At 71.2% G+C, this 57671-nt stretch carries 50 protein-coding genes (1 of these 50 only partly in view); 25 read left to right on the top strand and 25 right to left on the bottom strand.

Annotated features, from left to right (window positions below; translation table 11 throughout):
• Both serS and ACWF9Z_RS07840 read left to right on the top strand, forming a co-directional pair.
• Positions 1-802: the 3' portion of a serine--tRNA ligase gene (serS, locus tag ACWF9Z_RS07845; protein ID WP_453598596.1), read on the top strand. It extends 476 nt beyond the left edge of the window; 802 of the gene's 1278 nt are visible here — the last part of the coding sequence; its start codon lies off the left edge, out of view; it ends in the stop codon at positions 800-802.
• A complete protein-coding gene (locus ACWF9Z_RS07840) occupies positions 799-1611 on the top strand; it encodes an HAD family hydrolase (protein ID WP_453598593.1) in 813 nt (270 codons plus the stop codon). Before serS ends, ACWF9Z_RS07840 begins: the two co-directional genes overlap by 4 nt.
• Before the next feature lie 141 nt (positions 1612-1752).
• Here the strand turns inward: ACWF9Z_RS07840 and ACWF9Z_RS07835 are convergent, their stop codons facing one another.
• Positions 1753-2331, bottom strand: a complete 579-nt coding sequence (locus ACWF9Z_RS07835; protein WP_453598591.1) for a hypothetical protein — start codon at positions 2329-2331, stop codon at positions 1753-1755.
• 195 nt (positions 2332-2526) lie between these two features.
• Between ACWF9Z_RS07835 and ACWF9Z_RS07830 the strand changes: the two genes are divergently transcribed.
• Together ACWF9Z_RS07830 and ACWF9Z_RS07825 are read left to right on the top strand one after the other, a co-directional pair.
• A complete protein-coding gene (locus tag ACWF9Z_RS07830) occupies positions 2527-3501 on the top strand; it encodes a sensor histidine kinase (protein WP_453598588.1) in 975 nt (324 codons plus the stop codon).
• A gap of 10 nt (positions 3502-3511) precedes the next feature.
• Positions 3512-4156, top strand: a complete 645-nt coding sequence (locus ACWF9Z_RS07825; RefSeq protein ID WP_453598585.1) for a response regulator — start codon at positions 3512-3514, stop codon at positions 4154-4156.
• Here ACWF9Z_RS07825 and ACWF9Z_RS07820 read toward each other — a convergent pair whose 3' ends face one another.
• From ACWF9Z_RS07820 to ACWF9Z_RS07800, 5 genes are all read right to left on the bottom strand, one after another.
• A complete protein-coding gene (locus ACWF9Z_RS07820; protein WP_453598582.1) occupies positions 4157-4816 on the bottom strand; it encodes a rhomboid-like protein in 660 nt (219 codons plus the stop codon).
• Positions 4817-4948: 132 nt separating this feature from the next.
• Positions 4949-5668 carry an ABC transporter permease gene (locus tag ACWF9Z_RS07815; protein WP_453598580.1) on the bottom strand — a complete coding sequence of 240 codons (720 nt, stop codon included), beginning with the start codon at positions 5666-5668 and terminating at the stop codon, positions 4949-4951.
• Between the two features lie 14 nt (positions 5669-5682).
• Positions 5683-6594 (bottom strand): ABC transporter ATP-binding protein, encoded by a 912-nt coding sequence (locus tag ACWF9Z_RS07810; protein ID WP_453598577.1) that lies wholly within the window; start codon positions 6592-6594, stop codon positions 5683-5685.
• Positions 6591-7478, bottom strand: a complete 888-nt coding sequence (locus ACWF9Z_RS07805) for an ABC transporter permease subunit (RefSeq protein ID WP_453598574.1) — start codon at positions 7476-7478, stop codon at positions 6591-6593. Before ACWF9Z_RS07805 ends, ACWF9Z_RS07810 begins: the two co-directional genes overlap by 4 nt.
• Positions 7468-8484 carry an ABC transporter ATP-binding protein gene (locus ACWF9Z_RS07800; protein ID WP_453598572.1) on the bottom strand — a complete coding sequence of 339 codons (1017 nt, stop codon included), beginning with the start codon at positions 8482-8484 and terminating at the stop codon, positions 7468-7470. Before ACWF9Z_RS07800 ends, ACWF9Z_RS07805 begins: the two co-directional genes overlap by 11 nt.
• A 227-nt stretch (positions 8485-8711) precedes the next feature.
• Between ACWF9Z_RS07800 and ACWF9Z_RS07795 the strand changes: the two genes are divergently transcribed.
• The 3 genes from ACWF9Z_RS07795 to ACWF9Z_RS07785 all read left to right on the top strand — a co-directional run bounded on the left by ACWF9Z_RS07795 (position 8712) and on the right by ACWF9Z_RS07785 (position 12565).
• Positions 8712-9569, top strand: coding sequence for a M24 family metallopeptidase (locus ACWF9Z_RS07795; protein WP_453598569.1), 858 nt, complete (start codon positions 8712-8714; stop codon positions 9567-9569).
• A complete protein-coding gene (locus tag ACWF9Z_RS07790; RefSeq protein ID WP_453598566.1) occupies positions 9566-11362 on the top strand; it encodes an SDR family oxidoreductase in 1797 nt (598 codons plus the stop codon). The genes ACWF9Z_RS07795 and ACWF9Z_RS07790 overlap by 4 nt, the downstream gene beginning before the upstream one ends.
• 288 nt (positions 11363-11650) lie before the next feature.
• Entirely contained in the window at positions 11651-12565 is a 915-nt protein-coding gene (locus ACWF9Z_RS07785; protein WP_356652298.1) for a MerR family transcriptional regulator, read from the top strand.
• A gap of 104 nt (positions 12566-12669) precedes the next feature.
• On the opposite strand, the gene ACWF9Z_RS07780 is transcribed toward ACWF9Z_RS07785, so the two are convergent.
• Entirely contained in the window at positions 12670-13449 is a 780-nt protein-coding gene (locus ACWF9Z_RS07780; RefSeq protein ID WP_453598564.1) for an aquaporin, read from the bottom strand.
• Between the two features lie 133 nt (positions 13450-13582).
• Between ACWF9Z_RS07780 and ACWF9Z_RS07775 the strand changes: the two genes are divergently transcribed.
• From ACWF9Z_RS07775 to ACWF9Z_RS07765, 3 genes are all read left to right on the top strand, one after another.
• Complete coding sequence (locus ACWF9Z_RS07775; protein WP_453598561.1) at positions 13583-14122, top strand: RNA 2'-phosphotransferase; 540 nt, start codon at positions 13583-13585, stop codon at positions 14120-14122.
• 118 nt (positions 14123-14240) lie between these two features.
• Positions 14241-16208 (top strand): HSP90 family protein, encoded by a 1968-nt coding sequence (locus ACWF9Z_RS07770; protein ID WP_453598558.1) that lies wholly within the window; start codon positions 14241-14243, stop codon positions 16206-16208.
• The gene (locus tag ACWF9Z_RS07765; protein WP_453598555.1) at positions 16205-19279 is read left to right on the top strand and encodes a tetratricopeptide repeat protein; all 3075 of its coding nucleotides are present in this window, start codon (positions 16205-16207) and stop codon (positions 19277-19279) included. The genes ACWF9Z_RS07770 and ACWF9Z_RS07765 overlap by 4 nt, the downstream gene beginning before the upstream one ends.
• 86 nt (positions 19280-19365) lie before the next feature.
• Here the strand turns inward: ACWF9Z_RS07765 and ACWF9Z_RS07760 are convergent, their stop codons facing one another.
• Both ACWF9Z_RS07760 and ACWF9Z_RS07755 read right to left on the bottom strand, forming a co-directional pair.
• Positions 19366-20268: an LLM class flavin-dependent oxidoreductase gene (locus ACWF9Z_RS07760; protein WP_453598552.1), complete on the bottom strand. Its 903-nt coding sequence runs from the start codon at positions 20266-20268 to the stop codon at positions 19366-19368.
• Positions 20269-20301: 33 nt separating this feature from the next.
• Positions 20302-20898, bottom strand: coding sequence for a DUF6083 domain-containing protein (locus ACWF9Z_RS07755; protein WP_453598549.1), 597 nt, complete (start codon positions 20896-20898; stop codon positions 20302-20304).
• A 196-nt stretch (positions 20899-21094) separates the two neighbouring features.
• On the opposite strand from ACWF9Z_RS07755, the gene ACWF9Z_RS07750 reads away from it, so the two are divergent.
• On the top strand, positions 21095-22012 hold the full coding sequence (locus tag ACWF9Z_RS07750; RefSeq protein WP_453598547.1) for a Cof-type HAD-IIB family hydrolase: 918 nt from the start codon (positions 21095-21097) through the stop codon (positions 22010-22012).
• 107 nt (positions 22013-22119) lie between these two features.
• On the opposite strand, the gene ACWF9Z_RS07745 is transcribed toward ACWF9Z_RS07750, so the two are convergent.
• The 4 genes from ACWF9Z_RS07745 to ACWF9Z_RS07730 form a co-directional block, all read right to left on the bottom strand.
• Positions 22120-23808: a sensor histidine kinase gene (locus ACWF9Z_RS07745; protein ID WP_453598812.1), complete on the bottom strand. Its 1689-nt coding sequence runs from the start codon at positions 23806-23808 to the stop codon at positions 22120-22122.
• 116 nt (positions 23809-23924) lie between these two features.
• Positions 23925-27485: a thiol reductant ABC exporter subunit CydD gene (cydD, locus tag ACWF9Z_RS07740; protein WP_453598545.1), complete on the bottom strand. Its 3561-nt coding sequence runs from the start codon at positions 27483-27485 to the stop codon at positions 23925-23927.
• Between the two features lie 103 nt (positions 27486-27588).
• Positions 27589-28590 (bottom strand): cytochrome d ubiquinol oxidase subunit II, encoded by a 1002-nt coding sequence (cydB, locus tag ACWF9Z_RS07735; protein ID WP_453598543.1) that lies wholly within the window; start codon positions 28588-28590, stop codon positions 27589-27591.
• An 18-nt stretch (positions 28591-28608) separates the two neighbouring features.
• The gene (locus ACWF9Z_RS07730) at positions 28609-30114 is read right to left on the bottom strand and encodes a cytochrome ubiquinol oxidase subunit I (protein WP_453598541.1); all 1506 of its coding nucleotides are present in this window, start codon (positions 30112-30114) and stop codon (positions 28609-28611) included.
• Positions 30115-30302: 188 nt separating this feature from the next.
• Here ACWF9Z_RS07730 and ACWF9Z_RS07725 point away from each other — a divergent pair, with 188 nt between their 5' ends.
• Positions 30303-30671 (top strand): cyclophilin-like fold protein, encoded by a 369-nt coding sequence (locus ACWF9Z_RS07725; protein ID WP_453598539.1) that lies wholly within the window; start codon positions 30303-30305, stop codon positions 30669-30671.
• Between the two features lie 34 nt (positions 30672-30705).
• Here the strand turns inward: ACWF9Z_RS07725 and hisC are convergent, their stop codons facing one another.
• Complete coding sequence (hisC, locus tag ACWF9Z_RS07720) at positions 30706-31788, bottom strand: histidinol-phosphate transaminase (protein WP_453598537.1); 1083 nt, start codon at positions 31786-31788, stop codon at positions 30706-30708.
• A 362-nt stretch (positions 31789-32150) separates the two neighbouring features.
• Between hisC and ACWF9Z_RS07715 the strand changes: the two genes are divergently transcribed.
• From ACWF9Z_RS07715 to ACWF9Z_RS07705, 3 genes are all read left to right on the top strand, one after another.
• Entirely contained in the window at positions 32151-33266 is a 1116-nt protein-coding gene (locus ACWF9Z_RS07715; protein WP_215021268.1) for a LacI family DNA-binding transcriptional regulator, read from the top strand.
• Between the two features lie 237 nt (positions 33267-33503).
• Positions 33504-34841 carry a metallophosphoesterase gene (locus ACWF9Z_RS07710; RefSeq protein WP_453598809.1) on the top strand — a complete coding sequence of 446 codons (1338 nt, stop codon included), beginning with the start codon at positions 33504-33506 and terminating at the stop codon, positions 34839-34841.
• A gap of 148 nt (positions 34842-34989) precedes the next feature.
• A complete protein-coding gene (locus tag ACWF9Z_RS07705) occupies positions 34990-35808 on the top strand; it encodes a hypothetical protein (protein WP_453598535.1) in 819 nt (272 codons plus the stop codon).
• Positions 35809-35811: 3 nt separating this feature from the next.
• On the opposite strand, the gene ACWF9Z_RS07700 is transcribed toward ACWF9Z_RS07705, so the two are convergent.
• Entirely contained in the window at positions 35812-36771 is a 960-nt protein-coding gene (locus ACWF9Z_RS07700; protein WP_453598533.1) for a hypothetical protein, read from the bottom strand.
• A 232-nt stretch (positions 36772-37003) separates the two neighbouring features.
• On the opposite strand from ACWF9Z_RS07700, the gene ACWF9Z_RS07695 reads away from it, so the two are divergent.
• Positions 37004-38152 (top strand): glycosyltransferase, encoded by a 1149-nt coding sequence (locus tag ACWF9Z_RS07695; protein ID WP_453598531.1) that lies wholly within the window; start codon positions 37004-37006, stop codon positions 38150-38152.
• Here the strand turns inward: ACWF9Z_RS07695 and ACWF9Z_RS07690 are convergent.
• Together ACWF9Z_RS07690 and thiC are read right to left on the bottom strand one after the other, a co-directional pair.
• Positions 38149-39198, bottom strand: coding sequence for an aldo/keto reductase (locus ACWF9Z_RS07690; RefSeq protein WP_453598806.1), 1050 nt, complete (start codon positions 39196-39198; stop codon positions 38149-38151). The genes ACWF9Z_RS07695 and ACWF9Z_RS07690 overlap by 4 nt on opposite strands.
• Before the next feature lie 154 nt (positions 39199-39352).
• Positions 39353-41140, bottom strand: a complete 1788-nt coding sequence (gene thiC / locus ACWF9Z_RS07685) for a phosphomethylpyrimidine synthase ThiC (protein ID WP_453598529.1) — start codon at positions 41138-41140, stop codon at positions 39353-39355.
• Positions 41141-41318: 178 nt separating this feature from the next.
• On the opposite strand from thiC, the gene ACWF9Z_RS07680 reads away from it, so the two are divergent.
• Positions 41319-42791, top strand: coding sequence for a YibE/F family protein (locus ACWF9Z_RS07680; protein ID WP_453598527.1), 1473 nt, complete (start codon positions 41319-41321; stop codon positions 42789-42791).
• Between the two features lie 99 nt (positions 42792-42890).
• Here the strand turns inward: ACWF9Z_RS07680 and ACWF9Z_RS07675 are convergent, their stop codons facing one another.
• The 4 genes from ACWF9Z_RS07675 to ACWF9Z_RS07660 all read right to left on the bottom strand — a co-directional run bounded on the left by ACWF9Z_RS07675 (position 42891) and on the right by ACWF9Z_RS07660 (position 45165).
• Positions 42891-43340: an SsgA family sporulation/cell division regulator gene (locus tag ACWF9Z_RS07675; RefSeq protein WP_453598525.1), complete on the bottom strand. Its 450-nt coding sequence runs from the start codon at positions 43338-43340 to the stop codon at positions 42891-42893.
• A 96-nt stretch (positions 43341-43436) separates the two neighbouring features.
• Positions 43437-44225: an IclR family transcriptional regulator gene (locus ACWF9Z_RS07670; RefSeq protein ID WP_453598523.1), complete on the bottom strand. Its 789-nt coding sequence runs from the start codon at positions 44223-44225 to the stop codon at positions 43437-43439.
• Between the two features lie 251 nt (positions 44226-44476).
• Entirely contained in the window at positions 44477-44704 is a 228-nt protein-coding gene (locus ACWF9Z_RS07665) for a DUF5326 family protein (RefSeq protein WP_453598521.1), read from the bottom strand.
• Positions 44705-44847: 143 nt separating this feature from the next.
• On the bottom strand, positions 44848-45165 hold the full coding sequence (locus ACWF9Z_RS07660) for a cupin domain-containing protein (protein ID WP_453598519.1): 318 nt from the start codon (positions 45163-45165) through the stop codon (positions 44848-44850).
• Between the two features lie 90 nt (positions 45166-45255).
• Between ACWF9Z_RS07660 and ACWF9Z_RS07655 the strand changes: the two genes are divergently transcribed.
• From ACWF9Z_RS07655 to ACWF9Z_RS07640, 4 genes are all read left to right on the top strand, one after another.
• Positions 45256-45636: a phage holin family protein gene (locus ACWF9Z_RS07655; RefSeq protein WP_453598517.1), complete on the top strand. Its 381-nt coding sequence runs from the start codon at positions 45256-45258 to the stop codon at positions 45634-45636.
• An 11-nt stretch (positions 45637-45647) separates the two neighbouring features.
• Positions 45648-46139 carry a low molecular weight protein-tyrosine-phosphatase gene (locus tag ACWF9Z_RS07650; RefSeq protein WP_453598515.1) on the top strand — a complete coding sequence of 164 codons (492 nt, stop codon included), beginning with the start codon at positions 45648-45650 and terminating at the stop codon, positions 46137-46139.
• The gene (locus ACWF9Z_RS07645) at positions 46136-47299 is read left to right on the top strand and encodes a cystathionine gamma-lyase (RefSeq protein ID WP_453598513.1); all 1164 of its coding nucleotides are present in this window, start codon (positions 46136-46138) and stop codon (positions 47297-47299) included. The genes ACWF9Z_RS07650 and ACWF9Z_RS07645 overlap by 4 nt, the downstream gene beginning before the upstream one ends.
• 127 nt (positions 47300-47426) lie before the next feature.
• The gene (locus ACWF9Z_RS07640; protein ID WP_453598511.1) at positions 47427-47906 is read left to right on the top strand and encodes an NUDIX domain-containing protein; all 480 of its coding nucleotides are present in this window, start codon (positions 47427-47429) and stop codon (positions 47904-47906) included.
• Positions 47907-47934: 28 nt separating this feature from the next.
• Here the strand turns inward: ACWF9Z_RS07640 and ACWF9Z_RS07635 are convergent, their stop codons facing one another.
• Entirely contained in the window at positions 47935-49293 is a 1359-nt protein-coding gene (locus ACWF9Z_RS07635; RefSeq protein WP_453598509.1) for a globin domain-containing protein, read from the bottom strand.
• Positions 49280-49930: an HAD family hydrolase gene (locus tag ACWF9Z_RS07630; RefSeq protein WP_453598507.1), complete on the bottom strand. Its 651-nt coding sequence runs from the start codon at positions 49928-49930 to the stop codon at positions 49280-49282. The genes ACWF9Z_RS07635 and ACWF9Z_RS07630 overlap by 14 nt, the downstream gene beginning before the upstream one ends.
• Before the next feature lie 235 nt (positions 49931-50165).
• Between ACWF9Z_RS07630 and ACWF9Z_RS07625 the strand changes: the two genes are divergently transcribed.
• The 3 genes from ACWF9Z_RS07625 to ACWF9Z_RS07615 are packed head-to-tail and all read left to right on the top strand — an operon-like array spanning position 50166 to position 52891.
• Positions 50166-51050, top strand: coding sequence for a GNAT family N-acetyltransferase (locus tag ACWF9Z_RS07625; protein WP_453598505.1), 885 nt, complete (start codon positions 50166-50168; stop codon positions 51048-51050).
• 17 nt (positions 51051-51067) lie between these two features.
• Positions 51068-51529, top strand: coding sequence for an N-acetyltransferase family protein (locus ACWF9Z_RS07620; RefSeq protein ID WP_453598503.1), 462 nt, complete (start codon positions 51068-51070; stop codon positions 51527-51529).
• 54 nt (positions 51530-51583) lie between these two features.
• Positions 51584-52891: a winged helix DNA-binding domain-containing protein gene (locus ACWF9Z_RS07615; protein WP_453598501.1), complete on the top strand. Its 1308-nt coding sequence runs from the start codon at positions 51584-51586 to the stop codon at positions 52889-52891.
• Positions 52892-52925: 34 nt separating this feature from the next.
• Here ACWF9Z_RS07615 and ACWF9Z_RS07610 read toward each other — a convergent pair whose 3' ends face one another.
• Both ACWF9Z_RS07610 and dnaB read right to left on the bottom strand, forming a co-directional pair.
• On the bottom strand, positions 52926-54311 hold the full coding sequence (locus ACWF9Z_RS07610; protein WP_453598499.1) for a serine hydrolase domain-containing protein: 1386 nt from the start codon (positions 54309-54311) through the stop codon (positions 52926-52928).
• Positions 54312-54321: 10 nt separating this feature from the next.
• Complete coding sequence (gene dnaB, locus ACWF9Z_RS07605; RefSeq protein ID WP_453598497.1) at positions 54322-55797, bottom strand: replicative DNA helicase; 1476 nt, start codon at positions 55795-55797, stop codon at positions 54322-54324.
• A gap of 440 nt (positions 55798-56237) precedes the next feature.
• On the opposite strand from dnaB, the gene ACWF9Z_RS07600 reads away from it, so the two are divergent.
• A complete protein-coding gene (locus ACWF9Z_RS07600) occupies positions 56238-57575 on the top strand; it encodes an MATE family efflux transporter (protein ID WP_453598495.1) in 1338 nt (445 codons plus the stop codon).
• Positions 57576-57671 lie beyond the last annotated feature (96 nt).

Here is a 57671-nt window from a genome sequence, read left to right as displayed (position 1 = left end):
GGGCTCGCGCTTCTACTACCTGACCGGCGTCGGCGCCCTGCTCGAGCTCGCGCTCGTCAACGCCGCCATCGCCCAGGCCACCGAGGCCGGCTTCATCCCGATGCTCACCCCGGCGCTGGTCCGTCCGCGCGCCATGGAGGGCACCGGCTTCCTCGGCCAGGCCGCGGAGAACGTCTACCACCTGGAGAAGGACGACTACTACCTGGTCGGCACCTCCGAGGTACCGCTCGCCGCGTACCACATGGACGAGATCATCGACGCGGACAAGCTGCCGCTGCGCTACGCCGGCTTCTCCCCGTGCTTCCGCCGCGAGGCCGGCACGTACGGCAAGGACACCCGCGGCATCTTCCGCGTGCACCAGTTCGACAAGGTCGAGATGTTCTCGTACGTCGCGCCGGAAGAGGCCGAGGCCGAGCACCAGCGTCTCCTCGAGTGGGAGAAGCAGTGGCTGACCAGCCTCGAACTGCCCTTCCAGGTGATCGACGTCGCCACCGGCGACCTGGGCTCCTCCGCCTCCCGCAAGTTCGACTGCGAGGCGTGGATCCCCACCCAGGGCAAGTACCGCGAGCTGACCTCCGCCTCGAACTGTGACGGCTTCCAGGCCCGCCGCCTGTCGATCCGCTACCGCGACGGCAAGAAGACCGCTCCGCTGTCCACGCTGAACGGCACGCTGTGCGCCGTCCCGCGCACGATCGTCGCGATCCTGGAGAACCACCAGCAGGCCGACGGCACGGTCCGGGTGCCCCCGGTCCTGCGTCCCTATCTGGGCGGCCGTGAATTCCTGGAGCCGATCGCCAAGTGAGCGCGGCCCCGTTCCCGTACAAGCTCGTCGCGACCGATCTCGACGGCACGCTGCTGCGCGGCGACGACACCGTCTCCGAACGCACCCGTGAGGCACTCGTCGCGGCCACCGCGGCGGGTGCGGCGCACATCGTCGTCACGGGCCGCGCCGTGCCGTGGACCCGGCACATCCTCGACGACCTCGGCTACAAGGGCATCGCGGTCTGCGGTCAGGGCGCGCAGGTCTACGACGCGGGCGCGCACCGGCTGCTGACCTCGGTGACCCTCGACCGGAAACTGGCCGCCCTCGCGCTGGAGAAGATCGAGGCCGAGGTGGGTCCGCTGGCACTGGCCGCCAGCCGGGACGGAGTCGACGGCGAGGTGCTGTTCGGCCCGGGCTACCAGGTGCACGAGGGGCTTCCGGCGATCTACCTGGAGGACACCGCCGACGTCTGGACGGAGCCGCTGAACAAGCTGTACATCCAGCACCCCGACCTCGACGAGGACGCCCTCGTCGAGGTGGCCCGGCAGACCGTGGGCAACCTGGTCGGCATCGTCATGGCGGGTCCGGGCATCGTGGAGATCCTGCCGCTGGGGCTCAGCAAGGCCACCGGCCTCTCGCTGGCCGCGCGTCGGCTGGGCGTGAAGGCGGCCGAGACGATCGCCTTCGGCGACATGCCCAATGACATTCCGATGTTCGGCTGGGCCGCGCACGGGGTGGCGATGGCCAACGCCCACGCGGAGCTGAAGGCGGTCGCCGACGAGGTGACCACGTCCAACGAACAGGACGGCATCGCGGTGGTCCTGGAACGTCTGCTGGGCGCCGCGTAACCGGAAGAAGACACAGGGAAAGGTCCGGAACAGCCCGCGCCGCGAGGCGCGCTCGAAGTGGCTGTTCCGGACCTTCTTGTTGCTCCCCGCACGCATCACTCTGCCCCCGGCGCACGCCGCGTACCAGTGAATTTCCGTACGTCAGCGCTGAGTCCGGCGCCGACGCCAGTAGGCGACGGTGACGATCGCGAGCAGGGGCCCCCAGAGCACCAGGGGCGCGTAGGCGGCGGTCATCACCCCGTACGCGACCCCCGTGGGGGCGGTCGGGCCGGCCATGGCGGCGTCCCAGCGCAACGCGCCGTGGACGGTGATGAGGGTGACGGCCGCGGCTCCGAGGGCCGCCGGCAGTACGGCCGCGAGCGGAGGGATCCGCCGGCCCCCGAGCAGCGGCACCCAGTGCGGCATCACCTCGCCCCAGCGCTGGACGAGACCGAGGCTGAGCAGGCCCACGCATTCGGCGAAGATGCTCAGTCCGATCAGGTAGAAGGACGTCGGACCGGGGAAGTTGTCGGCGTGCAGCAGGTCCCCCTCCTTGAAGCCGGACGGGATGCCGAAGGCGATCCCTACGCGCCACAGGCCGCTCGGCAGCAGGGTGAGCGCGGCGCCCTTGGCGATCCAGCGGAGCGGGCGGGAGACACCGGTGGCGGGAGCGGTGGCGCCCGTGGGGAGCGGGCCGCGGGTCCCAGTGGTGGCGGAGGTGGCGGTGGCGGTGGCGGTCATCGTCGAGTCCGTTTCAGGAGGCGTCGGTTGATGCCTCCAGACTCGTCCTCGGACTCCCCGCGAACCATCCGCCGATCAGCACGTTCGGCGGGCCGCCCGGCCCGGCCCCCTCTGCCGATCGGCAGATGTCCGGCGGCCCGCGGGACTCGTAGGGTCGGACGGGTGTCCTTGAAATCGCGTGCGCCGTATGCCCCTTTGCTGCTCTCTGCCGCCCTGGTGTCCCTCGTCTGCTCCGCCCTGCGGGCTCCCGGGGCGTGGACGCTCGCGGGGGCGCTGGGGGTGCTGCTGCCGCTGATGGCCCTGACGGCCCGCTGGTCTCCCGTACGCAGCGCCGTGACCGCCTGCGCGGTGGGCGGCGCGGCGGTCGCACTGTGGCCCGTACCGCTGGTGCTGGACCGGGGCGCGGGCCTCGGTGCGTGGCTCCAGGCAGCGGGGGCGGCGGCGTTCTGGGCGGCGCCCGCGCTGGCAGCGGCCGGCGCCGGGGCGTTCCTGCGCCGTCAGGCGGACCGGGCGCGGCGCGCGGTTCTCGACGCGCGCCGGGACCAGCAGCTGGAACTGGCCCGGGACCTGCACGACTACGTCGCGCACGACGTGAGCGCGATCGTGGTGCAGGCGCAGGCGGCCCGGTTCGTGGCGGACAGCGATCCGCGTCAGGCCGTCCTGGCGCTGGAGCGGATCGAGACGGCGGGGTTGAACGCGCTCGCGTCGATGGACCGGACGGTGCACGCGCTGCGCGAGGGGGACGGCGGTCCGACGGCCCGGGCCTTGGGGCTCGCACACCTGCCGGAGCTGGTGGGCCGGTTCGAGGGCGGGGTGCTGGAGGCTGACGAACGGGCGCTGGACGGGTTGTCGCGGGAGGCGGACACGACGGCGTACCGGGTGGCGGTGGAGGCGCTCACCAACGTACGCCGTCATGCCCCGGGCGCACGGACCGTACGCGTGGTCGTGCGGCGGGTGGGGGCGGGGACCGAACTGAGCGTGGCGAACAGCGCGCCACCGCGCACGGCCCGGACACTGCTGGGCCGGCGCACCTACGCCGGGGGTACCGGGCTCGTGGGGCTGCGGGAGCGCGTGGAGGCGGCGGACGGCACGCTGGAGGCGGGTCCTGACGAGGCCGGGGGCTGGCGGATTCGCGCCGTCTTCCCGGCGGCGGGGCGCCTCGAGGGGTGATCATGTCGGCGTGACCACACGCATCCTGATAGCCGACGACCAAGAGGACATCCGCAGCGGTTTCCGGCTGATCCTCGATTCACAGCCCGACATGACCGTGGTGGGGGAGGCGGCGGACGGCCGGAGCGCGGTGGCGCTGGCCCGGGAGCTGCGACCGGACGTGGTACTGACGGACATCCGGATGCCGCTGCTCGACGGGCTGGAGGTGACCCGGCTGCTGGCGTCCGAGACCCGGGTGGTGGTGGTGACCACCTTCGATCTGGACGCGTACGTGCACACCGCGCTGCGCGAGGGTGCCTGCGGTTTCCTGCTGAAGCGGTCGGGGCCGGCGCTGCTGATCGAGGGGGTGCGGGCGGCCATGGCCGGGGACACCCTGATCAGCCCGCAGATCACGGTGCGGCTGCTGAGCCGGCCGGCTCAGGAGCGCCCGATCGCGCCGCGGGTGGCGCATCCGTTGACGGAGCGCGAGGTGGAGATCGTACGGCTGGTGGCGAAGGGGCACACGAACGCGGAGATCGGAGCCGGGCTCTTCATCAGCGCGGGGACCGCCAAGACGCACGTCGCCAATGTGCAGGCGAAGCTGGGGGTCCGCAATCGGGTGGGGATCGCCACCTGGGCCTGGGAGCACGGGGTGGTGGGGCCGGACTCGTCCTGATCATGTTTCACGTGAAACATGCGCGGCGGTCCGGCGCGGGCGCGGATGCCGGGTCATCGGCCAGGCCAGCAGGCCGACGGCGAGCGCGATGGCATGGCCGAGGTCGGTGAAGGTGCCTTCGGTGGTGAGCGGTAGGCCGAAGAAGGCCACGCAGCCGGCCAGGTAGAGCCAGCGCCAGGGGCCGGGCAGGCGGTAGGTCAGCACGCCGACGGCGGTCGCGAGGCCGTAGCTGACGCCGATGTCGACGACGTGGACCATGCTGCGCGGAGCGCGGTGGTCCTCGATGGCCATCAGGACCAGCTTCTGGCTGATGAGGGTGGCCGTGATGTGACCGGTCGCGATGACGAAGAGCCAGCGCACGGTGCCGAGCCAGCGTTCGACGTTGGCCTGGAAGACCTCGAAGAGCACCACGTAGAGGGGGAGCGAGGACGGGCTCTCGATCCAGAAGGCGCTGCTGAGCAGGGCCCGTACGGGGTGGCGGGCGAGCTCGTGGATGTTACTGCTGTTGCGGTGGAGCAGGACGTGTTCGAGGTGGTCGGGCACGATCACGACCACCACGCTGGTGAGGGCGATGATCAGCATCCATATGTGGGTGCCGGGCGCGGAGCGTATCCAGGACCAGACGGGCCTGGACGGCTCGGGCTCCCTGTGCTCGATCATGTCCCGATGATGCCGCGCGAACCTGTGCCCCGCCTGGCCGGTGGGCCGGGCGGGGCACTGTTTCACGTGAAACATCCGCGTCCAGAAGCCGGCCGGGGCACCGACCGGGAGGCGGAGGGGCGGGCGTGGACCCTACTCCTCGCCCGCCAGGGTGAGGCGGCGGAGCCTCTGTCCGGCGTAGACGGTGGCGCCGACGGTGACCGCGACGAGCAGGATCACGGCGGTGGGCAGCCCGACGGTGGCGTCCACGTAGCCCTCGCCCGCGATCTTCTGCGCCAGGGCCAGGGACCACTGCTGGACACTGAGGGTCTTGGCTCCGTCGACCAGGCTGCCGAAGAGCGATTCCCAGATCAGCGCGTAGACGAGGCCGAACACGACCGCGTGCCGGCTGACCGTGCCCAGCAGCAGGAACAGCGCGCTGTAGGCGACCGACGCGATGAGGGCGGCCACGGTGTAGGCGACGGCGATCTGCTGGCCGTTGCCGTTGAGGATGTAGCCGGCGATCAGGGTGGGGATCGCGGAGAAGACCATGGTGACGGCGATCGCGACGGTCAGCTTGGTCATGATGATCGTCGGACGCTTCACCGGCTTGGAGAGCAGGTAGACGATCGAGCCGTCGTCGATCTCCGGTCCGATGGCGCCGGTTCCGGCGATGACCCCGATCAGCGGAACCATGGTGGCCAGGGCGAACCCTCCGAGGAGGTCGGCCGCGACCTTGTCGTCCAGGCCCGTGAAGGCGCGGACGGCGATGGAGATGACGATCAGCAGGGCGGGCAGCGCGCAGAGGATCAGCGCGCGGCGCCGGCCGAGCAGGGCCCGGTAGGTGAGCCGGGCAACGGTGGGGTTGTACATGGGTGCCAGCTCCTTCAGGCCGTGACGAGGTAGGAGAAGACCGACTCGAGGGACTCGTCGGAAGGCGAGACCGTCAGCAGCCGGATGCCCTGCGCGCGGGCGACCCGCGGCAGCAGCTCGGTGAAGCGCCCGAAGTCGACGGCCTGGATGCGCAGCGCGCCCTCCTTGAGGTCGACCTCGATCCCGGCGGTGGACGGGTCGGCGATCAGAGCCGCGGCAAGGGCCCGGTCGTCGGAGGAGCGGACGAGGTAGCGGTGCGGGCGGTCCGTCATCAGACGACGGATCTTGCGGAAGTCTCCGGAGGCCGCGTGCCGGCCGGCGACGACCACCTCGATGTGGGAGGCGAGCTGCTCGACCTCCTCCAGGATGTGCGAGGAGAACAGCACGGTGCGGCCGTCGTCGCCCATCCGCCGCAGCAGGTCCATGAGCTGCATGCGCTGGCGCGGGTCCATGCCGTTGAACGGCTCGTCGAGCAGGAGCACGGACGGTTCGTGGACCAGGGCGGAGGCCATCTTCACGCGCTGGCGCATGCCCTTGGAGTAGGTGGAGATCTTACGGTCCTGCGCGTACTCCATCTCGACGGTGGCCAGGGCCCGCTGGGCCGCGATCTCGTCGAGACCGTGCAGCTCGGCGTTGGCGACGACGAACTCCTTGCCGGTGAGGAAGTCGTACATGGCCTCGCGCTCGGGCACGACGCCGATCTGCCGGTAGACCTGCTCGTTGCGCCAGATCGGCGCGCCGTCGAGGGTGACGGTGCCCGTGGAGGGCGCGAGGAAACCGCCCATCATGTTGATCAGGGTGGACTTGCCCGCGCCGTTGGGACCGAGCAGGCCCGTGACGCCGGGACCGACGCGCATGGTCACGTCGTTGACGGCGACGACGTTCCCGAACCAGCGGGAGGTGTGGTCGATGTCGATGATGGTCACAGCCCGGCCTTCCGGTAGCGGGCCATCAGGGCGGCGTAGGAGCCGGCGATCAGGCCGAGGATGACGAGCAGGTAGACGACGCCGGCTGCGGCCGACGGGGCCTCCTGGCCGGGGAAGGCGGAGGTCGCGCCGAGGAAGGCGGCCTGGAATCCGTCGATGAGGCTGATCGGGGAGAACAGCCCCAGCCATTCGACGACTCCGGTCGAACCGGTGTTGTAGGCGATGCCCTGGACGGCCGTCACCGCGCCGTAGGGGATCAGGAGCACGGCGATGATGGCGGCGACGCCGAAACCGCGGCGCGGGGTGAGCGCGGCCATGATCAGGCCGAGGCCGGAGAAAAGCAGCGACAGCAGCAGTACGGACACCAGTCCCTGCCCGAATCCCTTGGTCTGGTCGCCGAAGTCGAACTTGGCGAGCAGCGAACCGATGTACATGATCACCAGCGGCGTCGCGGTGAGGACGAAGAGGGCCGAGGCCATGGCCGCGAACTTGGCGACCACGTAGTCCCCGCGCTCGATCGGCCGCGAGAAGTAGAGGGGAACGGTCTTGAACCGCAGGTCCCGGGAGACCGACTGGGGCGCCTGCGAGGCGAGGTAGAGGCCGATGATCACCTGGGTGGTCAGCGCGTACGTCGTGTACTTGATCGGCAGGTCGGTGGAGCCGGGGACCGCGATGGCGACCGCGACGAGGATCAGCGCGGGCACGCACATCACCGCGAAGAGGAGCATCGGCAGCACCTTGGACTTGGCCGAGCGGCCGAGTCCGTAGGCGCCGCGCAGGGACTGCGAGAACAGCGACTTGCGGGCGTAGGCGCGGCCGAGCCGGGGGCCGTCGTAGGACCGGTAGCCGATGTTGTGGATCTGGGTCGAGGTGTCAGGCGCCATCGGAACCGGCTCCCTTCTGCTGGGTGGCGTACAGGGCTGCGGCCCGCGCCGCCTGGGCGGCCTGCTGGTCGCTGTCGCGGAAGACCTCCGCGATGTGGTGGCGTCGCTGCTCCATGCGGACCAGGCCGATGCCGAGGTCGGCGACGGTGTCGCGGACGATGTCGTACGTCGCCTCGCCGTTCGCCTCGACCAGGAGGATGTGACCGGCTCCGGGCAGCCCCGCCTCCTCACCGGCGTGCAGAACGACGCCCGCACCGGTGAGCGCCTTGCGCAGGGCGGCGGCGCCGTCCGGGTGCGCGTCGGAGTCGGTGACCTCGACCGCGAGGGTCGCGGTGGTCTGCGTGAAATCGCTGGTGGAGCTGGAGCGCAGCAGCTTGCCGCCGTCGACGACCACGACGTGGTCGCAGGTCCGCTCCAGCTCGCCGAGCAGGTGGGAGGTGACCAGGACCGAGATGCCGAAGTCGGTGTAGACGCGGCGGATCAGTCCCAGCATCTCGTCGCGGCCCACCGGGTCGAGCCCGTTGGTGGGCTCGTCGAGGAGCACCAGCTGGGGGTCGTGGACGAGCGCCTGCGCGAGTTTGACGCGCTGCTTCATGCCGGTGGAGTAGCCGCCGATGGGGCGGTAGCGCTCCTCGTACAGCCCGACGTGGCGCAGGGTGTCCGCGGTGCGCTCGCGCGCGGCGGTCGGCGGGAGCCCGGACATGCGCGCCATGTGCACGACGAACTCGGTGGCCGAGACGTCGGGGGGCAGGCAGTCGTGCTCGGGCATGTAGCCGACGCGCTCGCGGATCGCGCTGCCATGGGTGGCGACGTCGAGTCCGAGCACGGCGGCGGTGCCCTCGGTGGCGGGGGAGAGTCCCAGCAGAATCTTGATCAGCGTGGACTTGCCGGCTCCGTTGGCGCCCACGAGCCCGGTAACGCCGGGCCCGATGTCCAGGGAGAGCCGGTCGAGGGCGGTCACTCGGGGGTACCGCTTGCTCAGGCTTTCGGTCGCGATGACAGTCACGGGAACGACGTTAGTGGCGGTCCGGGCCCGGATCGTCAGACCTGAAGCCCGATCCTCCCTCCGCCTTCAGGACTACGGACCCTGACACAAGGCTGACTCCAGGCTGACGCGCACCGGACAAGTTTGTCCACAGGTGCGTGCACGGGCCTTGACGTGATCTCCGGTCATTGTCACATTCATCAGTGTCAAGTTACGGGCGCGTACGGCTCTACGGACGGACGGCTGGCATGGCTGGGGACACCAAGCAACGCACCACAGGACTCTCCGCCGAACTGCGCGGGTTCAAGGAAGTGCAGCGCCTCTCCTACGCGTGCGCGGAGGCCGTCGCGGCGCAGCTGCGCCCCGGCGTGACCGAGCGCGAGGCCGCGCGGATGCAGCGGGACTGGCTGCGGGAGCGCGGGGTCCGGGACTGGTTCCACATGCCGTTCGCCTGGTTCGGCGACCGCACGGCCTTCACCGGCTTCAAGATCCCCCTGCAGTTCTTCCCGACGAACCGGGCCCTGGAGCCGGGGATGCCGTTCATCCTCGACATGGCCCCGGTCTACAAGGGCTACACGGCGGACATCGGGTACTCCGGCAGCCTCGGTCTCAACCCGGTGCAGGACCGGCTCATGTCCGACCTCAGGGCCCACCGCGCGCTGATCCTGGACCAGGTGCGCGAGCGCCGCTCCCTGCGCGACATCTACGAGGACGTGGAACGGCTGATGATCAGCCAGGGGTACGCGAACCGCCACCGGGCCTATCCCTTCGGCGTCATCGCGCACAAGATAGACCGGGTCAAGGAGCGGCACTGGTCGCCGACCGCGTTCGGGTTCGGCACGCAGGCCCTGAGGGGGCTGGCCTCGGACGCCCTGCACGGACACCGCGAGGGCTGGTCCCCGCTGTGGAGTCCGTACCACTTCTCCGACCATCCGCCGCAGCCCGGCCTGTGGGCGGTGGAGCCCCACCTGGGCTTCCGGGGCACCGGCGCGAAGTTCGAGGAGATCCTGGTCGTCACCGACTCCCGGGACCCCGAGGAAAGCGCGTTCTGGCTGGACGACGATCTGCCGCACGTGCGGCGCTGGGCTGAGGAGAAGGCGGCATGAGCGGGACGGCATTCGGGACGGCATCGGGCCCGGCGTTCGCGGGGGCGCGCGAGCGCTGGGTGAGTACGGGCGGGATCGAGCTGTGCGTCGTCGAACTCGGCGACGCCCAGCTGCCGACCGTGGTCCTGGTCCACGGGTACCCCGACAGCAAGGAGGTCTGGTCGGAGGTCGCGGAGCGGCTGGCTCCCCACTTCCACGTCGTGCTCTACGACGTACGGGGCCACGGACGCTCCACGGCCCCGCAGCCGCTGCGCGGCGGCTTCACCCTGGAGAAGCTGACGGACGACTTCCTCGCGGTGGCGGACGCGGTCAGTCCGGACCGCCCGGTGCACCTGGTCGGCCACGACTGGGGTTCCGTACAGGGCTGGGAGTTCGCGACGGTCTCCCGCACGGAGGGCCGGATCGCCTCCTTCACCTCGATGTCGGGCCCCTCCCTCGATCACTTCGGGCACTGGATCAAGAAGCGGATGGCGCGGCCCACCCCGCGCCGGGCCGCCCAGCTCCTGAACCAGGGCGCCAAGTCCTGGTACGTGTACATGCTCCACACCCCCGTGCTGCCCGAGCTCGCCTGGCGCGGGCCGCTCGGAAAGCAGTGGCCGAAGATCCTCCAGCGGCTGGAGAAGGTCCCGGCCGGGGCCTATCCCACGGCCTCGCTGTCCTCCGACGCCGCCCACGGCGCCTGGCTCTACCGGGACAACATCCGGCCGCGACTGCGCCGGCCGCGCGCCGACGCGTACGCCCACGTGCCGGTTCAGCTGATCACCCCCACCGGCGACGCCTTCCTCTCCGAGCGGCTCTACGACGAGCTGGAGCTGTGGGCCCCCGACCTGGTCCGGCGCACCCTGCCGGCCAAGCACTGGGTGCCCCGGACCCGGCCCGACCAGCTGGCCGCCTGGATCACCGAGTTCGTCACCTCCCGGGAGGAGCCCGCCACGCGGGTGCCCGAGCTCAAGGCCCCGGGCAAGTACGCCGACCGCTTCGGCGGCCAGCTGGTGCTGGTCACCGGAGCCGCCAGCGGCATCGGCCGGGCCACCGCCTTCGCGTTCGCCGAGGCGGGCGCGCGCGTGGTGTGCGTGGACCGGGACGCCGAGGGCGCGGTGCGCACCGCGGACATGGCCCGCCTCGTCGGCTCGCCCCAGGCCTGGGGCGAGTGCGTCGACGTCAGCGACGAGCAGGCCATGGAGAAGCTCGCGGCGAAGGTGGCCGCCGAGTACGGGATCGTCGACGTCCTGGTCAACAACGCCGGGATCGGCCTGTCCGGGCCGTTCCTGGAGACGAGCGCCGAGGACTGGAAGAAGGTCCTCGACGTCAACCTGTGGGGGGTCATCCACGGCTGCCGGATCTTCGGCCGCCAGATGGCCGAACGCGGCCAGGGCGGCCACATCGTCAACACCGCCTCCGCCGCCGCCTATCTGCCGTCCAGGACCCTGCCCGCCTACAGCACCTCCAAGGCGGCGGTGCTGATGCTGAGCGAATGCCTGCGCGCGGAACTGGCTTCCCAGTCGATCGGCGTCTCGGCGATCTGCCCGGGCATCGTCAACACCAACATCACCGCCACCTCCCGGTTCACCGGGGTGGACGCGGCCGAGGAGAAGCGCCGCCAGCAGCGTTCCTCGCGGCTCTACGGACTGCGCAACTTCCCCCCGGAGAAGGTCGCCGACGCGATCCTGCTCGCCGTGGTGAAGAACCAGGCCGTGGTCCCGGTGACTCCCGAGTCCAAGGGCGCCCTGTGGATGTCCCGGTTCGCGCCGGGCACCCTGCGGCGGGTCGCGAAGCTGGAGCCCAAGCTGTGAACGGGCCGGTCCGGCCGGGGGTCCGGGCCGCCCCGTACCCGCGCGACGACCCCCAACTGCCCGGCTGGCCAAGGTCTTCGCGGCGCGAGCGCAACCGCGCCGTGGCCACGGGGCCGCAGTCCGTCCGGAGAGAGCCCGGCACGGCCATACCCCGCTCCCTGCGGCGGTCGTACCATCCCTCGCAGGAGCGCTCGCCGCGCAGGGCGGTCGGGTGCCTCGCGGCTTCGCCCGCCGCCCGCTCCGCCGCGGGCGCGGTCGGCCGGGCCGCGATGTCGTAGGGAGCCGGGATTGTCCGATCAGGCAGTAGCCGAGTACCGGATCGAGGATCTGGCGCACCACAGCGGTGCGACCGTCCGCACCATCCGGGCGTACCAGGACCGCGGTCTGCTGCCGAAGCCGGAACGGCGCGGCCGCTCCAACGTCTACCGGGACACGCATCTGGCGCGGCTGCGCCAGATCGCCGACCTCCTGGACCGCGGGTACACCCTGGCCTCCATCAAGGAACTGCTGGAAGCCTGGGACGCGGGCCGCGGGCTCGGCGGTGTCCTCGGGCTGGTCGCCGAGGTGCACGGGCCGTGGACGGACGAGGAGGCGGCCCGGATCAGCCGGGACGAGCTGAACGAGCGGTTCGGCGGCAGGCCCGACGACGACGCGGTGGGCGAGGCGTGCGAGTTGGGGGTGCTGGAGCGGATCCCGGGGTGCCCGGACCAGTTCCGCGTGCCGTCCCCGCAGGAGCTGGCGGTGGCCGCGGAGCTGTACGCGGCCGGGGTCCCGCTGCCCGCGATCACCGGTCATCTGCGGGAGCTGCGCGGCCAGGTGGAACACATCGCGTCGCGCTTCCTGGAGTTCACCACGGAACACGTCTTCGCCCGCTACCTGGGCGACGTTCCTCCGACGGACTCGGACGCCGCGGAGGCCGCCACGATGGTGCGGAGGCTGCGGCCGCTGGCACAGCAGACGGTGGACGCCGAGCTGGCGCGGGCGATGCGGCTCTTCGCGACCCGGCACCTGCAGCGGCACCTCGGCGCCGGCGGGGTGCCCCAGCCCTCGGGGCCGGCCCCGGTGGCGCTGCCCGCCGAGACGGTACGGGCGGTGCAGGACCTGGTGGGCCCCGACCACGTCGCGGAGTTCGTCCGGGCCGCCACGGAGCGGGAGCTGCAGGCCCGGACCATGAACGATCTGGCCAGTCGGGGCGGCCGGTAGTGCTCGATCAGTAGTCCACAGGTCGGATCACGCCTTTGCCTACGAAACCGGGCCAAAGAGCTGTGGACAACTCCGGTCACCCTGTGGGGAACCGCGCCTGCGGCTCAGCTCGCGGTCTGGTACGCCGTGCCGGTGGCTCGGGTTTCGGCCACCGGGACGGCCAGCTCGGCCGGCTCGCTCACCGGCGTCTTCGAGGAAGAGCGCCCGCTCCCGTAGAGCAGCGCCGCCAGGCCGAGGCCGAGCATCCCGCCGAGCAGTTGCGCGACGACGAAGCCCGGCAGCGACCGCGGGGCGATGCCGGTGAAGGAGTCGCTGAAGCTGCGCCCGATGGTGCCGGCCGGGTTCGCGAAGGAGCCGGAGGAGGTGAACCAGATCGCGGCGGCGATGTACGCGGCGACCGCCGCCGGGATGAGCTTCGGACGTCCCGTCCTGCCCAGTCCCTGGATCACGAGGACCAGCCCGGCGGTGGCGACGACCTCTCCGACGAGCAGGTGCCCGCCGTCGCGGACCTGGGTGGAGAAGGTGCCCGGCGTACGGCCGAACATCGCCTCGGCGAGGACGGCTCCGCCGATGGCCCCGGCCGTCTGGGCCACGGCGTAGACGAGGGCCTCGCGACCGCCGAGCCCTTCGCCGCCGGTGCGGCGCCCCCACCAGGAGGTGAGGGTGACGACGGGGTTGAGGTGCGCACCGGAGAGCGGCCCGAAGAGGGTGATGATCAGCCCGAGGCCGACGGCGGAGACGAGCGAGTTGGCGACGAGGGCGACTCCCGTATCGGCGGTGAGGGCGGCAGCCTGGATCCCGGATCCGATCACCACCACGAGCAGGGCCGCGGTGCCGATGAGTTCGGCGGCCGCGCGGCGCGGCAGAGACGTGCTGGTTGTCATGGTTTCTCCCCCTGGGGTGACGTTCAGCGGAAAATATATTCCGTATCTTGGAAACGTGATAGAGGGAGTCCAGGTTCGACGGAAGGGCGAAAATGCGCTGCGCCGGACCCGGCCGACCCGGCACGCTGGGCGAATGGATGAAAGACGCACCGTGAAGGTGTCCAAATACGTCTCGAAACACCTGAGGCATCAACCGGAACGCATCGGACTGGTGCTCGACCCGCAGGGCTGGGTCGAGATCGACGACCTGCTGAGCGCGGCGGCCGCGCACGGCTTCCCCTTCAGCCGGGCCGACCTCGACCACGTCGTCGCCGCCAACGACAAGCAGCGCTTCGCCGTCGACGGCACCCGGATCCGGGCCAGCCAGGGCCACACCGTCCCCGTGGACCTGGACCTGCCGGAGGCCGAACCGCCCGCGTACCTCTACCACGGCACCGTCGCCGCCGCCCTGGACGCCATCCGTGCCGAGGGGCTGCGCCCGATGGCCCGCCACCACGTGCACCTGTCCCCCGACCGGGAGACGGCGACCCGTGTGGGTGCCCGGCGCGGCCGGCCGGTCGTCCTCAGTGTGGACGCGGGGGCGATGCGCGCCGCCGGGCACGTCTTCCGGATCAGTGCCAACGGGGTCTGGCTGGCGGATGCCGTGCCCGCGCGCTTCATTCGCTTCTCGTAGCCGGAATTCACAGAGGGATTGTCAGATCATCCCCCTACCCTGTTCCTCATTCCGGGATCTGTGAGGGGGGACCTCGCGGTCGCCGAACACGCCACACCAGCACCCGAGGTGACGCACCATGACGTCCGCACAACCGACCCCGTCCGCCCGGGCCGAAGCCGAAGCGCACAGCGCGGCCGCGGCCGCCGCCGAAGCCGAAGCCGAAGCCGCCGAAGCGAATGCCGCGGCCGAAGCCGCGGCAGCCGACTCCGGCTCCGACCCCTCGGCGAACACCTTCCAGGTCGATCTGCGCGGTCTGGTCGACCTGCTCTCCCACCACCTCTACTCCAGCCCGCGCGTCTACGTCCGCGAGCTGCTCCAGAACGCCGTGGACGCCGTCACCGCCCGCCAGGCCCTGGACCCCGAGGCCGAGATCCGCATCCGACTGTCGGCCACCGCGAACCAGGTGACCATCGAGGACAGCGGCATCGGCCTGACCGCCTCCGAGGCCCACTCCCTCCTCGCCACCATCGGCCGCAGCTCCAAGCGGGGTGGTGACCACGGTCTGGAGACCACCCGCCAGGAGTTCCTCGGCCAGTTCGGCATCGGCCTGCTCGCCTGCTTCGTCGTCGCGCGCCAGATCCGCGTCGTCACGCGCTCCGCCCGCGACCCCCAGGCCGCGCCCGTCGAATGGCTGGCCACGGACGACGGCTCGTACACCGTTCGCGAGCTGCCCGCCGACGCCCGCACGGAACCCGGTACGACCGTCGTGCTCGAGGCCCGGCCGGGCGCCGAGGAGTGGCTCGCCCCGGCCAAGGTCGCCCTGCTCGCCCGCGACTACGGCTCCCTCCTGCCCTACGACATCGCCTTCGACGACGGCTCCGGCGCCGAGCCCCGCCCCGTCACCGACCGGCCCGCCGTCTGGGACCGCCCCTTCCCCACCCCGGCCGGCCGCCGCGTCGCACTCGCCGGACACTGCGCGCAGCTCTTCGGCTTCACCCCGCTCGACAGCATCGACCTCGACCTGCCCGTCGCCGGAGTGCGCGGAGTCGCGTACGTCCTGCCCGAGCCGACCAGCCCCGCCCACCGGTCCGGACACCGCGTCCACCTCAAGGGCATGCTGCTGACCGACAAGGCCGACAACCTGCTGCCCGACTGGGCGTTCTTCGTCCGCGCGGTCCTCGACACCGACACCCTGCGGCCCACCGCGTCCCGCGAGAACCTGTACGACGACGAGACCCTGGCCGCCGTGCGCGAGGCCCTGGGCGTCCGCATCCGCGGCTGGCTCACCGAGCTCGCCGCGAGCGAACCGGAGCGGCTCGCGGCCTTCCTGAGCGTCCATCACCTCGGCGTGAAGTCGCTGGCGCGGCACGACGGGGAACTCCTCGGCCTGATGCTGCCCTGGCTGCCGTTCGAGACGAGCGACGGCTCGATGAGCCTGGAGGAGTTCGCCTCCGCGCACTCCGAGATCCACTTCACGCGCACGGTCGAGGAGTTCCGCCAGATCGCCCCGATCGCGGCGGCCCACGGCCTCGGCGTCATCAACGCCGGGTACACCTACGACGCGGACCTGCTGGCCCTGCTGCCCAGCGTGCGCCCGGACCTCGTGGTCACCGAACTGGACGCCGGAGCCGTCACCGAGCGCCTCGACCCGGTCCCGACCGCCGCCGAGCTGGCCCTCGCCCCCTTCCTGGCCACGGCCCGCACCCGGCTGGAACCCCAGAGCTGTGACGTCGTCCTGCGCGCCTTCCAGCCCGTCGCCGTCCCCGCGCTCTACCTCGACGACCGCCAGGCCCGCCAGGAACGCGACCGCACCGCCGCCCTCGACAGCGCCGACTCGCTGTGGAGCGGCATCCTCGGCGCGCTGCGCGGCTCCGCACCGCGCGCCCGCCTGGTCCTCAACCACAACAACCCGCTGATCCGCCGGATCGCCGCCCTTCCCGACGAGGCACTCACCGCCACCGCGGTCGAATCCCTCTACGGACAGGCCCTGCTCATGTCCCAGCGGCCGCTGCGCGCCGCCGACTCCACCCTGCTCAACCGGGCCTTCCTCGGGCTCCTGGAATGGGCCACCCACCCCACCGCCACCCGGGAGGACGAGAAGTGAGCACCATGACGCGCGAGGAGATCGAGCGCGGCCTGGCCGAGAACCGCCAGGCGCCGGGCGGCGCCGCCCGCAACGCGCACGCCGAGGCACTCTCCGCCGCCGCCGAGGCGACCGGGGACCGCGAGCTGTTCCGCGACGCCCTGGACGCCCTGATCAACGCCTACCTGTACAGCACCGAGTCACCGAAGATGCTCGTCCCCTTCGCCCGGCTGCTCCAGGAGTACGACAAGGACCCCGGCGCCTTCTCCGAATGGGACGCCCACTCACTGTTCTGGCAGTTCAAGTGGGTGGCCACCGCCATCAGCAATTCCCCCGAGGTCCCGCTGGAGTCCGCCACCGGCTGGCTCGACGAGATGGAGCGCCGCTACCGGATCGCCGGCTACAGCGAGCGCCCCGTGCGCGAGTCCGAGCTGTGGCTCGCCGACGCGACCGGCGACGACGAGCGCGCCGGTCAGGCCTACGCCCGCTGGCAGGCCGCCGAACGCGACGACATGAGCGACTGCCACGCCTGCGAACTCAACGGCCAGGGACACTACGCCGTGCTGCGCGGCGACGACGCCGAGGCACTGGAGGTCTGGCAGCCGGTCCTGTCCGGCGAGCGGACCTGCGCCGAGGAGCCGCACCGGGTGCTGGCCAGCTCCCTGTTGCCGCTGGTGCGGCTCGACCGGTTCGACGAGGCCCGCTCGGCCCATCTGCGCGGCTACCGCCTGTCCCGGGGCAACGAGAGCCTGCTGCCCTCGCTCGGACGGCACATCGAGTTCTGTGCCCTCACCGGCAACGAGTCGCGCGGCCTGGAGATCCTGGCCGAGCACGCGGCCCACGTGGCCCCGCTCGCCAACCTCTCCGACCAGCTGGCCTTCCACGGCGGCGTCCTCGTCCTGCTGCGCCGGCTGAGGGAACTGGGGCACGGGCAGAGCCCGGCCGTCCCCTACGAAGGGGCCCCGCACACCGTGGCCGAGCTGTACGAGGTGCTCCGCGCGGGCTCGCTCGACATCGCGCGCCGCTTCGACGCGCGCAACGGCTCCACCCGGATCTCGGAGCGGTTCCTCGCCCGGATCGACCGGACCCCGCTCACCGCGGTCCTGCCGCTGGGCGTACGCAGCTCCGCGCTCACCGCGCTCCCGGAGGCGGAGCCCGTCCCCGGGCGGGTGCCGGCGTACGCGCCGGCTTCGACTTCGACCGCGGCACAGGCACAGGCCCCGGCACAGGCCCCGGCACCGGCCGGCGGTTTCGCCGAACTGGTGGAGCGGGCCCGGGCGGCCCGGGACGCCGGACACCCGGGATCGGACGCCCTGTGGGCCGAGGTGGCGCTGCGCCCCGAGGCCGCGGCCGATCCGCTGGCCGCCGCCGACGTGGCGGACCACCGGGCCCTGGCGGCCGCGCGGGCCGGGGCCGCCGGAGCCGCCGCACTGCTGGAGGGCGTACGCGACGGCTACCGGTCCGTCGGGCTGGCGGAGCGCGCGGCGCTGGCCGAGCTGCGGCTCGCGACCCTGGCGGCGCAGTCCGGTACCGGGGCGCAGGAGCTGCGGAAGCTGCTGGCGGTGGCCCTGCACTCCGCCGAGGCGCTGTCCGAGGACGAGCCGCAGCGGATCCGGCGCATCGCGCTCGCGGAACTGACCTCGCTGCGGATCGAGTCGTACCTGCGCTCCCTCGAAGAGGCACAGGACCACCCCGAGCACGGCGGTCACGACCACGCACGGGAGCACGGGCACGGGCACGGCGAACTCGCCGCCGAGCTCGCCGCCTTCGTCGACGCCTACGCGCCGTCCGTGCCGGACCTCGCGGCGGAGGCCGAGGAGATGCAGGGCCGCATCGCCCTGTCCGAAGGCGACCCGGAGCGCGCGGTGGCGCTGCTCGCCGGCTCCGCCGACCGCGCGGTCGCGTCGGGCCGGCCGTGGCTCGCCGTGGACCCGCTGGTGCTGCGCGCCGGGGTGCTGATCTCGCTGGAACGCCCCGAGGAGGCGGAGCAGGCCGTACGCGCGGGGCTGGCGCACGCCACCGAGGTGGCCGATCCCGAGACGCAGGGCGTCGTACGGCTCACGCTCGCCGACATCCTGATGCGCGGCGGCGACGCCGGCGCGGAGGCCGCCCGGCACGCCCTGGAGGCCTCCCACTGGTTCGACCAGGCCGGGCTCAGCGCCGACGGCGGTGCCCAGGCCCGGCTGCTGCTCGCCCGGTGCCACGCCCGTGACGGCCGTGTCGCCGAGGCGGCCGAAGTGCTGCAGTCGACCTTGCCGGACCTGCTGGAGCACGGCGAGGGCCAGGCCGCGTCCGTACGGGAGTTCCTGGGCGATCTGCTGCGCGACCTCCAGGACCCCCGGGGCGCGGCGGAGCAGTACTTGCAGGCGGCGGAGGTGGCCAAGGACTGGGAGGACCCGCGTCCGCAGGCGAACTTCGCCCAGTCCGCCGCCGACCAGCTCTCCGAGGCCCGGCTGGTGCCGGAGGCGACCGCCGCGTACGAGCGGGCCCTCGAGCTGCGGCGGCGGTCGAAGGACGCGCCGATCTCCGAGGTCAGGATCCTGCGGTCACTGGCCTGGCTCGGGCTGCGCGAAGAGGTCACCGAGGTGACGGTGGCACGGGCGCGGGTCCGGATGGACGAGGCGACGGAGGTACTGACCGAGGCGCTGGCCCAGGCTCCGGAAGACCGGGAGGCACGGGCCGAGCTCGCCGAGACCTGTCACCAGCTGGCCCAGGTGCTGGACCGGTGGGTCTCCGCCTCGGAGGACGACGAGGACGAAGAAGAGGACGGCGAAGGCGACGAGGAGCGCACCGGCCCCGCCGAGCCGTTGGGCGCGGCGCGACTGGAGGCCCTTCGGCTGGAGGAGATCGCGCTCTGGGAGCGGGCCGCAGGCCTGTATGCCGAACTCGGCACGGACCAGTTGGAGGCGCGGTTCCAGTGCGTCAACAACGCCGCCTGGACCGAGAACGAGCTCGGCCGCCCCGAGGCCGGTGCCGCCCGGGTGACGGCGCTGGTGGACGAGATCCGCGCGCTGCCCGAGGGCACGGCGCCCGAGTGGCTGCTGGAGGGTGCGGAACGCACGGCGCAGCACCTGCGGAATGCCTCGTCCTGACGCGATCCGTGCCGCTGCCACTCCCGGCTGAAACGGCCCGCCCGGTCTGAGCCCGGGCGGGCCCGGACGGGCGGGCCCGGACGGGGTCAGTTCAGCTGGGCGAGCCCCTCGGTGGCGATCTGCTCGAAGACCGACTGGTCGGCGGCGAAGTCCGAGTCGGGGATGGGCCAGTGGATCACCAGCTCGGTGATGCCGAGCTCCCGGTGGCGCCCGGCGAAGTCGACGAAGGCGTCCACGGACTCCAGCGGACGGCCCCGGTCCGGGGTGAAGCCGGTGAGCAGCACCTTGTCCAGCTCCGCCACGTCCCGGCCGGTCTCGGCGCAGGCTTTGCCGAGCTTGGCGATCTGGCCGCGGATGGCTTCGACCGACTGCTCCGGGGTGCCCTCCTCGAAGATCTTCGGATCGCCGGTCGTCACCCACGCCTGCCCGTACCGCGCCGCGAGCTTCAGTCCACGCGGCCCGGTCGCGGCGACCGCGAAGGGCAGCCGGGGGCGCTGGACGCAGCCGGGGATGTTGAAGGCCTCCTCGGCCGAGTAGAAGGTGCCCCGCTGGGAGACCGAGTCCTCGGTGAGCAGACGGTCGAGCAGCGGAAGGAACTCGCCGAAGCGATCGGCCCTCTCCTTGGGGGTCCACGCCTCCTGGCCGAGCACCGTGGCGTCGAAGCCGTTGCCGCCGGCGCCGATGCCGAGCGTGATCCGGCCGCCCGCGATGTCGTCCAGGGAGATCAGCTCCTTGGCGAGCGTCACCGGGTGGCGGAAGTTCGGCGAGGTGACGAGCGTGCCCAGCCGCAGCCGCTCCGTGGCCGTGGCGGCGGCCGTGAGCGTCGGCAGCGCGCCGAACCACGGACCGTTCCGGAAGGTCCGCCAGGACAGGTGGTCGTAGGTGTAGGCGGCGTGGAAGCCGAGCTCCTCGGCCCGCTGCCAGCGCTCGCGCCCCCCTTCGTGCCACGGGTGGACGGGAAGGATCACAGTGCTCAGGCGCATGGTCATGCCCCTGAGCCTACGACCGTCACCTGGGACGCCTCACGTCACGCGCTGGGCGTTCCGGCTCCACAGGGCGAGCAGCACGGGCGACCCGGTGGGCGCCGGACCGAGGGGACAGACGTCGAAATGGCTGATCCGGCACCTGTCGGACGGCGCGGGGGCGCCCAGGGTCACGGCGGTGCCGTCAGCCGCGATGTGCCAGCGTTTGCCCGCCGGTACGGACCCGACCGGCCAGGCGCCGGGCTCGATCATCAGCCAGCGGCCCCGCACCGTACGGTGCCACTCCGCCTCGCCACCGCAGGTGCGGCAGACCGTCCTGCGCGGATCCCGGACGGACCCGGCCGGTGCGTCGGACCGGGCGGAGTGGACCGAGCTGCCGGAACGGACGGAACGGACCGAGCTGACGGACCGGACGGCCCGCACCAGGGTCGCGGAGCCGGCGGTGCGGGCGGCCCGGGCCAAGGCCTCGGCCGTACCGGCCAGCACCTCACCCACCAGAACCGGTTCACGGTCGGGGTGCCCGACCCCGGCCCGCTCGCAGCCGGTGCAGAGGGACAGTCCGAGGCTCGCGGTCCATCTGGCGTGCGGATCACCGCACGCGTCGCAGAACGATGTCCGGGCTGAAGAGATGGTCACGTCGCCCCCCGTGTGACGTCGTCGAAACCGGCGAAGGGATCCTTCCACCCCCCACTGACAACCATGTGGTGATGTTTCACGTGAAACAGCATCGGTGTTTCACGTGAAACATCGCCAAGGCCGCCGCTGCCGGAGTGCCACCGGAGCCGGACCGGGCGGACGGGCCGGGAGGGGGCCCGCCCGTCGGACGGGGCTCATGGGCGAAGATGGAGCCGTGACCTCGGCTCCCCAGTGCCCGGACGGGCCAACCCCCATGACCCGGCTCATCGCCACCGATCTCGACGGAACCCTGCTGCACGACGACAAATCCGTCTCACAGCGCACGGTCGCCGCACTCGCCGCGGCCGAGGAGGCCGGTATCGAGGTCTTCTTCGTGACCGGACGTCCGGCCCGCTGGATGGGCGTGGTCAGCGACCACGTCCAGGGCCACGGCCTGGCGATCTGCGCGAACGGAGCGGCCGTCGTCGACCTCCACGCGATCGATCCGCACGGCACCGGCGCGCCCACGGGCCGGGAGTTCGTCCAGGTCAGGGCGCTCCCCCGGAATACCGCCCTCAAGGTGGTGGAAGCCCTGCGCGCCGCCGCCCCCGGCACCTCGTTCGCCGTCGAGCTGACCACCGGCATCAACTACGAGCCGTCGTACCCGCCCTTCTTCCAGGACCCGGGCGCCCATGTCGCCACCGCCGAGAGGCTGCTCCACGAGGCCACGGACGACGACTCCGCTCCCGTCCTCAAGGTCCTCGCGCACCACGCCGAGCTGGCACCGGACGAGTTCCTGACCCTGGCCCGCTCCGTAGCCGGGGCGTACGCCGCCATCACCCGCTCCAGCCCGACCTCCCTGCTGGAGATCAGCGGACTGGGCGTCTCCAAGGCCAGCACCCTGGCTCTGTGCTGCGAGGAGCGCGGCATCTCGGCGGCCGAGGTCGTCGCCTTCGGGGACATGCCGAACGACGTGGAGATGCTCGACTGGGCCGGCACCTCCTACGCGATGGGCAATGCCCATCCGGATGTGATCGCGGCCGCGTCGGGCCGTACGGTCGCCAACAACGAGGACGGCGTCGCCGTCGTCATCGAGCGCATCCTGGCCGGACGGGCCGCCCGCGCCCGGTCCTAGATCCCAGGCCGCCCGGAAGGGACGGACGGGAAGGGGCGCTGGATGAGGCCGACTCTAAGAGACGGGCTCGAAGAGACGGGCTCGGAAAGACGGGCCAGGAAAGACGGCTAGAGCGGGGCCTCCCACACCAGGGTGGTCCCGCCGCCCTCCTCGCCGAGTCCGGGGCCGTACGAACTCGAACCGCCCAGCGATTCGGCCCGTCGGCGCAGGTTCCGCAGCCCGCTGCGCCGCCCGCCCTCCGCGATGCCCACCCCGTCGTCGGCGACCTCCAGCCGCACCCCGGGCCGCCCGTCGCCCAAGGTGACGGTGGAGTCGAGCACCACCTCGATCCGGGACGCGTCCGAGTGCCGGAACGCGTTCGACAGGGCCTCGCGCAGAGCGGCGATGAGGTTCTTGCCGACCAGCTCGCCGACGACCGCGTCGATCGGCCCGAGGAAGCGGTGCGCGGGCTTGAAGCCCAGGGGCACGGCAGCCATGTTGATCTCTCGCAGCACCCGGGTGCGCAGACCCGAGGGCGCTTCCGCGGGGCCCTGCTGGAGGGCGAAGATCGCGGTGCGGATCTCCTGGATGGTCACGTCGAGCTCGTCCACGGCCTTGCCCACGCCGTCGCGCACCTCGGGGACGACGGACCGGCGCTGGGCGCCCTCCAGCATCATTCCGGTGGCGAAGAGCCGCTGGATGACCAGGTCGTGCAGATCGCGGGCGATCCGGTCACGGTCCTCGAAGACCGCGAGGCGTTCCCGGTCGCGCTGCGCCTCGGCCATCATCAGCGCCAGTGCCGCCTGGGACGCGAACTGCGTGGCCAGGGTCCGTTCGGCCTCGCTGAACGGCCGCTTGCCGCGCGCCCTAGGTGTGACGAGCGCGCCCAGGACCCGGCCGCCGCTGTGCAGCGGGAGCATCATGCAGGCCCCGTACTGGCTGGTCAGCCGGCTGATCATGCGCGGGTCCGAGGAGGCGTCGTCCACGAAGACGGGCTCGCCCTCCAGAAGGCTGGCCACCACCGGGCTCTCGGCCGGGATCACCACGCCGAGGGAGGTGGCCGGGTTCTCGGCGGAGACCGCGACGATCTCCATCCCGCCGTCCTCGGTGGGCAGCATCACGATCCCGGCGGCCGAATCGGCGAGGCGGCGGGCCTGTTCGGCGACAACCGCGAGCGCGTCGTCCGCGTCGCCGCCCGACAGGAGGGCCGTGGTGACGGCGACGGAGCCGTCGATCCAGCGCTCGCGCTGGGTGGCGGCCTCGTAGAGGCGGGCGTTGCCGATGGCGATGCCGGCCTCGGTGGCCAGCACCCGGACCATGTGGACGTCGTAGTCGTTGAACTCGCCGCCGCCGTTCTTCTCGGCGAGGTAGAGGTTGCCGAAGATCTCTCCCTGCACCCGGATCGGGACACCGAGGAAGGTCGTCATCTCCGGATGGTGGGCGGGGAAGCCCGCCGCGCGCGGGTCCTTGCGCAGATCGGGGAGGTGGACCGTGTCGGAGTGCGAGATGAGCGCGCCGAGCAAACCGCGCTTCCCGTCCGGACGGTGGCCGATCTTCCTCGCCAGTTCGTCGCTGATCCCGAAGGTCACGAAGTCCGAGAGCCCGCGGCCCTCGGTGTCGACGACCCCGATGGCCGCGTAGCGGGCGTCCGCGAGCTCGGCCGCCGTCTCACAGATCCGGTCCAGCGTGGAGTGCAGCTCAAGGCCGGTACCGACCGACCTCATGGCCTCCAGTAGTTGCGGCACCCGGGCCGTGAGCTCGGTGGACAGGCCTTGGAGACTCCGGGTCGCGGCGGTCGCGGCGGTCGCGGCCTCCATCGGGCCGGGCGTGGGCGGCGCCGGATCCGGCGATGACGCGGGCGATTCCTGAGACTCCTGCGCTGACATGCCCTTGAGACTAGTTAGTCCGCTTTAGTGAGGAAAGTCGAGCCCGGTCACCGCCCGGCCGACACCCCGTCCACCGCCCGTTCCCGTTCCAGCAGCCGCCGCAGCGGTCCCTCGACGGCGGCCAGCTCCGTGTGGGTCCCGCGCTGGACGACCACGCCGCGGTCCAGGACGAGCACCTCGTCCACCGCCTCCAGGCCCGCGAGCCGGTGCGTGATCAGCACGGTGGTGCGTCCCTCGGTCGCGGCCAGCAGATCCGCCGTCAGCGCGTCGGCGGTCGCCAGGTCCAGGTGCTCGGCCGGCTCGTCCAGGACGAGGACCGGGAAGTCCGCGAGCAGCGCCCGCGCCAGGGCCAGACGCTGGCGCTGGCCGCCCGAGATCCGCTCACCGTGTTCGCCGACCAGGGTGTCCACGCCGTCCGGCAGCCCGTCGGCCCAGTCCAGCAGCCGGGCCGCCGCCAGCGCGTCCCGCAGCTGCGCCTCGCTCGCCCCCGGGCGGGCCAGACGCAGGTTCTCCCGTACCGAGCTGTCGAAGATGTGGGCGTCCTGGGCGCACAGGCCCACGATCCGGCGGACGTCGTCCCCGTCGACCGCCCGCGCGTCGGTCCCGCCCAAGGTGTACGAGCCCTCGTGCTGGTCCAGGAAGCGCAGCAGGACCTGGGCCAGCGTGGTCTTGCCCGCGCCCGAGGCTCCGACGACCGCGATCCGGCGGCCCGCCTCCAGCGTCAGGTCGAGCCCGCGCAGCGCGTCGCGCTCCTGCCCGGGGTGGCGGGCGGTGAGCCCCGTCAGCCGCAGCGGGAACGGCGAGGCGGGCAGATCCTGCGGCCGCTCCGGCTCGACGACCGGGACGGGCGCGTCGATGACCTCGTAGAGCCTCTCGGCGCTGCGGCGGACCCGCTGCCGGTACTGGACGGCCTGCGGGAGCCCGGTGACGGCCTCGAACGCGGCGAGCGGGGTCAGCACCACCACGGCCATGGCGACCCCGGACAGGCGGCCCCCGGCGACAGCGTTCGCCCCGACGGCGGCGGCGCACACCACGGTCAGTCCGCACACGAGGGCGGACAGCCCGCTCCCGAGCCCGGTGACGGCGGCCGCGCGGGCGGCGATCCCGGTCAGCGTGCGGTCGCCGCGCTTCGCGGCGTCCTTGCGTCCGGCCAGGGCTCCGGCGACGGTCAGTTCGGCGGTGCCGGTGAGCAGATCGGCCACGCGGGTGGCGAGCTCGCCCCGGGCGGGCGCGAGCCGGCGCTCCGTGCGGCGTGCGCAGACCGAGCTGACGAGCGGCACTCCCACGCCCGCGACGAGCAGCCCGGCCGCGAGCACGGCTCCGGCCTCGGGGAGCAGCCAGGCGGTGAACGCCACGGAGCCGGTCCCGACGAGCACCGCGGTGCCGACGGGAAGCAGCCAGCGCAGCCAGTAGTCCTGCAAGGCGTCGGCGTCGGCGACCAGCCGGGTCAGCAGATCCCCGCGCCGCCGCGCGCGCAGCCCGGCGGGGGCGATGCGCTCCAGCCCCCGGAAGACGCCGACGCGCAGGTCGGCGAGCATCCGCAGGACGGCGTCGTGGGACACGAGCCGCTCCGCGTACCGGAAGACCGCCCGCCCGATGCCGAACGCCCGCGTGGCGGTGACCGCCACCATCAGGTAGAGCACGGGCGGCTGTTCGGAGGCCCGCGAGATCAGCCAGCCGGACACGGCCATCAGCCCGACGCTGGAGCCGACGGCCAGCGCCCCCAGCAACAGCCCGAGCCTGAACCGCCCCTGCCAGGCGTTGGCCACTCCCCGCACCCGCTTGAGCGGATCGGCTCCGCCGGTCTCGGCGCCGCCCGTAACGGCCGCCCGCTCCGGTGCGGCCCCCAGGATCCACTCGCCGGGACCGGCCGGGACGCGCGGGGAGCGCGGCCGGGGCAAGGCCTCGCCGGGCAGCGCGACCGCGGCCTCCGCGGCGGGCAGGGACCGGGCGGGGGAGCGCCCCGCCGGCCGGGCCCCGACCCGCACGACCCGGTCGGCCACCGCCAGCAGCGCGGGCCGGTGCACCACCAGCAGCACGGTCCGTCCGACCGCCAGCCTCCGTACGGCCTCCACGACGGCCGCCTCGGTCTCCCCGTCCAACGCCGCGGTCGGTTCGTCCAGCAGCAGCACCGGGCGATCCGCCAGGAACGCCCGCGCCAGCGCCAGCCGCTGCCGCTGCCCGGCGGACAGGCCGACCCCGCCCTCGCCGAGCACGGTGTCCGCGCCCCGCGGCAGGGCCCGTACGAACTCCCACGCCCCGGCATCCTTCAAGGCCCCGACGACGGCCTCGTCCGGGGCGTCCGCCTTGGCGAGCCGTACGTTCTCCGCGATCGTCCCGGCGAACAGGTGCGGCCTCTGCGGTACCCACGCGATCCGCTCCCGCCACTGCTCCCGCGACAGCTCCGCCAGGTCCACGCCCGCGACCCGTACCCGGCCCGCGCTCGGCTCCACGAACCCCAGCAGCACGTTCAGGAGCGTGGACTTGCCCGATCCGCTCGGCCCGGTGAGGGCCACGCATTCGCCCGGTGCGACGGTCAGCGAGACCGGTCCGGGGGAATCCTCGTCCCGGCCCGGGTACCGGACGGCCACCCCGTCGAGCTCGATCCGCAGCCCCGCGCCGGGTACCGCGGCCGTTCCGCCCTCCGCGGGGGCCGGGGTCTCCAGTACGTCGAAGATCTCTTCCGCGGCGGCCAGGCCCTCCGCCGCCGCGTGGTACTGCGCCCCGACCTGGCGCAGCGGCAGGTACGCCTCGGGCGCCAGGACCAGGACGACCAGCCCCGTGTACAGGTCCAGCTCTCCGTGCACGAGCCGCATGCCGATCGTCACCGCGACCAGTGCCACCGACAGGGTCGCCAGGAGTTCGAGGGCGAACGAGGACAGGAACGCGATGCGCAGCGTGCGCATCGTCGCCTGCCGGTAGTCATCGGTGATCTTGCGGATGGACTCCGCCTGCGCCTTCGCGCGACCGAAGACCTTGAGGGTCGGCAGGCCCGCCACCACGTCCAGGAAGTGCCCCGACAGCCGGGACAGCAGCCGCCACTGGCGGTCCATCCTGGACTGGGTGGCCATGCCGATCAGGATCATGAAGACCGGGATCAGCGGCAGCGTGACCACGATGATCGCCGCCGACACCCAGTCCTCGGTGACGACCCGGGCGAGCACCGCCACGGGAACGACGATCGCGAGGCCCAACTGGGGCAGGTACCGCGAGAAGTAGTCGTCGAGTGCGTCCACACCCCGCGTGGCCAGGGCCACCAGGGACCCCGTCCGCTGTCCGCTCAGCCAGCCGGGCCCCAGGTCCGCGGCCCGCTCCAGCAGCCGGCCGCGCAGCTCCGACTTGACCGCCGCGCTCGCCCGGTGCGCCGCCAGCTCCGTCAGCCAGGCGACCAGGCCCCGGCCCAGTGCCACCGCCGCGAGCAGCAGCAGCGGCGTCCGGAGCGCCTGCCCGTCCAGTCCGTCCTCGAAGGCGCCGACCACGATCTCGGCGATCAGCATCGCCTGCCCGACGACCAGCCCCGCCCCGGCGAGCCCGAGGGCCACCACAGCCCCCAGGAAGAGGCGGGTGGAACGGGCGTACCGGAGCAGGCGCGGGTCGATCGGTTTCACGTGAAACATCTCCCAGGCAAGATCGGGACGGGACGGATGGAACGGACGGGCCGGACGGGACCGGGACGGACGGGGCCGGGCGTACCGGGCAGCAGGATCGGACTCAGTGCGCGTCGGCGATGTGCTGGGTGCCGATGCGCTTGCGGAACACCCAGTACGTCCACCCCTGGTAGAGCAGGACGAGCGGAGTCACCAGCGCCGCGAGCCAGGTCATGATCTTCAGGGTGTACGGGCTGGACGAGGCGTTGGTGACCGTGAGGCTCCAGGCGTCGTTCAGCGAGGAGGGCATGACGTTCGGGAACAGCGTCAGGAAGAGCATCGCGACGGCGGCCGCGATGGTGACCCCCGACAGGGCGAACGCCCAGCCTTCCCGGCCCGCGAACGTGCAGGCGAGGGCCCCGACGAGGGCCAGGACCGCCACGGCCATGGCGATCAGGCTCCAGCCGTCACCGCGCGAGAGCTGGGTCCAGAGCAGGAAGGCGAGCGCCAGGACGGCGGTCACCACCCCGAGCCGCATGGCCAGCCGGCGCGAGCGGACCCGGATGTCACCGACCGTCTTGAGCGAGGTGAAGACCGCGCCGTGGAAGGTGAACAGGGTGAGGGTGACGAGGCCGCCGAGGATCGAGTAGCCGTTGAGCAGGTCGAGGAACGTGCCGACGTACTCCTTGTGCTGGTCGATCTTCACGCCGCGCACGATGTTGGCGAACGCCACGCCCCACATGAACGCGGGGATCAGCGAGGTCCAGAAGATCGCGTGTTCCCAGTTGGTCTGCCACTTGTCCTCGGGCCGCTTGTGGCGGTATTCGAAGGCGACGCCCCGGATGATGAGGCAGACCAGGATGATCAGCAGCGGCAGGTAGAAGCCGGAGAAGAGGGTGGCGTACCAGTCGGGGAAGGCGGCGAACGTCGCGCCGCCCGCCGTGAGCAGCCAGACCTCGTTGCCGTCCCAGACGGGCCCGATCGTGTTGATCAGGACCCGCTTCTCCTTGCGGTCGCGGGCCAGCAGCTTGGTCAGTACGCCGACTCCGAAGTCGAAGCCCTCCAGGAAGAAGTAGCCGATCCACAGGACGGCGATGAGCACGAACCAGACGTCGTGGAGTTGCATGGTGTGGTCTCCCCAGCCTCAGTAAGAGAAGGCCATCGGCCGGTCGGGGTTCTTGTCGTCCCCGCCGATCTTGGTGGGCGGGTTGAGGTCGGCTTCCGTGAGTTCCGGCGGGCCGGCCTTGACGTACTTCACGAGCAGCCTGACCTCGATGACCGCGAGCACGGCGTAGAGGAGCGTGAAGCCGATCATCGAGGTGAGCACCTCGCCCTGGGAGACGCTCGGCGAGACCGCGTCCCGGGTCCGCAGGACTCCGTAGACCACCCAGGGCTGGCGGCCCATCTCGGTGAAGATCCAGCCCCAGGAGTTGGCGATCAGCGGGAAGCCCATGGTCCACAGTGCGACGAGCCAGTACCAGTGGGTGAACTTGGGGCTCAGCGCCTTCCTGAAGAGGACCAGGTGCGGGACCTCGTCCTCGCCGGTGCGCAGCCCCGGCGGCAGCATGAACTTCTTGCGGGTCAGCCACAGCCCCAGCATTCCGACGCCGAGGGAGGCCATGCCGAAGCCGATCATCCAGCGGAAGCTCCAGTAGGCGACGGGGATGTTGGGCCGGTAGTCGCCGGGCCCGAACTTTTCCTGCTCGGACTTGTTCACGTCGTTGATGCCCGGGACGAACGAGGTGAAGTCGTTGTTGGCCAGGAAGGACAGCAGTCCCGGGATCTCTACGGCGACCTTGTTGTGGCCCTTCTCGACATCTCCGTAGGCGAAGACGGAGAAGGGTGCGGGCGCCTCGCCGTCCCACAGCGCCTCGGCGGCGGCCATCTTCATCGGCTGCTGCTTGAACATCACCTTGCCGAGGAGGTCTCCGCTGATGGCCGTGCCCAGTCCGGCGATGATCATGACGACCAGGCCGAGCCGCAGCGAGGTCCGCATCACCGGTACGTGCCGCTTGCGGGCGAGGTGGAAGGCCGCGATGCCGACCATGAAGGCGCCCCCGACCAGGAAGGCCGCCGTCATGGTGTGGAAGAACTGGGTCAGCGCGGTGTTCTGGGTGAGCACCAGCCAGAAGTCGGTGAGCTCGGCCCGGCCGCGCTCCTCGTTGATCCGGTAGCCGACGGGGTGCTGCATCCAGGAGTTGGCCGCGAGGATGAAGTAGGCGGAGAGGATGGTGCCCATCGAGACCATCCATATGCAGGCCAGGTGGATCTTCTTCGGCAACTTGTCCCAGCCGAAGATCCACAGGCCGATGAACGTGGACTCGAAGAAGAAGGCGATGAGCGCCTCGAAGGCCAGCGGTGCTCCGAAGATGTCACCGACGAACCGCGAGTAGTCCGACCAGTTCATGCCGAACTGGAACTCCTGGACGATCCCGGTGACAACACCCATCGCGATGTTGATCAGGAAGAGCTTGCCCCAGAACTTCGTGGCCCTGAGGTACTTCTCCTTGTCCGTACGCACCCAGGCGGTCTGCAAGATCGCGACGAGCGCGGCCAGCGAGATCGTCAAGGGCACGAAGAGGAAGTGATAGACGGTGGTTATACCGAACTGCCATCGCGCCAGGGTTTCTGGCGCCAGAGCTAGGTCCACGTCGTCGTCTCCTTCGTGTCGCCGTGGTCACAGCCGCGGTTTGCCTGTTGCGTCCCCATCAATACGGGAGGAACAGGACACGCTTGTGAACGCGTTCACATTCACAAGCATTATGGCGCACGCCTGTCGGCATCTTTCAGGGGGGGTGCCCCTAGCGAAAATATTCAACAGATTGTTGAATTCAGGGCATGCAGATTCGAATCATCTGGCCCGCCGGCCACCTCACCGCGACCCTCGACGAGACCCCGACCGCCGCGGCACTCGCCGCGGCCCTCCCCGTTTCCGCCTCGGCGAACACGTGGGGCGAGGAGGTCTACTTCGACACCGGCGTCCGCGTGGCACTCGAGCACGACGCCCGGCAGGTCGTCGAGCCGGGCACGGTCGCCTTCTGGACCGAGGGCGACGCGCTCGCGCTGCCCTACGGCCCCACCCCGATCTCCCGAGGAGGCGAGAGCCGCCTGGCGAGCCCGTGCAACGTGCTCGGCTCCTTCGACGGCGACCCCCGCCTGCTGGCCACCGTCCGCGACGGCGACCCCATCCGCGTGGAACGGGCCTAGTCCCTTTTCCGCCCGCTCCCGCGAGCGGGCCCCGCTAGAACTCCTTGAAGAACGCCTCGGCCGTGTGCAGGAAGAGGTCGTTGGCCTCGGGCTCGCCGATCGTGACCCGCAAGCCCTCGCCAGCGAAGGGCCGGACCACCACGCCGGCCTTCTCGCAGGCCGCCGCGAAGTCCGCGGTCCGCTCCCCGAGCCTCATCCACACGAAGTTGGCCTGCGTCGGCGGCACCACCGTCCAGCCCTGGGCCAGCAGCGCGCCGTAGACCCGCGCCCGCTCGCCGACCAGCGCGCCGACGCGGCCCATCAGCTCGTCCTCGGCCCTCAGCGAGGCCACCGCCGCGTCCTGGGCGAGCTGGCTGACGCCGAAGGGCACCGCCGTCTTGCGCAGCGCCGCGGCCACCGGCTCGTGTGCCACCGCGAATCCGACGCGCAGGCCCGCGAGCCCGTACGCCTTGGAGAACGTACGCAGCACGGCGACGTTCGGGCGGCTGCGGTAGAGCTCGAGGCCGTCCGGCACCTCGACGTCGCGGACGAACTCCTTGTACGCCTCGTCGAGGACGATCAGGATGTCGGAGGGCACCCGGTCCAGGAAGCGCTCCAGCTCGGCACGCCGTACGGCGGTGCCGGTGGGGTTGTTGGGGTTGCAAACGAAGATCAGCCGGGTCCGTTCGGTGATCGCCTCGAACATCGCGTCCAGGTCGTGCACGTCCCCGTCGGTCAGCGGGACCCTGACGGAGGTCGCACCCGAGATTTGGGTGATGATCGGGTAAGCCTCAAAGGACCGCCAGGCGTAGATCACCTCGTCGCCGGGGCCCGCCGTCGACTGGATCAGCGACTGCGCGACCCCGACCGATCCGGTGCCCGTGGCGATGTGCTCCACCGGCACGCCGAAGCGGTCGGCGAGCTCGTTCACCAGACCCGTGCACGCCATGTCGGGGTAGCGGTTGAACTGGCCGGCCGCGGCGACCGCGCTCTCCAGTACCCCAGGCAGGGGCGGGTACGGGTTCTCGTTCGAGGACAGCTTGAACGCCACGGGACCGCCCGCGGCGGCGGGCTTCCCGGGCTTGTAGGTGGGAATGCCGTCCAGCTCGGCGCGCAGCTTCGGGCTCTTCTCGCTCACCGCAGGTCCTCCTCGACCGTCCCGTACGACGTCGCCGTCGCCTCAATGCTTCTCACCTTATGAGGATTCCGCCCATCCGAGAACGGTGGGCGCCAGGAATGCGAGAGAGCGCACGCATATATGCGCACGCCGGTGGCCCGCGCCGTGGCGCGCGTCCCTCGTACAGGTGAGTTGAAACCGATCCGAGACCTCACCGTTTTGGCATGCACGGACCCGACGACAAGCGGCCGCCCCACCCTCGACCTCCATGTGCCTTTATTTCCAAGGTCATTCGGGGTGGCGAACCATGCAGAAACGTGCCTGTCAACGCCTGCATATGCACGCGGACCACCCGGCTCACCGCGCCCTACTATCGGCTCGCCATGACAGCAGCAGGGAAGCATCAGGTGAGCCGGACCGAGACCACCCGGCGGGCCGCCGGCCGACAGAGCCGGGCCGGCATCAGGGACGTGGCCGCCGCGGCGGGCGTCTCGATCACGACCGTCTCCGACGCGCTCAATGGCAAGGGACGGCTGCCGGACGCCACCCGCCGCCACGTGCGCGAAGTCGCCGACCGGCTGGGCTATCGCCCGTCCGCGGCGGCCCGCACCCTCCGTACCGGCAAGTCGGGCCTCATCGGCCTGACCGTGACCACGTACGGGGATGAACCTTTCACCTTCACCGAATTCGCCTACTTCGCCGAGATGGCCAGGGCCGCCACCTCCGCCGCGCTCGCCCGCGGCTACGCCCTCGTCATCCTTCCCGCCACCTCCCGACACGACGTCTGGTCCAACGTGGCCCTCGACGGCACCGTCGTCATCGATCCCTCCGACCACGATCCCGTCGTCACCGAGCTGGTCCGCCAGGGCCTGCCCGTCGTCTCCGACGGCCGCCCGGCCGGGTCGCTCCCGGTCACCGCCTGGGTCGACAACGACCACGAGGCCGCCGTACTGGGCCTCCTCGACCACCTCGCAGCCGCCGGCGCCCGCCGCATCGGGCTGCTGACCGGCACCACCACCGACACCTACACCCGGCTCTCCACCACCGCGTACCTCCGCTGGTGCGAGCGCGTGGGCCAGGATCCCGTCTACGAGTCCTACCCGGCCCACGACCCGTGCGCCGGCGCCGTCGCGGCCGACCGGCTGCTCGCCCGCCCCGACCGGCCCGACGCCGTGTACGGGCTCTTCGACCCCAATGGCACCGACCTGCTCGCCGCCGCCCGGCGCTACGGCCTGCGCGTCCCGGAAGACCTGCTGCTCGTGTGCTGCAGCGAGTCCACCGTGTACGCCAACACCGAACCGCCCATCACCACCCTGTCCCTCAAACCGCGCCGCATCGGCACCGCCGTCGTACAACTCCTCATCGACGCCATCGAGGGCGTCGACACGGGGCGTCCCGTCGAACAGGTCATCCCGACCGAGCTGATCATCCGCACCTCCTCCCAGCGCAGGCAGCCCAGAACGACCGTCAGTCCGCCCCGTTCACCGGCACAGGACTGACCACCTCCACGCTCGTGACCGACCCCCACGCCGGCCAACGGCGGGGCCAACCGGCCCCGCCGCGGATCCCGGCAACACCGATATCGGGAGAAAGTGGTAGGAACGATCAGCTCCGACCAGGATTCACCACCCCTGGTGCGTCACAGAGCGCGAGCTGCATTCCTATGATGGGCGCACGACATCACGGACCCTTGGCCCAGGAGGCAGGAGGGTCCGCAGGTGTACGGCAGCGCGACGGTGGTGGAGGGGTCGATGACTCAGGGGGCCGGTCAAGGACCCGCGGTGCGGACGGACACACAGCGGGACTTCCGGTTGCCTGTCGTCGAACCCGCTCCGCCTGCCGTGCACGGCGCACAAGCCGGGACGACGTCCGTGATCGCCGGGCTGCCCGGCGACGCCCCCGTCTACGGCGACTACCCCGCCTACTACGAGAGCCCGCCCACCGTGCCCGTACAGCACGGCTACGGATACGGGTACGGATACGAAGCCCCGTACGCCACCGCCACGGACACGGTGACCGTGACGGACACGGACGCCGGCCCCGGCCCGCACGCCGCCATGAGCCCCGCCGCGAGCGCCGGTGAACCCGTACCCCCGTCCGAACCCGCCCCGGCTCACGCCCCCGGCGAGGCCGGCTACGAGGACTACACGCCGACCCAGCGGGACCTGCCCGTCATCGTCCGCGCCCCCCTCGGCGGCCCCGGCGACACCCTCCAGGTCCAGTACGTCCCCCAGGACTCCGTGGCCGACGGCCCGGGCCCGCTCTACGTCGTCGGCGACGTCCACGGCTACCTCGGCGAACTCGTCGCCGAGCTCCAGGCCCAGGGCCTCATCGACGCCGACCTCAACTGGTCCGCCGGCAACGCCCGGCTCTGGTTCCTCGGCGACTTCACCGACCGCGGCCCCGACGGCATCGGGGTCATCGACCTCGTCATGCGGCTCTCCGCCGAGGCCGCCGCCGCCGGCGGCTACTGCAAGGCGCTCATGGGCAACCACGAGCTGCTCCTCATCGGCGCCAAGCGATTCGGCGACACCCCCATCGTCTCCGGCGCCGGCACCGCCACGTTCCAGGCGGCCTGGCTCCTCAACGGCGGCCAGCGCACCGACATGGAGCGCCTCCAGGACGTCCACCTGCAGTGGATGTCGCGACTGGACGCGGCCGTCCTGGTGGACGACCACCTGCTCCTCCACTCGGACACCACCGCCTACCTCGACTACGGCGACTCCGTCGAGGACGTCAACGACACCATCCACGAGCTCCTCAACCGCAACGACGCCGACATCACCTGGGACCTGTTCCGCAAGTTCACCAAGCGCTTCGCCTTCCGCAGCGAGGAGACCGGCCCGCAGGCCGTCCGTGAGCTCCTCGGCACCTACGGCGGTACGCGCGTCGTGCACGGCCACAGCCCCATCCCGTACCTGCTGGGCGAGGTGGGCTCCGAGGACGGCGACGACTCGCGCGGCCCGGCCGTCGTCGGTCCGCACGTGTACGCGCAAGGCCTGGCCATCGCCATGGACGGCGGCGTGACGATGGCGGGCAAACTACTCGTCGTACAACTGCCGTTGAACGACTGAGGTTCGCCGGAGCGGGGTATTTCCGGAAAGCCCCTGTCACCGTACGGCGTGGGCGCTCTACCATCGCTCTATCCGCAGCAGGCTCTCCTCCGTTTGTGCCGGCGCCCGGGTCTACGCGGGCATACCGGCCTCCACGGAGCATCGGGGGATGCACATGACCAGCGCTCCGCACCTGCTCACCGAAGACCGGCCGGAGTTCGACCGCCTCCTCGACGAGGCGCTGCGCGCCGCGAACGACCGGCCCGAGCTCGCCACCCTGGGCGAACGGCTGAACGCCGAACAGCTGCGCACCATGGCCATGGGTGCCAGCGCGCTGCTGGTGGCCGCGGCCGGCGCCGAGTACGAGCACTACGTGAAGATCCGCAGGGAACGGCAGGAGGAGATCCTGTCCACGCCGGGAACCACGGCGCAGGAGGACGGCGGACAGGGTGCGGGTGGCGGCGCGGGCGCCAGCGCCGTGGTCGCGGTCCTCGCGCCCGTCCTGGCCGGGACCGCCATGCTGATCTTCCTGCTGGTGGGCTACATCCTGAAGATGATCGAGCCGGAACCGGCGTTCGCCGACACCATGGTGACGGCGGGCTGGCTGTTCGGCGGGCTCACGGCCGCCGCGCTGCTCTTCGCCGTGATCGGGCTGCTGGTGACGGCCGTACGCAACAGCTCCACCGAGGTGGTGGCGGACGAGACCGAGGCGGCGCCCGACGAGGTGTCACGGGCCCGGGAGGCCTGGCGCAACGCTCTGCTGGAGCGCGGCATCATGCCGTTCCTGCGGGACGCGCTGGCCGATCCGAGCGCGGTGACCTCGTATCCGACCCCCCGCACGCCGGGGGCCGGGCGCATCCCCAACCTGGGATACTCCCGGCCCGACTTCACCAGCCCCGGGGCCCCTTCACAGGGTCCCCGTCCCGGTTATGCCTCTCCGGACTTCACGAGCCCGGACTTCGGCGGCCCGGAGACCGAGCCGGAGTGACCGTCAGTTGGCTTCCGCGAGTTCCGACGGGTCGATGTTCTTGACGGCTTTGGCCCGATAGTTGGCTTCGTCCGGCGTCTGGCGGAACTTGCCGCGCAGCGTGGCCGTACTGACGGGGTTGATCTGGGTCCACGTCTTGGTGCACGCGAGAACCGGATTGCCCATCACCACTCCGGGGTTGCAGGTGGTCTCGTAGATCAGGTTGGTGGTGGTGAGGACCTCGATCGAGACGAGGTTGGCCTGGGCACCCACCGAGATGGCACAGGCGCCGGCCGGGAAAGTCCCCGGCGGCGTGCCGCCGTTCGTCAGGTCGTACCAGGTGAACGCCGAGATGGTGGGCGTGTTGCTCCGGATGCCGGCGTAGGCCTTGCCGCCGGTGAGCACGGCGTTGATCTGCGTGGCCGCGTTCGGGTTGTAGGAGTCGATGTCGGAGCACGGGCCGGTGGCGCCCGTCGCGCCCGTCGCACCCGTAGCGCCGGTCGCACCGGTCGCACCCGTGGCTCCCGTCGCACCGGTCGCGCCGGTGGCCCCCGTCGCGCCCGTCGCACCGGTCGCACCCGTGGCGCCGGTGGCACCCGTCGCACCGGTCGCACCCGTGGCGCCGGTGGCCCCCGTCGCACCGCGCGGGCCCGTCGGGCCGGTGGCGCCGCGCGGGCCGGTCGGTCCGGTCTTGCCCTTGGGGCCGCGCGGGCCTCGCGGCCCCGTCGGACCCACGTTGCAGTCGTCGTCGCCATGGGCGAGCTGGGCGGTCCCGGCCGCCGCCTCCTGCGCCTGGGTGCCGTCGGCCTTGCGCAGCGCCGTTTTACAGTCGTCCGGATTCGCGGGCGCGCCGGTCAGCGCGACCGCCGGGGACACCATCCCCGACAGCACCAGCGCCACTGAGGCGAGCGTGCCTCCCGTCAGCCAACCGGCCCGTCGGGGCAAGGGCCCCAGGTACGTACGGACCTTGTTCTCAAGACTCATTTACCGCTCCTCGCACACACCGGATCGAATGGATTTACGAAGTCCGGCAGTATGGCCGGGTTCCGCTGGGACATCCTGAGGAACTCCTCACCAGGAGACCGCCCGGCTCGCCCGCCGGTCAGTGGAACGGCGCAGTGAACACCGCCACTTGGCGGTCAGGACCAGGGCCACTCGGGTCCGCACCGGCGTGCCGCACGCGCCCGGCCGGGAGCCGTCCCTAGGGTCAGCCGCCGTGAAGCCGACCATTTGCCTCTGCATGATCGTGAAGAACGAGGCCGCCGTCATCGAACGCTGCCTCGACTCCGTGCGGGACCTCATCGACACCTGGGTCATCTCCGACACGGGCTCCACCGACGGCACCCAGGACCTCATCCGCAACGCACTGCGCGGGATCCCCGGAGAACTCCACGAGGAGCCGTGGGTCAACTTCGGGCACAACCGCAGCCTCAATGTCGGTCACGCCCGAGGAAAGGCGGACTATCTGCTGCTGCTCGACGCCGACCTCGTCCTGCGCCGCACCGGCCCGCTGCCCCCGCTCACCGCGGACTCGTACATGCTGCGCCACGAGGGTGAGACCGAGTACCGGATCAAACGCCTGGTCCGCGGCGATCTGCCCTGGCGGTACGAGGGCGTCACCCACGAGTACCTCACCTGTGACCGCCGCGACGAGAACGATCAGCGGCCGGGACTGCAGGAGAACCTGGACGTGCTGGCGATCGAGGACCACGCCGACGGCGGCTCCCGTCACGACAAGTTCGAGCGGGACGCCCGTCTGCTCGGAGACGAGCTCCAGCGGGACCCCTCGAACTCCCGCACCGTCTTCTACCTCGCCCAGACACGGCGTGACATGGGCGACGCGGCCGGAGCCATCGAGCTCTACGAGCGTCGCGCCTCCATGGGAGGGTGGAACGAGGAGGTCTACTACGCCCTGCTCCAAGTCGGCTTCCTCCACGGCGAGTCCGATGACTGGCCCGCTGCCATGGACGCCTTCACCCGAGCCTGGGAGTCACGGCCCGTCCGGCTGGAAGCCTGCTACGAACTCGCCGCCAGGCTCCGACTCCTGGGCCGCCACCACACCGCGCACGCGATCACCCGGGCCGTGCTGGACCAGCCGGTCCCGGATGACCTCCTCTTCGTCCAGCCCTGGGTGTACCGGTGGGGGCTGCTCTTCGAGCACTCCATCACCGCGTACTGGGTCGGCGACATGGCCACCTCGCTACACGCCTGCGACCGCCTGCTCGCTCTGCCCGACCTCCCGGAGCCCTACCGCCGCCAGACGGAGGCCAATCGCGGCTTCGCCGCGAGCCGTGTTTCACGTGAAACATCGGTCCCTGTTTCACGTGAAACATCGGAGCGGTCCGCGGCGGCGGACCAGAGCTAACCGGCGGACCGCTCTGCCAACGCCCGCCTGCGCTGCGCGACATCCGACAGCGACGGCGGGCGCCAGGCCCCGTCCGGCTGGTACAGGTTCCGGCCGGGCTCCACGATCTCGTCGATCCGGTCGAGGGCAGCATCGTCGAGGACCAGCCCGGCGCCCTTCACCAGGGACTCCAGCTGCTCCATGGTCCGGGGGCCGATGATCACCGACGTGACGGCCGGGTGGGCCAGCGGGAAGGCCACGGCCAGCTCCGGAAGGGTGCAGCCGAGGGAGTCGGCGAGCTCGACCAGCTCCTCCACCGCCTCCAGCTTCGCGACATTGCCCGCGATCGCGGGGTCGAAGCGGGCCGGCGTCAGCGCGGCCCGCCCGGAGGTGAGATCGACGTCACCACCGAGGCGGTACCTCCCGCTCAGGAATCCGGACGCGAGCGGACTCCAGGTCAGGACGCCCATCCCGTAGCGCCGGGCCACCGGCAGGACGTCGGTCTCGATCCCGCGCGCGAGGATCGAGTACGGCGGCTGCTCGGTGCGGAACCTCGGCAGGGCCCGCCGCTCGGCGACGTGATGCGCCTCGACGATGTCCTGGGCCGGGAACGTGGAGCAGCCGAAGGCCCGTATCTTCCCCGCCCGCACCAGATCTCCGAGGACCGACAGGGTCTCCTCGACGTCCGTCCCCTGATCAGGCCGGTGCACCTGGTAGAGGTCGATCCAGTCGGTGTCCAGCCTCCGCAGGCTGTCCTCGACCTCGCGCACGATCCAGCGCCGTGAGTTCCCGCTGCGATTGCGGCCCTCGCCCATCTGGAAGTGCACCTTGGTCGCGAGCACGACATCGTCCCGCCGGCCCTTGAGGGCCTTGCCCACGATCGTCTCGGACTCTCCGGCGGAGTACATGTCCGCGGTGTCCACGAAGTTGATCCCGTGGTCGAGCGCGGCATGGATGATCCGCACGCACTCCTCCTGATCAGGATTCCCCACCGCCCCGAACATCATCGTCCCGAGGCAATGCGCGCTGACCTCGATGCCGGTCCCACCCAGAATTCGGTATCGCATGCTCATGGAGCCGCACTGTAGGAGCTGGAGCACACTCCAGCACAAGCCCCTGATCCGCACGCCCGCCGACGCCGTCCCGAAAGGCGAAACGCGGCGGCCCGTGACTCCCCCCGGGGTCACGGGACGCCGCGCTCGACGCTGGCGGGCGGACCGGTCAGTCGGCCAGCGGCAGGTAGACCCGGTTGCCCGAAGCCGCGAACTCCGCGGACTTCTCCGCCATGCCCGCCTGGATCTCATCCGGCTTCAGGTCGCCGCCGTGCTCGCGCCGGATGTCCTGCGAGATCTTCATCGAGCAGAACTTCGGACCGCACATGGAGCAGAAGTGCGCGGTCTTGGCCGGCTCGGCGGGGAGGGTCTCGTCGTGGAACGAGCGAGCGGTGTCCGGGTCGAGGGCCAGGTTGAACTGGTCCTCCCAGCGGAACTCGAACCGCGCGTCCGACAGGGCGTCGTCCCACTCCTGGGCGCCCGGGTGGCCCTTGGCCAGGTCCGCCGCGTGCGCGGAGATCTTGTACGTGATGACGCCGGTCTTCACGTCGTCGCGGTTCGGCAGGCCCAGGTGCTCCTTGGGCGTGACGTAGCAGAGCATCGCGGTGCCCCACCAGGCGATCATCGCCGCGCCGATGCCCGAGGTGATGTGGTCGTAGGCCGGCGCGACGTCCGTGGTCAGCGGGCCGAGGGTGTAGAACGGCGCCTCTTCGCAGATCTCCTGCTGAAGGTCGATGTTCTCCTTGATCTTGTGCATCGGGACGTGCCCGGGGCCCTCGATCATGGTCTGCACGTTGTAGCGCTTGGCGATCGTGTTCAGCTCGCCCAGCGTCTTCAGCTCCGCGAACTGCGCCGCGTCGTTGGCGTCCGCGATGGAACCGGGGCGCAGGCCGTCACCCAGCGAGTACGTGACGTCGTACGTCGCGAGGATCTGGCAGAGCTCCTCGAAGTTCGTGTAGAGGAAGTTCTCCTTGTGGTGCGCCAGGCACCACGCGGCCATGATCGAACCGCCTCGCGAGACGATGCCGGTCTTGCGGCGCGCGGTCAGCGGGACGTACGACAGCAGCACGCCGGCGTGGACCGTCATGTAGTCGACGCCCTGCTCGGCCTGCTCGATGACCGTGTCCTTGTAGATCTCCCAGGTCAGGTCCTCGGCGCGGCCGTCGACCTTCTCCAGGGCCTGGTACAGCGGCACGGTGCCGATCGGGACGGGGGAGTTGCGCAGCACCCACTCGCGGGTGGTGTGGATGTTGCGGCCGGTCGAGAGGTCCATGACCGTGTCGGCGCCCCACTTGGTCGCCCAGGTCATCTTGTCGACCTCCTCCTCGATGGAGGAGGTGACCGCGGAGTTGCCGATGTTGGCGTTGACCTTCACCAGGAACCGCTTGCCGATGATCATCGGCTCGATCTCGGGGTGGTTCACGTTCACCGGCATGACCGCACGGCCCGCGGCGATCTCCTCGCGGACGACCTCGGGGGAGACGTTCTCGCGGATCGCGACGTACTCCATCTCCGGGGTGATCTCGCCCCGGCGGGCGTACGCGAGCTGCGTGACGGCGGCGCCGCCCCGGCCCCGGCGGGGCTGGCGCGGGCGTCCCGGGAACACCGCGTCGAGGTTCTTGAGACCACCGCGGGGCGAGGTGTGCTTGATGCCGTCGTCCTCGGGGCGCGGGGGGCGGCCCGCGTACTCCTCGGTGTCGCCGCGGCCGATGATCCAGTTCTCGCGCAGCGGCGCGAGGCCCCGGCGCACGTCGGTCTCGATCTGCGGGTCGGTGTACGGACCGGACGTGTCGTAGAGCGTCACGTCCTTGCCGTTGGTGAGGTGCACCTGGCGAACCGGCACCCGGATGTCGGGGCGGGAGCCTGCCACGTACCCCTTGTGCCAACCCGGCTGGCGCTCGGTCTGGCCGTCGGCGTCCTGGCTGACGGCAGGCGTGCGTGCGTCCTGAATGGTCATGTGACCTAATCTCCCTACGCCGGCATTACCCGGTAACAGGTTCGGCGGTCGACGCAGCCTCCTCCCGTACGCATCTTCCTGTGCGAACGGTGATCAGCGCCCTCTCAGCCCGGTGCTCCGAGCTCCCGCGTTGTGCAAAGTAGCCCCCACGCTAGCGTCATGTGTGGCGTGCTGAACAGTGGGCCCCCTCATCTCTTGCGATGATCGGCCGGTGACGTCCTCGCCGCAGCCCCTCACCGAGCCCACAGATCCCGATGGTCACACCGGCCACCCCGGACACCCGCACGCGGAGCCCGGCTACCCGCACGCGGAGCCCGGACACCCTTCGGGACACGCGCCCGGCCACCCGTCCGGGCACTCTCACGGCCATTCCCACAGCCACGGACCGGCGGCTCCCGTCTCCAAGCACCTGCGCAAGGTGATCGCGGCCGTACTGATCCCCTTCGCCGCCGCCGTCGTGATCGGCATGGCCGTGCTCTGGCCGGGCGGCGCCCCGGGCCACGAACGCTCCGGAGTCGGCTTCGACCGCCAGACCCAGCAGGGCAAGGTCGTCTCGATCCAGCAGGTCGACTGCAAAACAGTGAACGCCGCGCAGGTGCCGGCCACCGGGGACACCTCCACCCCCGAGGGCCGCGAGGCCCTGGCCGCGCAGACCGGCGCGTGCAAGAAGGCCACGGTCGAGGTGAGCACCGGTCCGGACACGGGCCGCGCGTTCGTCGAGATCGTCCAGCCCGGCGCACCGCGGCAGTTGGCGAACGGTCAGGAAGTGGTGGTCGCCTACGCCCCGGACGCGCCCCGGGACCTCCAGTACTCCGTGATCGACGTGAACCGCAAGTTCCCGATGGCCGTACTGGCCGGCATCTTCGCCCTCGCGGTCGTCCTCGTCGGGCGGATGCGCGGGGTGTTCGCGCTCATCGCCCTCGTCGTCAGCTTCGGCGTACTGACCCTCTTCATCCTGCCGGCGATCCTTCAGGGCTCGAACCCGCTGGTCGTGGCGGTGGTCGGAGCGAGCGCGATCATGCTGATCGCCCTCTACATGTGCCACGGCCTGACCGCCCGCACCTCGGTCGCGGTCCTCGGCACCATCGTCTCGCTGGTGCTGATCGGCGTGCTGGGCTCGGTGTTCATCGACTGGGCGTTCCTGAGCGGCAACACCGACGACAACACCGGCCTGATCCACGGCCTCTACCCGCACATCGACATGAGCGGTCTGCTGCTGGCGGGCGTCATCATCGGATCGCTCGGCGTACTGGACGACGTGACGGTCACCCAGACGTCGGCCGTCTGGGAACTCCACCAGGCCGACCCGTCGATGGGCCCGCGCGAGCTGTACCGGGCGGGTATCCGGATCGGTCGGGACCACATCGCCTCGGTGGTCAACACCCTGGTACTGGCCTACGCGGGCGCCGCGTTGCCACTGCTCCTGCTGTTCTCGATCGCGAACAGCAGCATGGGCTCGGTGGCCAACAGCGAGCTGGTCGCGGAGGAGATCGTACGGACCCTCGTGGGCTCGATCGGACTGGTGGCCTCGGTTCCCGTGACGACGGCGCTGGCCGCCCTGGTGGTCTCCGCCGACCGAGTGGAATCGCCGGCGGCCGCGGGGGCCGCGGGGCCGCTGCGCGGCGGCCGGGGCCGCCGCCGTAAGCGGTGAGCGGTGAGCGGTAAGCGCTGAGGGGGGGACCGGCGGGCGCGGCCGGTCAGGTCGCGGGCGCGGACGCGGACGCGGCCGGTCGTGACGCGAACGGCGGGGTCAGCCCGCGTTCTGCTCGTTCTGCTGCGATTCGGCGAGGATCTTGTCGAGCGCCTCGTCGAGGTTCTCCTCGAAGTCTCCGAGGTTGCGCTCCTGGCCGAGCGGAACGATTCGGTCGGTGCGGTCGAGGAAGGCGACCAGCGGCGCCGCGCTCGCACGGAAGAGAGCCCGGTCCGCGCCCACCTGCAACCGGATGTGCACGTCGCACAGTTCCTCCGGATCGGTGGGCGCGATGTGGACATCGCCGTCACCGCACGGCTTGTTGATGCCGTCGAGCAGCAACTCCCGGCCGAACGCCCAGGTCACGGGCGCATCTCCGGGAAGGTGAAAGGTCAAGCGGACTGCGTAGGGGTCACGAGCGTCGTACCGGAGTTCCACCGGGATCCGGAACGAGAGCTCCTCGGAAACGAGGAAGCTCATCATGACCTCTGCCTGTACCGAATCGCGCATTGCCTACCCCGCTGTAGTGGAAGTGGCCAGGAATGATCCCCCAGCGCCTCTTGACAAGAGTGGTGGAAGCGCATGCAGATCACAAGGAGTGAGTTTTCAGATACTGATAGAGAACGAGAGGGTGCTCAACAGCGCGCCTACTTCACTCCGTAGTCGATCGACTACATACAGCAATCGACTCTCCTGGTGCAGGGGGAGAGAAATCGCCATGGTCGCGGCGGTGTCGCCGGCGGTGATGGGGATGGCCGCGCACACCGTGCCGAGGACGTACTCCTGCCTCTCCGTCACCGGCTGCATCCGCTCCAGGGAGCCGATCCGCTGCTCCAGAGCACGCTGGTCCGCCACGGTGTAGGGAGTGACGGCCTCGACCGGGTGCCGGTCGTAATAGTCCTTGCGGGTCTTCTCGTCGAGCTGGCCGAGCAGGCACTGCCCGATGGCGTGCGCGTGGCCGGTCTCGCGGAAATCGGCCCACTCCTCGCAGGCCGGATTGGCCGGAGTGTCCGATACGCCCACGACTTCGATTTCACCCTCACGGTAAACCGCGAAGTAGACGGGGGCCCCGACCACGTCGCGGAAGTGCGCGAGCGAGTCGAGGATCATGCTGCGACGTTTCTGCTGGAGGGCGCCCCCGGCCAGCCGGCCCGCGGCGTCCCCCAGGACGAAGACCCCGCTCTCCCGCCGCAGATAGCCCTCGTGCGTCAGGGTGCGCAGCAGGTGGTACGCGGTGGGAAGCGGGAGCCCGGCCTCGCGTGCCAGTTGTTTCGCCGGGGCTCCCTCGCTATGGGAACCCGCCGCTTCGAGCAGCCTCAACGCCCTCTGTACCGAGCCGATCAGAGTCGGCTCACCGGCATTGTGAACCGGAGACAAAAGCTCACCCCCAGGCATGGCGGCGGGCCTTGGAGGCCCGCCCTGCGGGGGCCTCCCCCGCGTGCGCCATGACTCCTGGGGGTCGTGCTCGGCGGCTGATGGGAAGAACCGCTGGTCAGAGCGGCAGTACCGGCTTTCGGTGCCCAGGGAACGGCACAGATTGCGACTCTATCCGCCGATTCCCGAGCTGTGACCGGTTTAGCCCCTCCCGTTCGCTCACCTGGGTTAATCCCGGTATCAGCGCGGCATCCGCCCGGCCGGCGCGATTTCTACCACTGCCCGGCAGAGGACTTCGATCCGCGGCCGGTGAACTTCCTGACGATGAAGACCAGGCCACCGACGAGGGCCACGAGGAGGAGCGCCTTGAAGACGAAGGTGATCAGCGCACCGAGGATGCTGGTGATCACACCGCCGAAGACGAAGAGAACCAGCAGCGGAACCGCGACCCACTTGACCCACCAGGGCATGCCCTCGAAAATCCCTCGGATGCCTTCCATGTCCCCAACCTCTTCCTTGTCCGTGACTTCCTGCTCTCGATGCTAGGAGGCCACGGCTCGCTCCGGGGGCCCGCGAGCCCCCGGAGTCCCCTGACCCGACCCCTAGGGGGACGGCGTCGCCGACCCTGGGTTTCCGGGCCCGCTCACTGCTCGGGCGGGGAAAAGACCACCATCACCTTGAGGTTCTCGGTGATGTGGTGGAACTTGTGCGGCACTCCGGCGGGCACGTAGACCACGCTCCCGTTCGCCACCGTCGTCGTCTCCTCCCCGACGGTGATCGAGGCACGGCCGCTCACGACGAAGTACACCTCGTCCTGCCCGTGCGGCTGCTGCGGGTCGCTCTGACCCGCGTCCAGCGCGTAGAGCCCCACCGACATGTTCCGCTCGCGCAGGAACTGCAGGTAGGCACCCTCGTTCGCGGCCCGCTCGGCCTCGAGATCGTTCAGCCGGAAGGCCTTCATCGTCTTCTTACCCCTTGTGTTCTCTTCGGTCGCGAGTATCCGCAGATCAGCTGATGTTCCACGGGGATCATCTCTGCAACGATCAGACCCATGACGAATTTCGTAGTCAAGACACTGGCCAACGCGGCGGCCCTGGCCGTCGCCATCTGGCTCCTCGCCGGCATCACTCTCGACGAGAGCACCACCCTGGGCCGTCGCACGGTCACCCTGATCCTCGTGGCGCTGATCTTCGGCCTGGTCAACTCCATCGTCAAGCCCGTGGTGCGGCTGCTCTCGCTGCCGCTCTTCGTGCTCACCCTCGGCCTGTTCACCCTCGTGGTGAACGCGCTGATGCTGATGCTGACCTCATGGCTGGCCAAGCAGTTCGACCTCAGTTTCCACGTCGACAACTTCTGGACCGCGGTCCTCGGCGCCCTCATCATCTCGATCGTCTCCTGGGCCATGAACATGGTCCTGCCCGACAAGAACTGAAGCGGGCGCCCATGTACCGCGTGTGCTTCGTCTGCACCGGCAACATCTGCCGCTCGCCCATGGCCGAGGCCGTCTTCCGCTCCCACGTCGCCGACGCCGGGCTCGCCGGCCTGATCGAGGTCGACAGCGCGGGCACCGGCGGCTGGCACGAGGGGGACGGCGCCGACCCGCGCACCGTCGCCGTACTGGCGGCCGCCGGGTACGAGCAGGACCACCGGGCCCGGCAGTTCCGGGCCTCCTGGTTCGCCGGTCTGGATCTCGTCATCGCGCTCGACGCCGGGCACCTGCGCGATCTGCGGGCCCTCGCCCCCACCCCCGAGGACGCCGCCAAGGTCCGGCTGCTGCGGGCCTACGACCCCGCGGCCTCGGACGCCGAGGGCGACGTCCCCGATCCCTACTACGGGCCCTTCGAAGGATTCGAGGAGTGCCTGGAACTGGTCGAGGCGGCGAGTCCCGGCCTGCTGGACGCCGTACGCGAAGCCGTGAAGGAGCACACGCCATGACCTCACCCGAGAGCGGTCCCGACCGCCCGGCCCGGCTCGGAGACGGCACGGTCGCCGTCCGCGCCGGCCTGCCCGATCCCGTCAAGAACGAGCCGCCCCTGCCCGGCCCCGTCTTCGCGGCCCACTTCCACCTCCCCGGCGACGTCGACGGCCCGTACGCCTACGCCCGCGACACCAACCCCACCTGGACCCTGCTGGAACGGGCCATCGGGGAACTGGAAGCCCCCGGCCAGGACGGAGTGGACACCGTCGTCTTCGCCTCCGGCATGGCCGCGGTCTCCGCCGTCCTGCTCTCCCAGGCGCGCGCCGGCGACACCGTCGTCCTGCCCGACGACGGCTACCAGGTCCTGCCGCTCGTACGCGAACAGCTGGAGGCGTACGGGATCCACGTGCGCACCGCCCCCACCGGCGACGACGGTCAGCTCTCGGTCCTCGACGGGGCGCGGCTGCTGTGGCTGGAGACCCCGTCCAACCCCGGGCTCGACGTCTGCGACGTACGCCGTCTCGTGGAGGCCGCTCACGCCGGCGGAACCCTCGTCGCCGTCGACAACACCCTCGCGACCCCGCTCGGACAGCGCCCCCTGGAGCTGGGCGCCGACTTCTCGGTCGCCAGCGGCACCAAGGGCCTCACCGGCCACGGCGACCTGCTGCTCGGGTACGTCGTGTGCCGCGACGCGGAGCTCGCCGCGGGCATCCGCCGCTGGCGCAAGGTGGTCGGCGCGATCCCCGGCCCCATGGAGGCCTGGCTCGCCCACCGTTCGCTGTCCACCATCCAGTTGCGCGCCCAGCGTCAGTGGGCCAACGCGCTCGCCGTCGCCGAGGCGCTCGCCGACCGCGCCGACGTCACCGGGTTGCGCTACCCGGGCCTGCCCGCGGACCCGTCCCACAAGACGGCGGCGCGCCAGATGCGGGGCTTCGGCTCCGTGGTCTCCTTCACCCTGGCCGACCGCGCGCACGCGGAACGCTTCATGGCGGCGCTGCGCCTCGTGGAGGACGCCACCAGTTTCGGCGGGGTGCGCTCCACCGCCGAGCGGCGCCGGCGCTGGGGCGGCGACGACGTCCCGGAAGGCTTCATCCGCTTCTCCGCCGGAGCCGAGGACACCGAGGACCTGGTGGCGGACGTCCTGCGCGCCCTCGACGCGGCGGGCTCGGAGGACTGAGCGGCCCCCGCGGCCCCTCGAAAGGCGGTCCGAGTCCCCCGCCGGTGACCCGGACCGCCCGGCTCGCGCCCCGGCGCATTTCCCCGGCCCGCGTTTCGGAAGCGGAAGTCTGGGCCACTCTTCTCCCATGACCGAACGCCCCGTGGTCAAACGCACCGCCCGCGCGATCCTGCTCGACGGTGACGACCTGATCCTCATCAAGCGCACCAAGCCCGGCATCGACCCGTACTGGCTCACCCCCGGCGGCGGAGTCGAGCCCTCGGACCTCACCGTCGTCGACGCCCTCCACCGAGAACTCGACGAAGAACTCGGCGCGAAGATCACCGATGTGGTGCCCTGTTTCGTCGACACCGTCGAGCACATCGCCGACAGGGGTGTGACCGGCGTCAAGGTGCAGCACTTCTTCGTCTGCCATCTCGAATCCATGGACCCCAGCCGACGGCACGGCCCGGAGATCGACGAGCCGGAGGGCGAGTACGAGATCGTCCGCGTGCCCTTCAGCCGCGTCGGCATCGCCGCCGTCCATCTCGTCCCGCTGTCCCTGCGCCACTACCTCGACGGCAACATCGAGGGCGTGCGCGCGATGCACGCTCCCGATCTGAGCTGACCCACCGGTCCGCGGGCGCCTGCCGGAATCAGCCGGCGACGCCCGCCAGCTCCTCCACCTCGTCGTAGCGGATGCGCTCCCCGGGGATCCCGATCCTCTTCAAGGCGTCCACCCCGTTACGGATCATCGCCGCGGGCCCCGAGACGAACGCATCGTACGAGCTCCAGGGCCCGTGTGCTCCGACGGCCTGGGGCAGTTGCCCGGCCAGTCCGTCCGCGCAGACCACCGGGCGTACCGACAGCCACGGATGCGAGCGCTGCAGGCCCAGCAGGGTGTCCTTGTCGTACAGGTCGTGGTCACTGCGCGCCCCGAAGAACACTTCCACGGGGCGGCGCTCGCCGTGCCCGGCCACATCCTCGATCAGCGCCTTGATCGGCGCGATGCCGGTGCCGCCGCCCAGGCAGAGCATGCCGTTGTCGGTGCTGTGGTCGACCACCATCGATCCGGCCGGGGGGCCGAGCCGGAGCACGTCACCGGGCCGGGCGTGGCGCACCAGCGCGTTGGAGACCCATCCGGCAGGGACGGCCTTGACGTGGAAGGACAGCAGACCGTCGCCGCGCGGGGCCGAGGCGAAGGAGTAGTGGCGCCAGACCCGTGGCCACCAGGGGGTCTCCAGGCTCGTGTACTGGCCCGCGAGAAAGGGGTACGGCTGGTCGGGGCGGACGGTGAGCACCGCGATGTCGGAGGTGCGCAGATCGTGGGAGACCACCTCGGCATGCCACCACGGCGGCGCCTTGGTCTCGGCTTCGGCCGCCGCGTCGATCATGATCTGGGAGATCGCGGTGTACGCCCGCACCCAGGCGGCTTCGGCCTCCGGCCCCCAGGTGTCCTGCGCGTACCGGGCCAGTGCCCCGATCAGGGCCTCGCCCACCGGGGGATAGTGACCGGCCTGGGTTCCGTACTTGCGGTGCCCGGTGCCGAGCCGGCGCAGGTAGGCGGTGAGCGTCTGCGGATCGTCGATGTGCTCGGCGGCCGTCAGCAGCGCCTTCAGCAGCCGGTCGCGCTGCGTGTCCATCGCGGCGGGGAACATGCCCCGCAGATCCGGGTGCGCCGTGAACACCAGGGCGTAGAAGTAGGACGTCACCTTGTCGGCGACGGGGGCGATCTCCGCGAGGGTCCGGCGGATGAGCACGGCATCGGGGGACGGTGGGGGGGAGGCCTCGGGCGCACCACCCCCGGACGGTATCCGGGCGGGCCTCCGTCTTGCCGAATGGGTGGGCGGAGCGTCCATGCGGTGCCTCGCTTCGAACATGTCGGTAGGTCTGCACGCGCCACGGCCTTCGAATCCGTGGTTCCGGGTTTCACAGCGTGCCAGTCCGTCCCCGAACTTGCGGGCAAATGCGGGAATTCCGCGTTTCGAACCCACCTTCCTCTTAAGATGCCTCAACTCCCGCGCGCGGCAACCCCGCAAGCTGGTAGGCCTCCCGCAGATCCCGGCCCTCGTAGACGTGGGTCGCCCGGGCCACCAGGTACGGCCGGGCGTTCACGGCGACCGAACGCGGGACCGCTTCGAAGAGCGCCACATCCGTATGTGAGTCCCCGTACGCGACGCAGTCGCCCCGGCCGAGACCGTATTGCGCGCACAGCCGGTCGGCGACCTCCACCTTGCGCTCGGGCGTCAGGATGCCTGCCATGTCCACCAGCCGGGTGAAGGGCACCTCCGGGAAGACCGAGCCGTGCGCGGCATGTGCGCCCCACTCCAGCAGGAGTTCGACGAAGAAGGACGGGGAGAGCGAGATCACCGCGCAGTAGTCCCCGCGCTCCCGGATCTCCTGCCACACCTCCCGGATCCCCGACAGCCAGGGCGAGCCGTCGAACGCCGCCCGGACGTGGGCCGGAGTCAGCCCCGCCCAGAGCTCCTGGGCCGCCAGCGAGAACGCGTGCGGCCCCATCTCCCGTGCGGCGAAGGACCGCTCGAGCGCGGCGATCTCCTCCGACAGCCCCAGCTGCCGGGAGATCTCGACCGGCGCCGCCGAGCCGTACATCAGCGTCCCGTCGAGGTCGAAGAGGTGCAGGAGAGTCATAACCCTGGAGGTTAGTGGCTCCGTTCCCTGCGAAACAGGGGACGGCTCCGGAGCTCCTCCCAGCGGTAGCGGGAGGAGCGTTTCACGTGAAACACCGGCCGGTTCCGCGGGCCCGGCAGGCATGTTTCACGTGAAACATCGGTCCGCTCCCGCCTGAGACGCGACGATGTTTCACGTGAAACACGGGCCCCAAATCCCCTGGACCGGGCCCCTGTCGATGAACCAGTCTGGGGCGGTGACACCACCACACCTCATCGCCCTGCCGATCCGCGCACTGACCGTGGACGATCTCCGCGACTGCGCCGACCTCTCCGAAGACCGCGGATGGCCCCGCGAGGATCACAAGTGGGGGCTCCTGCTGGCCGCCGGACACGGCTACGGAATCGACGCTCCCGACGGCCGGGGACTCGCCGCCGTCAGTGTGGTCACCCGATACGGCCCCCCGTCGGCCGCCCCCGAGCTCGCCGCCATCGGCATGGTCCTCGTCGCGGCCCGCTACGCCCGTCAAGGTCTGGGGCGGCGCCTGATGACCTACATCTGCGACGACCTCCTCAAGGGCGTACCGCTCACCCTGCACGCCACCCCGTACGGCCGCCCCCTCTACGAGGAGCTCGGCTTCGACACCACGGGCCGCTCCGAGATGCTCCGGGGCACGTTCCGGCCGGACCCCTCACCGACCGAGCCGGGAGCCGTCGTCCGGCCGGCCGCGGCCGAGGACATCCAGGGGATCCTCCGCCTGGACGCCGAGGTCTTCGGTGTCGACCGGACCCATATGATCACCCGGCTTCCCGCCTTCACGGACCGGCTGCTGGTCGCCGAGGACTCCACCGGCGACCTGATCGGCTACGGAGCGATCTGGCCCAACATGGAGACCCACGTCATCGGTCCGCTGGTCGCCCGCGACACCGGTGCGGCGCGGGCCCTCGTCAGCGCGCTCGCGGCGGCCACCGACCGGCCCCTGCGCACCGACGTCGACGTGCGCCACGAAGAGCTGCTCGGCTGGCTCAAGGACCGGGGGCTCGCATCCGTGACCTTCAACGCCGTCATGACCCGAGACATCCCCGGTCTGCCCGGTGACTGGACCCGTCGCTGGGCTCCGCTCACCGTGGCGGCGGGCTGAGCAGGAAGTACCAGAACATGACCGACACCACCGCCCTGCTCATCCGCCCGGCCACCGAGGAGGACCTGCCCGAGATCGTCGCGCTCCTCGCCGACGATCCCCTCGGCGCCACCCGGGAATCCACCGACGACCTCACCCCGTACGTCGCGGCGCTCAAGCGGCTGACGGACGACCCCCACCAGCAGGTGGTGGTCGCCGTCCGTGCGGGCCGCGTCGTCGGCACCCTCCAGCTGACGATCGTCCCCGGGCTCTCCCGTAAGGGGAGCAGCCGCTCGATCATCGAGGGTGTGCGCGTCCACGCCGATGAACGCGGCGGCGGACTCGGGACCCGGTTCGTCGAGTGGGCGATCGAGCGCTCCCGAGCCGAGAACTGCCAGCTCGTCCAGCTCACCTCGGACGCGACCCGGACCGACGCCCACCGTTTCTACGAGCGGCTCGGCTTCACCGCCTCCCACGTCGGATTCAAACTCCAGCTCTGAGCCCGTCCCGTGTGGGCCGGGCCCTCGTCCGTGGCCCGGCCTACGATCGGGAGGGTGAGCAGCCTCCCCGTCGTCACCACAGCGGAGCGCCGGCACCGGCTCGCCCGCCGCCACCGCCTCGCGCCGTCGGCCCACGCCGCCGACCCGGCCCAGGCCGCGGACTCCGTGGTCGCCCTGCACGCCACCGATGCCGCGACCGTCTTCCTTTCCCTCCGCGCCCGGCTGGACGAGAGCGGTCCCCGCGCCATCGAACGGGCCCTCTACGAGGACGTGCGCCTCGTGCGGCTGCTCAGCATGCGCAACACCCTCTTCGCCGTCTCCACCGAATGCGCCCCGTACGTCGACGCCTCCACCGCCAGGGCCATCGCCGCGAAGGAACGCCGCAGATTCCTCAAGCACCTCGCCGAGGACGGCCAGGGTCTCGACGCCGCCTGGCTGGCGCTCGCCGAGAGCGCCGCGCTCGACGCCCTCGACTCCCACGGCCCTTCCACCGGCAGCCAGCTCTCGGCCGCCGTACCGGCCCTGCGCCAGAAGATCACGATCAACCGGGGCAAGAAGTTCGAGACGGAAACGGGTGTCGCCACGCGCGTCATCCGCCTGCTGGCCGCCGACGGCCGGATCCGCCGCGACCGCCCCCGTGGATCGTGGACCTCCAGCCAGTACCGCTGGGTCCACACGGAGTCCTGGCCCGCCATGCTCCCGGCCGAGGCCCGTGCCGAGCTGGCCCGTCGCTGGCTGCTCGCGTACGGTCCCGCCACCGAGTCCGACCTCAAGTGGTGGACGGGCTGGACCCTCACGGACGCGCGCAAGGCCCTCGCCGCCGTCGGCCCCGACGAGGTCCGTCTCGACGACGGCTCCACCGCACTCGTCGCCCCCGGGGACACCGGGGCCGAGCCCGCTCCGGAGCCTTGGGCCGCCTTGCTGCCCGCCCTGGATCCGAGCGCGATGGGATGGGCGGACCGCGGTTTCCACCTCGATCCCGCGCACCGTCCGGCCCTCTTCGACTACGCCGGCAACGTCGGCCCCACCGTGTGGTGGAACGGCGAAGTCGGGGGGGGGGGGGGGCCCCCCCCCCCCCCCCCGACCGGGCGCCCGCCACAGGAGTTCAGCGGGCCGGGCAGCCGCCCGCGCGACGACCCCCCCGCGACCCCCGCCCCCCCCGTGTGGTGGACCGGCGAAGTCGTCGGCGGCTGGGCCCCGCGCGCCGACGGCCGGATCGTGCACCGGCTGCTGAGTGACCGCGGCCGGGACGCCGAGGAGGCGATCACCGCCGAGGCCGCCCGGCTCACCGCCTGGGTGGGAGAGGCCCGTGTCACCCCGCGCTTCCGCACTCCGCTGGAGCGTGAACTCGTGGCTCAGTGAGCCCGGTTCGCCCTCGGTGCGCGGTCCGGACGCACTAGCCGATGCCCCGCCAGCCCTGCGGGTCGACACCGCCGGGTACCGGGGCCTGCGGGTCGTAGGGCTCGCGGGTGAACACGAACGAGGCGAGGTCGATGTGGCTCACCGAACCGTCCGGCCGCCGCACGGCCCGCAGCGTCTCGCCCGCGTAGTAGCCGTTCAGGCCGGTCCAGCTGCCGTCGGGCTCCGGCCGGAAACGTGCGATCCGGCCGTTGCCGCCCACCGGGCCCAGTTCCATGAATCCGTCGTAGGTGAGCCGTACGGCATGCGCCGCTGTGCCCCAGTACCAGGGACCGCAGAGCTCGAGCGCCACCGGATCGGCCTCCCGCAGCGGGCGCCACGGCTCGGGCATGCGCGGCTCGGCGTCCGCGACGATGCCCACCAGCTCGGCCGCCACCGTCGAAGCGGGCAGCCCCGAGGTGCAGTTGGCCAGCACCACCGCGGCCACGTCGTCCGCCTCGCTCAGCCACAGACCGGCGACGAACCCCGGCAGCGAACCGCTGTGCCCCGCGAGCGGGCGCGCGCCGCTCACCGTCAGCTGCATCCCGAGCCCGTATCCGAGGTCGGCGGATCCCGGTTCCGGCGGAGCGGCCGAGGTCCGCATCTCCCGTACGGACCCTGCGCTCAGCACGCGCTCGTCACCCCGTACGAGGAACGCGGCGAACTTCGCCAGGTCCCCGGTGGTGGACCACAGCTGTCCGGCGGGGGCCATCAGCCCGAGGTCCTCCAGCGGCTCCGGCATCATCACGTCCGCCCACGGGTGGACCGCCCAGCCGCCCGCGTGCGGGGCCACGGGCTGAGCCGTCGTCCGCTCGAGCCCCAGCGGCTCCAGCACCTCGGCCCGGAGCACCTCGTCCCACGGCCTCGCGCGCACGGATTCCACGAGCGAACCCAGCAGCGTGTAGCCCGGGTTGGAGTAGTGGTGGCGCCGTCCGGGAGCGAAGCGCAACGGCCGCTCGCCCAGAACGTCGGAGAGCTGGGGGCGCAGCGTGCCCGCCGTCCGCTCCCACCACTCGCCGGGCGTCTCGGCGGCCAGGCCGCCCGTGTGGGAGAGCAACTGACCCACGGTCACGTCGTCGAGACCCAGGCCCGGGAGGAACTTCTCGACCCGGTCGCCGAGTTCCAGCAGCCCCTCGTCCCGCAGCCGCATCACCAGGACGGCGGTGAACGTCTTGGTGATCGAGCCGATCCGGTACTGCACGTTCCCGTCGGGCCCGTGGCCCTCGACCATGGTCCGGGATCCCTCCCAGACCACCTCTCCGCCCCGCACCACGGCCGCCACCAGCGAAGGCGCCCGGCCCTCGCGCTGGGCCACCGCGATCCGGCGGGCGAGCGAGCGGCGGGTCGCGGGCAGGAGTGCAAGATCTTCAGATGCGGCGTCCATGAGGCAGATGCTACGTGTTGGCCATGTCCACGAACCTGGAGTAATGGCCTTGGAAGGCAACGGTGATGGTCGCCGTCGGACCGTTTCGGTGCTTGGCGACGATCAGGTCGGCCTCGCCCGCGCGGGGTGACTCCTTCTCGTACGCGTCCTCGCGGTGCAGCAGGATCACCATGTCGGCGTCCTGCTCGATCGAGCCGGACTCACGCAGGTCGGAGACCATCGGCTTCTTGTCGGTGCGCTGCTCGGGGCCACGGTTCAGCTGGGACAGAGCGATCACCGGGACTTCGAGCTCCTTCGCCAGCAGCTTGAGGTTTCGCGACATGTCCGAGACCTCCTGCTGGCGGCTCTCGGGCCGGCGCGAGCCGCCCGACTGCATCAGCTGGAGGTAGTCGATGACGACGAGCGAAAGGTCGCTGCGCTGCTTGAGCCGGCGGCACTTCGCGCGGATCTCCATCATCGACAGGTTCGGGGAGTCGTCGATGTAGAGGGGGGCCGCGGAGACATCCGGCATCCGCCGGGCGAGGCGGGTCCAGTCGTCGTCCGTCATGGTGCCCGACCGCATGTGGTGCAGCGCCACGCGGGCCTCCGCCGAGAGCAGGCGCATCGCGATCTCGTTGCGCCCCATTTCGAGGGAGAAGATGACGCTGGGCAGGTTGGCCTTGATGGAGCAGGCACGGGCGAAGTCCAGCGCGAGGGTGGACTTACCCATGGCGGGGCGGGCCGCGATGACGATCATCTGGCCCGGGTGCAGACCGTTGGTCAGCGAGTCCAGGTCCGTGAAGCCGGTCGGGACGCCCGACATCTGGCCACTGCGCGATCCGATCGCCTCGATCTCGTCGAGGGCGCCTTCCATGATGTCGCCGAGCGGCAGGTAGTCCTCGGAGGTCCGCTGCTCGGTGACCGCGTAGATCTCGGCCTGGGCGCTGTTGACGATCTCGTCGACGTCTCCGTCGGCGGCATAGCCCATTTGCGTGATCTTCGTACCGGCGGCGACCAGGCGGCGCAGGACGGCCCGCTCGTGGACGATCTCCGCGTAGTACTCCGCGTTCGCCGCGGTCGGGACCGACTGCACCAGCGTGTGCAGGTACGGGGCCCCTCCCACCTTGCTGATCTCGCCGCGCCGGGTCAGCTCGGCGCTGACGGTGATGGGGTCGGCCGGCTCGCCCTTGGCGTACAGGTCGAGGATGGCCTGGTAGATCGTCTCGTGCGACGGCCGGTAGAAGTCCTGGCCCTTGAGCACCTCGACCACGTCGGCGATGGCGTCCTTGGACAGCAGCATGCCGCCCAGGACGGACTGCTCGGCGTCGAGGTCCTGGGGCGGGACCCGCTCGAAGCCGCCCCCGCCGCCGTCCCAGGAGCCGCCCTCCCGGCCTCGGTCCTGCTGGTCGTCCCCGCGGCCGCGGCCTTCGCTGTTACGGCGCGAGCGGGCGGGCAGACGGTCACCTGGACCGCTGTCGGCCCAAGGGTCGTCCGTGGGCTCGGGCATGCTCACCGGGCCACCTCCTCCCGTCCGCAGAGCGGACCTCGCCATGTCACTCTTTCTACGACACGGCTCTGACATTTGGGGCACCCGGATCCGCTGTCGGCGAGTCGGGCAACGAACCACGGTAGAGCCGCGAGCGACGTCAGCCAATCTTGTTATCCACAGGCTGTGTGGATGAGGTGTGGATGACGGCGCCAATGCTGTGGGTAACTCCCCGGAAGCTGTGCACGGACCGGGGGACGACGCTGTGGACAAAATCACCCCACCCACCCCCTCACCCCACCTGACCTGCAATTTTTACCTTTCTGGGCAGGGGAGCAGAAAAAACTTCGCCACTGTCTCAAGATCGCCTCCAACGAGGTGCGACGAACGCGCGAATCGGCCCATCGGTAAGGGCTCATATGCCCTTGCATCTATTACCTGTGGAAGATTAGATTGAGCGCATGAGACAGGCCCCCACCGCACCGAAGGCTGCCCCGAGACGGCACGACCGCGAGATCTTCGCGCTCGCCGTCCCCGCCTTCGGCGCACTCGTCGCCGAGCCCCTCTTCGTCATGGCCGACAGTGCCATCGTGGGGCACCTCGGCACCCCCCAGCTGGCCGGTCTCGGCATCGCGGCCGCTCTGCTCACCACCGCCGTGAGCGTCTTCGTCTTCCTCGCCTACGCCACCACCGCGGCCGTGGCCCGCCGCGTCGGCGCCGGCGACCTCCAGGCCGCCATCCGGCAGGGCATGGACGGCATCTGGCTGGCCCTGCTGCTCGGCGTGGCCGTCATCGCCGCGGTCCTGCCCGCCGCACCCTCGATGATCTCCCTCCTCGGAGCCTCCGACACCGTCGCCCCCTACGCGGTCACCTACCTGCGGGTCTCCTCCCTCGGCATTCCGGCGATGCTCGTGGTGCTCGCCGCCACGGGGGTCATCCGCGGACTTCAGGACACCCGGACACCGCTCTACGTCGCGATCGGCGGTTTCGCCCTCAACGCGGCTCTGAACGTCGCGCTCGTCTACGGAGCCGGCCTCGGCATCGCCGGGTCGGCCTGGGGCACGGTGATCGCCCAGTGCGCGATGGCCGCCGCCTACCTGGTCGTGGTCGTCCGGGGCGCCCGTCGGCACGGAGCCTCCCTGCGCCCCGACGCCGCGGGGATCCGGGCTTGCGCACAGGCCGGTGCGCCCCTGCTCGTCCGCACCCTGTCCCTGCGCGCCGTCCTGCTGATCGCGACGGCCGTGGCCGCCCGGCTCGGCGACGCCGACATCGCCGCCCACCAGATCCTGCTCTCCCTGTGGACCCTGCTCGCCTTCGCCCTCGACGCCATCGCGATAGCCGGACAGGCCATCATCGGGCGCTACCTGGGCGCGAGCGACACCGAGGGGGCCAAGGCGGCCTGCCGCCGCATGGTGCAGTGGGGGATCGTCTGCGGCACCGTCCTGGGCATCCTGGTGATCGCGGCCCGCCCCGTGCTCATCCCGCTCTTCACCAGCGACCCGGCGGTGGAGAGCGCCATACTCCCCGCCCTGCTCGTCGTGGCCCTCTCCCAGCCCGTCTCGGGCATCGTCTTCGTCCTCGACGGCGTCCTGATGGGCGCCGGAGACGGCCGCTACCTGGCCTGGGCCATGCTGCTGACCCTCGCCGTGTTCACCCCCGCGGCCCTGCTCATACCGGCCGCGGGCGGCGGCCTGACGGCCCTCTGGTGCGCCATGACCCTGATGATGCTGGTCCGGATGGTCACCCTCCAGCTGCGCTCCCGCTCGGGCCGCTGGCTGATCGCGGGGGCGAGCCGCTAGGCGATGTTTCACGTGAAACCGAGATGCCGCCGGGCGGTGTTTCACGTTTAAAAACGGCCGCCCCCCGATATCACCACCCCAACCCCCCGCACACCG

The organism is Streptomyces sp. NPDC054961, from assembly GCF_053609145.1.
This window is presented reverse-complemented; position numbering and strand designations above follow the sequence as displayed.

Coding starts and splice junctions, on each gene's coding strand:
- ACWF9Z_RS07835 (WP_453598591.1), bottom strand. CDS start 2,331: ATGACCGCCACCGCCACCGCCACCTCCGCCACCACTGGGACCCGCGGC.
- ACWF9Z_RS07820 (WP_453598582.1), bottom strand. CDS start 4,816: ATGATCGAGCACAGGGAGCCCGAGCCGTCCAGGCCCGTCTGGTCCTGG.
- ACWF9Z_RS07815 (WP_453598580.1), bottom strand. CDS start 5,668: ATGTACAACCCCACCGTTGCCCGGCTCACCTACCGGGCCCTGCTCGGC.
- ACWF9Z_RS07805 (WP_453598574.1), bottom strand. CDS start 7,478: ATGGCGCCTGACACCTCGACCCAGATCCACAACATCGGCTACCGGTCC.
- ACWF9Z_RS07795 (WP_453598569.1), top strand. CDS start 8,712: ATGGCTGGGGACACCAAGCAACGCACCACAGGACTCTCCGCCGAACTG.
- ACWF9Z_RS07790 (WP_453598566.1), top strand. CDS start 9,566: ATGAGCGGGACGGCATTCGGGACGGCATCGGGCCCGGCGTTCGCGGGG.
- ACWF9Z_RS07780 (WP_453598564.1), bottom strand. CDS start 13,449: ATGACAACCAGCACGTCTCTGCCGCGCCGCGCGGCCGCCGAACTCATC.
- ACWF9Z_RS07775 (WP_453598561.1), top strand. CDS start 13,583: ATGGATGAAAGACGCACCGTGAAGGTGTCCAAATACGTCTCGAAACAC.
- ACWF9Z_RS07770 (WP_453598558.1), top strand. CDS start 14,241: ATGACGTCCGCACAACCGACCCCGTCCGCCCGGGCCGAAGCCGAAGCG.
- ACWF9Z_RS07760 (WP_453598552.1), bottom strand. CDS start 20,268: ATGACCATGCGCCTGAGCACTGTGATCCTTCCCGTCCACCCGTGGCAC.
- ACWF9Z_RS07750 (WP_453598547.1), top strand. CDS start 21,095: ATGGGCGAAGATGGAGCCGTGACCTCGGCTCCCCAGTGCCCGGACGGG.
- ACWF9Z_RS07745 (WP_453598812.1), bottom strand. CDS start 23,808: ATGGAGGCCGCGACCGCCGCGACCGCCGCGACCCGGAGTCTCCAAGGC.
- cydB (WP_453598543.1), bottom strand. CDS start 28,590: ATGCAACTCCACGACGTCTGGTTCGTGCTCATCGCCGTCCTGTGGATC.
- ACWF9Z_RS07725 (WP_453598539.1), top strand. CDS start 30,303: ATGCAGATTCGAATCATCTGGCCCGCCGGCCACCTCACCGCGACCCTC.
- ACWF9Z_RS07715 (WP_215021268.1), top strand. CDS start 32,151: ATGACAGCAGCAGGGAAGCATCAGGTGAGCCGGACCGAGACCACCCGG.
- ACWF9Z_RS07705 (WP_453598535.1), top strand. CDS start 34,990: ATGCACATGACCAGCGCTCCGCACCTGCTCACCGAAGACCGGCCGGAG.
- ACWF9Z_RS07700 (WP_453598533.1), bottom strand. CDS start 36,771: ATGAGTCTTGAGAACAAGGTCCGTACGTACCTGGGGCCCTTGCCCCGA.
- ACWF9Z_RS07690 (WP_453598806.1), bottom strand. CDS start 39,198: ATGCGATACCGAATTCTGGGTGGGACCGGCATCGAGGTCAGCGCGCAT.
- thiC (WP_453598529.1), bottom strand. CDS start 41,140: ATGACCATTCAGGACGCACGCACGCCTGCCGTCAGCCAGGACGCCGAC.
- ACWF9Z_RS07675 (WP_453598525.1), bottom strand. CDS start 43,340: ATGCGCGATTCGGTACAGGCAGAGGTCATGATGAGCTTCCTCGTTTCC.
- ACWF9Z_RS07670 (WP_453598523.1), bottom strand. CDS start 44,225: ATGCCTGGGGGTGAGCTTTTGTCTCCGGTTCACAATGCCGGTGAGCCG.
- ACWF9Z_RS07665 (WP_453598521.1), bottom strand. CDS start 44,704: ATGGAAGGCATCCGAGGGATTTTCGAGGGCATGCCCTGGTGGGTCAAG.
- ACWF9Z_RS07660 (WP_453598519.1), bottom strand. CDS start 45,165: ATGAAGGCCTTCCGGCTGAACGATCTCGAGGCCGAGCGGGCCGCGAAC.
- ACWF9Z_RS07655 (WP_453598517.1), top strand. CDS start 45,256: ATGACGAATTTCGTAGTCAAGACACTGGCCAACGCGGCGGCCCTGGCC.
- ACWF9Z_RS07650 (WP_453598515.1), top strand. CDS start 45,648: ATGTACCGCGTGTGCTTCGTCTGCACCGGCAACATCTGCCGCTCGCCC.
- ACWF9Z_RS07645 (WP_453598513.1), top strand. CDS start 46,136: ATGACCTCACCCGAGAGCGGTCCCGACCGCCCGGCCCGGCTCGGAGAC.
- ACWF9Z_RS07640 (WP_453598511.1), top strand. CDS start 47,427: ATGACCGAACGCCCCGTGGTCAAACGCACCGCCCGCGCGATCCTGCTC.
- ACWF9Z_RS07630 (WP_453598507.1), bottom strand. CDS start 49,930: ATGACTCTCCTGCACCTCTTCGACCTCGACGGGACGCTGATGTACGGC.
- ACWF9Z_RS07620 (WP_453598503.1), top strand. CDS start 51,068: ATGACCGACACCACCGCCCTGCTCATCCGCCCGGCCACCGAGGAGGAC.
- ACWF9Z_RS07610 (WP_453598499.1), bottom strand. CDS start 54,311: ATGGACGCCGCATCTGAAGATCTTGCACTCCTGCCCGCGACCCGCCGC.
- dnaB (WP_453598497.1), bottom strand. CDS start 55,797: ATGCCCGAGCCCACGGACGACCCTTGGGCCGACAGCGGTCCAGGTGAC.
- ACWF9Z_RS07600 (WP_453598495.1), top strand. CDS start 56,238: ATGAGACAGGCCCCCACCGCACCGAAGGCTGCCCCGAGACGGCACGAC.